Raw genomic sequence first — 57,671 nt, forward strand, 5'->3', positions numbered from 1 at the left:
CTTATTAAGGAGAAACGCTATATTGCTTAAAAAGGGTTTCTATAAGTGATAGAAACCCCTCTAGTTAAAGTTTCAATTTATTATTTCCTTGTATAATTCCGATTCTACACCTATTCTTACTTCCTTGACTAAAACTTCTTTCGCAAATAAAAGCTAAGTACCGAACCTTCTGAAAATCAGATTGAAGTTTTATAGCTTGCTCTTCAGCATAATCCTCAAAGGTAACGAAAGAGATTCTAACTATTTTAGATTTTGCATCAGTTGCATAAAATGGCCGGATATTACTGTCGATAATTTGTTTTATAACATTCGAAATTTCTTGACTAAAGCCAATTTACTTTCGTATTTCCTCGTTTATTAATTCATTTTTTAATGAACCCTAATATTTTTTAAAATTCATATAACAACCATCTATAAAATATTCTTACTTACAACGTAACATTCAGAGTGGAGAAATTTTCTTTTTTTGATTTTATCCCTCATTAACGGGCAGCCCGATTGGTGAGGGGGGATTAAAGTTTCACTTTATCTCATTTGTCCAATAAATGACAACTACTTATTCTATGGTCAGTATGTCACATCTAGAACGAATTGTAACAGTTTTTTTCAAGTTTCTAACTTCTCGCTAGGCTCAATTTCTTAATGTAACTTGTACTGATATCCTGTAGGGGCGCATATTCTTGTATTAATACTTCTATTATTAAAGGTAACATCCTTTGATCCATAATTGTCCTGACAAATATGATTTCATATAGCGACTGTTTTAATTAACATGATATGAACTCTTACAGAATATAGTTATGTTAGTGAAGTCGTTATAACACGATAGGCACTTGTGAAGAAATACATATATATGGGATGAGAGGGGGTCTTTCGAGATGAAGAAATTAGAACAAATGAAAAATTGGTTGACAAAACAAGTAGACCTACCAGTGGATGTATTAATGGATCTACCTCGGATTACTCTTGTTGGGCAAATACATATTTATATAGAAAATCATCGGGGGTTATTAGTGTTTTCAGATAAAGAAGTACGATTGCTTTTAAAACACGGTCAATTATTAATTAAAGGACAATCCTTTGTTATTAAAACGATTCTTCCAGAAGAGCTTTTGCTCGAAGGGATAATTGAGCAAGTAACATTTTTAGAAAATGAAAAAAAAGGTGATTGAAGTGAAACTTCCATTTGTGAAGTTTTTCTTCTTTATCCTGTAAAAGTTCCGTTGATAGAGACTGATTACAGTTTTACTCGGTTTCATTTTAGTACGAGCTATTTTAATGTTTCAAATAAAAAGTAGTATATCTACTTTTAGAAAGGTAGTGAAGGTGGTAAATGAAAAATAAATGGTTTATAAAGTGGCTTGGATATGTAAAAGTGCGAATTGAAGGTAGAGGAGCGGAACGGTTTGTTAATGAATGTGTACGGAGGAATTTATTAGTTTGGGATGTTAAAAAGATAGCTGATGAAACGTTAGTTTTTTGTATGTTGTTACGCGATGTGAAAAAAATAAAACCAATTTATAGAAAAAATGAATGTAAATTATATTTTATTGGACGTTATGGTTTTCCTTTTTGGAATAAGCGTTTAATTAAAAATAGTGGATTTTTAATTGGTTTTTTAATTTTCTTTTTTGGTGTGATTGCAATGTCAAATATGGTTTGGAAAATTGAAATTACAGGAGCAAAACCTGAAACGGAATATATATTGATGAAAGAATTGGATAAAATGGGTATTAAAAAAGGGAAACTACAATTTCAAATGCCGAATGTAGAAGATGTACAACGCCATTTGACAGATAATATTAATGCCATTACTTGGGCGGGACTAGAAGTAAGAGGAACGACGTATCATTTTAAAATTGTTGAAAAAAACGAACCGAAGAAAGAAAAGGAACAAAGGCCGCAAAATTTAGTAGCAAAAAAAGAAGCGATTATTACAAAGACGTTCGTAGAAGTTGGAAAGCCGGTTGTACTGAAAAATGATCATGTAGAAAAAGGGCAGATTCTCGTATCAGGAATATATGGTAATGAGGAAAGTCCGACGATTGTTTCAGCGAAAGGTATTGTGTATGGAGAAACGTGGTATACATCTAAGGTGGATGTCCCGTTAAAGACGCAATTCCAAGTGTATACTGGTAATGTATACAATGAACATTTTCTTAAATTTTGGGATACGAAAATAAAAATATGGGGATTTCAGCATGATAAGTATAAACGCTCTCGTACTGAAAGTGTAAAGCATGATGTGAAATTATTTGGTTTTACACTGCCGATTGCATATGAAAAAGATGTTGTGAGAGAAGAGGAAGAAGCGAATCGAGAATATACAGAAAAGCAAGCGCTGAAAGTAGCGAAAGAGATGGCCGAAAAAGAACTAAAGAAAAAATTGGATGAACATGCTATGATTGTAAGTGATAAGATTTTGAGTAAAGAGGTTGAGGCGGGTCAACTAAAGGTCACATTGCATTATACTGTGGTTGAAAATATTGCAGAGCCACAACCAATATCCGAATCCGATATTCAAGGAGACTGAGTAATGGCAGAACAATTAGTAGAAATGAACCAACAATTGGAAAATACTAACGAAGCAATCGCTCTTTTTGGAGTCAATGATGCACATTTAAAAGTAATTGAACGAGAACTGAATGTATCGATCGTAACTAGAGGAGAAACTGTTCATGTATCTGGGGCAGTTGAAACGGTGACACTCGTAGAAAAAATCTTACAGCAATTACTTGTTGTAATTCGTAAAAGTATATCAATTTCAGAGAGAGATGTTGCGTATGCAATTCAGCTTGCACAACAAGGGAAAATTGCTCAATTTGAAGAGTTATATGAAGAAGAAATTTTCAAGACTGCAAAAGGTAAATCCATTCGTGTAAAAACAATGGGGCAAAGACGATATATTCATGCGATGAAGAAGAATGATATTGTCTTTGGGATAGGGCCTGCAGGAACTGGAAAAACATACTTAGCTGTAGTAATGGCTGTGAGGGCTTTAAAACAAGGGTATGTAAAGAAAATTATTTTAACAAGACCTGCTGTAGAAGCTGGAGAAAATTTAGGTTTTTTACCAGGGGATTTGAAAGAGAAGGTAGATCCATACTTACGCCCATTATATGATGCCTTACATGATATTCTTGGACAAGAATATACGCAGCGTATGATGGAGCGAGGAGTAATTGAAATCGCGCCACTTGCTTATATGAGGGGGCGTACGCTTGATGATTCATTTGTTATTTTAGATGAGGCTCAAAATACAACGGGTGCTCAAATAAAAATGTTTTTAACAAGATTAGGTTTTAGTTCTAAAATGGTTATTACAGGGGACCCTTCACAAGTAGACTTGCCAAAAGGGGTAAAATCAGGGCTATCTATAGCTGCTAATATTTTATCTGGTGTATCAGGTCTGTCATTTATTACATTAGAACAAACGGACGTTGTGAGACATCCATTGGTGCAACTTATTATTGAGGCATATGATAAAATGGAATGATCCTATTTGTCAGGATCATTTCTTTTTGTATGATAAGGTTGGTGAACGTCATATTTTTTACTATCATGAAAGATAAGGAAAATAAACTATAGGTACTAGTGTATAAAATGTTGCCTCAAAGTATCGTTTGGTAGAAGAAATGAAAGCTATAAATAGTTTCACTTTATTTCTGGAGAGGAGAAGGTATTGAAATCATGTCAAGATCTCAAGAAATTTCTAAGTGGTTTCGTAATTTACAACATTCGAAAAAACTAAGTTGGATTTCTTACGTTGTATTAGGAGCAGTGCTGTTTTTTGCGCTTATGAATAATGTAAAACCAGAGCAATTAGATGTTAATATGTATTCTATTGCGAAAAAGACAATCCATTCTCCTATAAAAATTGAAGATAAAGTTACAACGGATAAAAAGAAAAAAGAAGCCGCTACAAAAGTTGAAGATCAATATACATATAAAAGTGAGTATAAACAAAACAAAGTTGATATTGTGAATGACGTCTTTGCTAAAGTGGATGAAGTGGTGCAAGAGATTAAAGCTGTTGGACCGGATGATCAAAAAAAGATGACTGATGCTGAGAAAGTGGAGAAGTTAAAAAAGAAACTACCCGCTGACTTAACGAAAGAATTATCTGATTCAAACTTACTAAGTTTGATTAATGCAGATTCGAGCCAATTAGTATTAGCGAAAGATGCTGCGGTCACAGCGATTAATAGTATCATGACTGAGCATATTAAAATGGACGAATTGAAAGATGCGAAAGAACGATATGTAAGTGAGATGAATAGTGTTAATGTTGATAATGGTTTAAAAGAGTCAATTAAGGCGCTAGGAAGATATGCAATTTCAGCAAACTATTTTTATGACCCGATCTTAACGAAAGAGAAGAGAAAAGCAGAGGAAGATTTAGTTCCACCTGTTTATATTCTTCAAGGACAAGTTCTTGTTAGAGAAGGTGAAACAATTTCAAGTGATGTGTATAATCAGTTGAAATTAGTTGGTTTGTTAGAAAAAGGGAACGGCTTTCAACCTTATGTTGGATTAGCGGTACTCATTGGTGTGTTACTATACTTTATGCATAAACAATTTGAATTATTTTTAAAGAGAAAAAGAGAAGATAGACCGTATGTTTTAGCGTATATTACAATTTTGTCTATCACAATCGTCTTAATGAAAATCATTAGTTTGTTTCAAAAACTTGAATACGCGGGGATTGCATATGTTGTCCCAGTTGCGATGGGAACAATACTTGTAAAACTAATGATTGGTGATCGATTTGTCTTTTTAACGAGTATGATTTTTTCTGTATGCGGAAGTATTATGTTTAATGAAGGAGTAACGAGTACATTAAATTATAGTGTAGGGATTTACGTATTGTTAAGTTCATTATCGGTTAGTATTTTCTTGCGAGAAAAAAATCGTCGTACAATGATTTTACAAGCTGGTATACTCGTTTCTGTATTAAATGTAGTCGTATTGGCGGCGCTCTTATTATTACGTAATGGGAATTTTTCGCCTCTTGAAATTGGTACGCAATTATTAATGGCTTCACTTTCAGGGATTATATCATCCGTTTTGGCTATGGGGATTTTACCATATTTAGAAAGTGGACTTGGAATCGTATCAAGCATGAAGCTTATGGAACTATCAAGTCCAAATCATCCGCTTTTACGCAGAATTTTGTTAGAAGCGCCAGGGACATATCATCATAGTGTAATGGTAGCGAATCTTTCTGAGGCTGCTTGTGAAGCAGTCGGGGCAAATGGTGTATTAGCGCGTGTAGGGGCATATTATCATGATGTAGGAAAAACAGTACAACCGCAATTTTTTATTGAAAACCAAATGGGAATTGAAAACCCGCATGATAAATTAGATCCTGTAACAAGTAAAGATATTATAATTGCTCACGTAACGGATGGAGTAAGAATGCTCGAAGAATATCATATTCCACAAGAAATTATTGATATCGCTGGGCAACATCACGGTACAACGTTACTGAAATATTTTTATTATAAAGCTATTAAAGAAGATAAAGAAAAATATACAGAAGAGATGTTCCGTTATCCAGGTTCAAAAGCAACTTCGAAAGAATCGGCAATTGTTGGTATTGCTGATAGTGTAGAAGCTGCGGTACGTTCTATGAATCACCCAACGCCAGAACAAATTAATAATTTGGTGCAAAGTATTATTAAAGATCGACTACAAGACGGTCAATTTAGTGAATGTGATTTGACGTTTAAGGAACTACAAATCGTTGGAAAAACGTTGTGTGAAACGTTAAATGGTATTTTCCATTCGCGTATTACATATCCGGAACTTCCGGAAGAAAAGGAGAAAGAATGAGTTTGTTAATTGATTTTATTGATGAAACAGAAGAAGTAAAAGAAGCGTATATGAGTTTAATTCGTGAAGTGTTAGAAAAAGCAGCTCAAATGGAAAATATCGAGGATGGTGCGGAGGTATCGGTGACATTTGTAGATAATGAGCGCATTAGAGAAATTAATCGTGATTACCGAGATAAAGATCAACCTACAGATGTAATATCCTTTGCGATGGAAGAAATGGGAGAAGGAGAAATGGAGATTGTTGGTGCAGAGATGCCGCGCATGTTAGGTGATCTTATTATCTCTATTCCAAGGGCGAAAGAGCAAGCTGAAGAGTACGGACATTCTTTTGATCGTGAACTTGGATTTTTGGCGTTACATGGCTTTTTACATTTACTTGGTTATGATCACATGACAGAAGAAGATGAAAAAGAAATGTTCGGAAGACAAAAAGAAATTTTAGAAGCTTTTGGATTAGGACGATGAAAAAAGGAAAACTTATAGATAGTTTTGGATATGCTATAGCTGGTATATTCTTTTGTTTTCGTCATGAACGAAATATGAAAATCCATTATTTAGCCGCAGTCATTGTTATATGCTGCGGCTTTTATTTCCATATTACGAGAACAGAGTGGATGATATTACTTATTGTAATAGGTAGTGTAATGAGTTTAGAAATGGTAAATACGGCTGTGGAAAAAACAGTAGATTTAGCGACTGCCGATATTCATCCATTTGCAAAAATTGCAAAGGATGTTGCGGCAGGAGCGGTTTTATTGTTTGCAATTATAGCTGTTATAATTGGTGCTATTATCTTTTTACCGTATATGGTATAGTTGCATTCCGAAGCTTTTATTAAGCTTTGGAAGTGCCGTAAGGGGCTTTAATGAGAGAATGTACCTCTTCATAGCTGTGAACAGGAAGGATGCGGGAATATGAATAGTAAACAATTAATTCTAGAAGCAATCGAAGCGCGTAAACAAGCGTACGTACCATATTCTAAATTTCAAGTAGGTGCAGCACTATTAACGCGCGATGGAAAAGTATATCGTGGATGTAATGTTGAGAATGCATCATATGGCTTATGTAATTGTGCTGAAAGAACAGCTTTATTTAAGGCGGTTTCTGAAGGAGATAAAGAATTTGTAGCCATTGCGGTTGTAGCAGATACAAAGCGCCCAGTACCTCCTTGTGGAGCATGTCGACAAGTTATGGTAGAATTATGTAAACAGGATACGAAAGTATACTTATCAAATTTACATGGTGACGTTCAGGAGACGACAGTCGGAGAATTGTTACCAGGAGCATTTTTAGCGGAGGATTTACATGAATAGAAAAGGTTATAAATCAGGTTTTGTCTCTATTATTGGCAGACCGAATGTTGGGAAATCTACATTTTTAAATCGTATTATCGGCCAGAAAATTGCTATTATGAGTGATAAGCCACAAACGACTCGTAATAAAATTCAAGGTGTATATACAGAAAATGATGCACAAGTTATTTTCATTGATACACCAGGAATACATAAACCTAAACATAAACTAGGCGACTTCATGGTGAAGATGGCGCAAACGACATTAAAAGAAGTTGATATCGTTCTGTTTATGGTTAATGCTGTCGAAGGCTTTGGTCGTGGTGAAGAATTCATCATCGAGAAGTTAAAAGAAACGAAACAACCAGTATTTTTAGTTATTAATAAAATTGACCAACTTCATCCAGAGCAATTACTAGAGTTAATTGATCAATATCGTAAACTACATGAGTTTGCAGAAATTGTACCAATTTCTGCGTTAGACGGTAATAATGTGGACGCTTTAATTGGAACAATTAAAAAGTATTTACCAGAAGGACCACAATACTATCCAGATAATCAAGTAACGGATCATCCGGAGAGATTTATTATTGCAGAGCTTATTCGTGAGAAAGTACTACATTTAACACGTGAAGAAGTGCCGCATTCTGTGGCTGTTGTTATCGATGCGATTCAAAAGCGTGAGGGCGGGGCAGTTTATATAAATGCAACGATTGTTGTTGAACGTGCATCACAAAAAGGAATCATCATCGGAAAACAAGGGAAAATGTTAAAAGAAGTTGGTAAGCGAGCTCGTTTTGATATTGAAGCGCTACTTGGTTCTAAAGTATTTTTAGAAGTATGGGTAAAAGTGCAAAAAGATTGGCGTAATAAAATGTCTCAGCTTCGTGACCTAGGTTTCCGCGAGGATGAGTACTAAAATAGAGTCAAGCTGTAATCAGTGGATGGTTGGTTCATCCACTGATTATTGGTTTTTATGAACTTTGATAAATTAGGAAAAATTTTTCTCACATGAAAATGGACAAAATGGGTCAATTTAATAACAACAAAGGAAATTGGTTTATAGGCTACGCTTATTGAGAAAGGTGGATTCTTATGCTAGATTTTACCTGGAAGTTTTTCTCCAAAACAGGAAGCATTGAAACGTACTTGCTTTTGAAAGAAATGGAAAAAGACGTAAACGATGAGATGGATCAACATGAAGAGGAGCTAGCGCATCTAGACTCTCCAATTTCTTGACCCGTTTTGTTCAAACCTTGGATGGTGACGAACATGTTTCAAAAAGTTGAGGGCATCGTTATCCGTACGACAGATTACGGAGAAACGAACAAGATTGTTACAATATTCTCAAGAGAACTTGGTAAGGTAAGTGCAATGGCAAGAGGGGCAAAAAAACCGAAAAGCCGATTAGCATCTGTGTCGCAATTAATGACACATGGCCAGTTTCTTATTCAAATGGGATCTGGGCTTGGAACATTGCAACAAGGCGAGATTATTTCAACTATGAAAGAAATTCGCGAGGATATATTTTTAACTGCTTATGCATCATTTATTGTTGAATTAACTGATAAAGCAACAGAAGATAAAAAACATAATCCGTATTTATTTGAAATGTTATATCAAACGTTGCATTATATGTGTGAGGGTGTTGATCCAGAAGTATTATCATTAATTTATCAAACGAAAATGCTTCCGGTATTAGGGATGCGCCCGTACTTTGATACATGTGCGATTTGTCATCAAGAAACAGACTTTGTCGCCTTCTCCGTTAGGGAAGGCGGTTTTCTGTGCTCACGTCATGCGGAGCAAGACCCGTATCGTATACCGGTAGGAGAAGCTGTTCATAAATTATTACGTCTTTTCTTCCATTTCGATTTACATAGGCTCGGAAATGTATCGGTAAAGGATAGCACAAAAAAACAAATGCGTTTAGTATTGAATACATATTATGATGAATATTGCGGAATTTATTTGAAATCAAGACGTTTTTTAGAACAACTTGATAAGTTTCAAATATAATTTTGGGCCGTATACGGTCCTTTTTACATACTTTCTTTTTCGAATAGCATATTTAGTATATAATATTTAAGAGATAGTATAACTTTTTTCGTTGTGCATTAAAGGTGGTGATTATCATAGAGCTGAATAAACGGCAAGAACATATAATTCAGATTGTAAAAGATCACGGTCCTATTACAGGGGAATCAATTGCAGCGCAATTGGGTCTAACACGTGCGACGCTAAGACCAGACTTAGCAATTTTAACGATGGCTGGTTATTTAGAAGCACGTCCACGCGTAGGTTATTTTTATACGGGTAAAACTGGGGGGCAGTTATTATCTGAAGCTGTTAAGAAAATTAAAGTACAAGATTATCAATCTAGACCGGTTGTAATTGATAAAAATGTTTCCGTATACGATGCAATTTGTACGATGTTTTTAGAGGACGTTGGTACATTGTTCGTTGTAGATCAGATGACTCTATTAGTTGGTGTTGTGTCTCGTAAAGATTTATTAAGAGCGAGCTTAGGAAAGCAGGATTTAACCTCTCTTCCGGTTAATATTATCATGACAAGGATGCCAAACATTGCGATGTGTCGTAGAGAGGATTCTTTATATGATATTGCGATGGAATTAATAGAAAGACAGATTGATGCAATGCCAGTTGTAAAAGATACGAAACAAGGTTTAGAAGTGATTGGGCGAATTACAAAAACAAATATTACACGTGCGTTTGTAAATTTAGTAAATAACGAATAAGTGTAATTTGTTTAAAGTGAGGTAATGTAATGGATAATAAAATCGTATATGTCGTATCTGACTCTGTAGGGGAAACGGCTGATTTGGTTGTTCGAGCAGCAATGGGGCAATTCCCGTTTGCTCCTGATATTAGACGTGTACCGTATGTAGAAGATACAGGGACATTAAAAGAAGTGATTTCGATTGCTAAGAGTAATCAAGCACTTATATGTTTTACGTTAGTTAAGCCTGATATGCGCAAATATTTAGTAACAGAGGCTGCAAAAGAAGGGGTAGAGGCATACGATATTATCGGCCCTCTTATTGATCAAATTGAAGAAATTACGGGGCAAGTGCCGAGATATGAGCCAGGCGTTGTCCGTAGGTTAGATGAAGAATACTTTAAAAAGATTGAAGCGATTGAGTTTGCTGTGAAGTATGATGACGGCAGAGATGCACGAGGTATTTTAAAAGCGGATATCGTGTTGATTGGTGTTTCGCGTACATCAAAAACACCACTTTCTCAATATTTAGCTCATAATAAACGCTTGAAAGTTGCGAATGTACCACTCGTGCCAGAAGTTGACCCACCTGAAGAACTATATCAAGTGGCAAAAGAAAAATGTTTCGGTTTGAAAATTACGCCAGATAAGTTAAATCATATTCGAAAAGAACGATTAAAATCACTTGGATTAAGTGATGGAGCAACATATGCAAATATTAATCGTATTCAAGAAGAAATTGATCACTTTGAGGAAGTAATTAGTAAAATAAATTGTCAAGTAATCGATGTATCGAATAAAGCAATTGAAGAAACAGCAAATATTATTGTGAATGCAGTGCAAAACCAAAAAATGTTTTAGCACATTTACCAAAGGTGAATGTGCTTTTTTCGCTCGTGTGAAATATGGTACCTATGGATTTTGTAATAGATTGTAGTGTAATGGTTATACTTATACTCCTTTGTCTTTTAGTATATTCAAGGTGTGAGTTTGTCATCCTGAAATGTAAGATGAAAAAATAAAGGGATATGTAGCGTAGTTGAAGAAAATATATTATAATAAAAAATTGTGATAAAAACCTATATTTTACGTTTAGACTTTAATTTTTCAGAATAAACTAGGGATAGGATTTACGAAAAAGACATGTAATTACGTTAAATCGACAAAATCTATACAAGAAAACGCACATTATGGAAGGATTCACAGAAGGGATGTAGAATACAGAAATATGCAAAGCATTGACAACATATTAGTTGGTGTGGATGTATATCCCGTGAAGGCTGAAATTGTGCAAGTTGGAGCGGAATTTCATGTCGGAATTTTGTTTGTCGCATCATATGCTCATCCTTTAAGGAAATAGCAAGGCCATTGGATCTTTGTAGATACTGAACAAAATGGAGTTGATCGTTATATGGATCAACATGAGAAAGTTACAAATCTCAAGATCAAACAGTATATGTGGCTTGCTACTCTTCTTATAAAAAGGTGTATATGTATTGTTTCTAAGAGATACATTTGTAACAGATGAGCAAATGTATACAATTTTATATAGCAAGTATGTATATGCGATTTATGCAGATAAAGGACCTATAGGAAAGGTTTAAAATCGTTTATACAATGTAATCGGCAACACTTTCTAACAAGTTTAGAAAAATATTGTCGAATTATAAAGGAATTTTTTAATTTATATCGAATACAAAATACGACACGGAGATGGAGTTATGGGGAACAGAATTCCCGAAGAAGTTGTTGAACAGATTCGGACATCATCCGATATTGTAGAAGTCATTGGTGAATACGTTCAACTTAGAAAACAGGGGCGTAACTATTTCGGCCTTTGTCCATTTCATGGTGAGAATTCTCCTTCATTCTCTGTTTCATCTGATAAGCAAATTTTTCATTGCTTCGGATGTGGAGAAGGTGGAAATGTATTTTCCTTTCTAATGAAAATGGAAGGACTGGCTTTTACCGAGGCTGTTCAAAAGCTAGGCGAAAGAAATGGAATTGCGGTTGCAGAGTATACATCAGGGCAAGGACAACAAGAAGACATATCTGATGACACTGTCATCATGCAACAAGCTCATGAATTATTGAAAAAGTATTATCATCATTTATTAGTAAATACGGAAGAGGGAAATGAAGCACTTTCATATTTATTAAACCGTGGTATTACGAAAGAGATGATTGAGAAGTTTGAAATTGGTTATGCATCACCTACTTGGGATGCAGCGACGAAAATTTTACAAAAAAGAGGTTTATCGCTGTCTAGTATGGAACAAGCTGGCCTTCTAATAAGAAGTGAGAAGGATGGTAGTCATTATGATCGCTTCCGTGGAAGAGTTATGTTCCCGATTTATACGTTACAAGGTAAGGTGATAGCGTTTAGTGGAAGGGCGTTAGGAGATGACACTCCGAAATATTTAAATAGCCCTGAAACACCGATTTTTCACAAAAGTAAATTGTTGTATAATTTCCACCAAGCAAGACCGTTTATTAGAAAACGTGGGCAAGTGGTTCTTTTTGAAGGATATGCCGATGTACTAGCTGCGGTAAAAAGTGGTGTGGAAGAAGCTGTTGCGACAATGGGAACAGCTTTAACTGAAGAACAAGCAAAACTTCTGCGACGTAACGTTGAAACTGTTGTTCTTTGCTATGATGGTGATAAAGCAGGGCGAGAAGCGACGATGAAAGCAGGGCAATTATTGCTAAAAGTTGGTTGCCAAGTGAAAGTCACATCCTTGCCAGATAAGCTTGATCCTGATGAATATGTGCAACAATATGGGACTACTGCTTTTGAAAATCTTGTGAAATCAAGTGTGAGTTTTGTTGGTTTTAAAATAAATTATTTGCGTTTAGGGAAAAATTTGCAAGATGAGTCTGGCAAAGAAGAATATGTGAAAAGTGTTTTAAAAGAGTTATCGTTGTTACAAGATGCGATGCAGGCAGAGTCATATTTGAAGTCATTATCGCAAGAATTTTCGTATTCAATGGAAACACTTTTGAATCAATTGCACCAATATCGCAAAGAACAAAAGGTACAGCAAAAACAAATAAAGCAGGTTGCTAAACCGTCTCAAGTCGTTCAAACAAAACCGAAGTTAACAGGTTTTGAAAGAGCGGAAAGAGAAATTATTTACCATATGTTGCAAAGTGCAGAAGTAGCTGTTCGTATGGAATCCCATATAGAAGATTTTCATACAGAAGAACATAAAGGGATTTTATATGAACTATACGCATATTATGAAAAGGGAAATGAACCTTCAGTCGGAACATTTTTAAGTTGGCTCTCTGATGAAAAGTTGAAAAATATTATCACTGATATTTCGACGGATGAATTTATTAATCCAGAATACACAGAAGAAGTGTTGCAAGGCCATTTGGAGACGCTTAGACGGCATCAGGAAAAACTTGAAAAGATGGAGATCATCTTTAAAGTGAAACAAATGGAAAAAACAGATCCTGTAGAGGCTGCTAAATATTATGTAGCATATTTACAAAATCAAAAAGCGAGAAAATAGCTTTTTTGATAAAGTTTTAGTATAATGAATGTTTGTATCTCGCGTAAGGAGGGGAACAGATGGCTGACAAACCAGCTCGTTCTAAACAAATTGAAACTGAAATGACCCTTGAGCAAGTGAAAGAACAACTCACTGAGCTCGGAAAAAAACGTGGCGTTCTTACATATGAAGAGATTGCAGAACGCATGAATGGATTTGAAATTGAATCCGATCAAATGGATGAATACTATGAATATTTAGGTGAACAAGGCATTGATTTAGTTGGTGATAATGACAACGAAGAAGGCCCTAATAATCGCCAAATTACAAAAACAGAAGAAGAGTTTGACCTCAATGATTTAAGTGTACCACCTGGGGTTAAAATCAACGATCCTGTTCGTATGTATTTAAAAGAAATTGGTCGTGTAGACTTACTATCTGCAGAAGAAGAAATTCGACTTGCAACGCGTATTGAAGAAGGCGATGAAGAAGCGAAACGTCGTCTTGCAGAAGCAAACTTACGTCTTGTAGTAAGTATTGCAAAGCGCTATGTAGGCCGTGGTATGCTTTTCTTAGACTTAATTCAAGAAGGTAATATGGGTCTAATTAAAGCTGTTGAAAAGTTCGATTATCGTAAAGGTTTCAAATTTAGTACGTATGCAACTTGGTGGATTCGCCAAGCTATTACACGTGCCATTGCAGACCAAGCACGAACAATTCGTATTCCAGTTCATATGGTTGAAACGATTAATAAGTTAATTCGTGTACAACGTCAATTATTACAAGATTTAGGTCGTGAACCGTCTCCTGAAGAGATTGGTGAAGAAATGGATCTTGCTCCAGAAAAAGTACGTGAAATCTTAAAAATTGCACAGGAGCCAGTTTCTCTTGAAACACCAATTGGTGAAGAAGATGACTCCCATTTAGGTGACTTTATTGAAGACCAAGAAGCAACATCGCCTGCGGACCATGCGGCCTATGAATTGCTAAAAGAACAATTAGAAGATGTGTTAGATACGCTAACAGATCGTGAAGAAAATGTTCTACGTCTTCGTTTCGGTTTAGATGATGGACGAACTCGTACGCTTGAAGAAGTTGGGAAAGTATTCGGCGTAACGAGAGAGCGTATTCGTCAAATTGAAGCAAAAGCACTTCGCAAATTAAGACATCCAAGCCGTAGTAAGCGTCTTAAGGATTTCTTAGAATAGGTTATTTTTTAAGTTTACTTCACCTTTGTGAAGTAAACTTTTTTATTTTGTTAATTTTTGTTAAAATTTAGCTATCGGCAACGATTACAATTTCTTGTAATTTATTTTACAGAATTGTCTTTTGATTTGCAAATGCTCATTTTTCGATTTTTCGATTAATTTTGTTTATTATATACAAAAATATATGTAGAAAAGCGAAAAATATGATGAGAAACGTTAATAATTATCGAAATAATAAGCGATATGACAATAAAAAACAATAAACTGAATTTATGGAATATTTTTAACAAGTGGTAGTTTACTCTTTTCTGATAGAGCGTTTTCAAGTACAATGGAAATGACTGAATCATCTAACTATTTAGGGGTATAGAGGGGGGAGAAGAGATATGAAACGTAATCCGCTGATTCCGTTCGCTCTTATTGCAGCATTGGGTATTATCGTTATGTTTGTATTTTCATTTCAGGGGCTAAATAAATCTAAAGAGTTAGCTGATGCAAAAAATGGCGGGAAGCCAGCACAAACAGCATCAAAGCCAGAGGATATTGTGAAGCAAAGCTGTACGAGCTGCCATGGTGATCAGTTACAAGGGGCAGTTGGACCTAACTTACAAAAAATTGGTGGGAAACTTTCAAAGGATGAAATTAAAGAAATTCTTTCGAAAGGAAAAGGCAATATGCCTGCCAATATAGTTCCAGCTGATCAAGCCGCTAAAGTAGCTGATTGGTTATCGAAGAAAAAATAAAGTTCCGTATGACAAGCCTTTTGCTTATGCAAAGGGCTTGTTTTTCTATATTTTCTAAAATACGATGAATGATAGAGCGGTGAATTGTTGTTATGGGCTTGCAACAACTACTATAAATTCATTATCATGGAGACAGACTGACAAGAGAAGGAGTAATGGAAATACATGAATGAAGTAAAGCTTTCAAAACGATTAGAAGAAGTTGTACGTGAAATACCAGTAGGATCTACAGTTGCTGATATTGGATCGGATCATGCGTATTTACCGTGTTATACAATTATAAATAATATTGCTACAAAAGCAGTTGCAGGAGAGGTTGTAGATGGACCATTTCGCTCTGCGCAAGCAACTGTAGCTGAAAGTGGTTTACAAGATAAAGTAGATGTGCGTAAAGGGAATGGGTTAGCTGTTATAGCGCCAGGAGAAGTAGATGTAATTACGGTTGCTGGAATGGGCGGAGCGTTAATTCGTGACATTTTAGAAAGTGGTAAAGAAAAATTAGAAGGTGTAACACGTTTAATTTTACAGCCGAATATTGCAGCGCATCATATTCGTGAATGGTTTATTGAGAATGGTTGGGAGCTTATCCATGAAAAAATCGTAAAAGAAGATGGGAAAATTTACGAAATTTTAGTAGGGGAGCGAGGAAATGTTGTAGCGCCTTACTCTGAAAATAAACAAGCTGAATTGTTTATGGGACCATTTTTAATAAAAGAAAAAAGTGAGGCTTTCGTTGAAAAATGGGAAGGAGAATTAAAAAACTTCCAAAATATTTTAAAACAGTTGGAACGTGCGGCTGATTCTGAAGAAACAAAAGCGAAGCGTGGGGAAGTAGAAGCGAAAATGAAAATGATAGGGGAGGTTTTATCATGAGTAAAATTCCAAACGGCCATGAAATTATTTCTTTATTTGAAAGTATGTATCCGAAGCATTTGGCGATGGAAGGAGATAAGATTGGCCTGCAGATTGGAGCGCTTAATAAACCCGTGCAGCACGTATTGATTGCGTTAGATGTAACGGAAGAAGTTGTGGATGAAGCAATTCAATTAGGGGCAAATGTCATTATTGCTCATCATCCTTTAATTTTTAACCCGTTAAAAGCAATTCATACAGATAAGGCGTATGGGAAAATTATTGAAAAGTGTATTAAAAATGATATTGCAATCTATGCAGCGCATACAAATGTGGATGTTGCTAAGGGCGGGGTAAATGATTTACTTGCTGAGGCGTTAGGATTGCAAAATACAGAAGTTCTAGCACCGACATATGCAGAAGAAATGAAAAAAGTTGTTGTGTTTGTGCCAGTCACTCATGCAGAAGAAGTAAGGAAAGCATTAGGAGACGCAGGTGCTGGTCATATCGGCAATTATAGCCACTGTACGTTTAGTAGCGAGGGTACAGGCACATTTGTACCTCAAGAGGGGACAAACCCTTATATTGGGGAAACTGGACAGTTAGAACGTGTAGAAGAAGTACGCATCGAAACGATTATTCCAGTTTCATTACAGCGGAAAGTGATTAAAGCAATGGTAACGGCACATCCATATGAAGAAGTAGCATACGATGTGTACCCGCTTGATAATAAAGGTGAAACGTTAGGCCTGGGGAAAATAGGATACTTACAAGAAGAAATGACGCTTGGTCAATTTGCAGAACATGTGAAACAATCATTAGACGTGAATGGGGCAAGAGTTGTCGGTAAGTTAGATGATAAAGTGCGTAAAGTAGCTGTACTTGGTGGAGATGGTAATAAATATATAAACCAAGCGAAATTTAAAGGAGCAGATGTATATGTAACTGGTGACATGTACTATCATGTTGCTCATGATGCGATGATGCTCGGTTTAAATATAGTTGACCCAGGACATAATGTTGAAAAAGTAATGAAACAAGGTGTACAAAAGCAACTGCAAGAAAAAGTGGATGCAAAGAAATTAAATGTTCAAATTCATGCTTCGCAGTTACATACAGATCCATTCACATTTGTATAAGAAAAATAAAAACCGTTGCTCCATTAGGGCAACGGTTTTTATTATTGTTCTTTCTTCACCTTTACGCGAGGTAATATCTTTTGAAGTGGTACTTTTCTAACTCTCTCCCACGTTGTTGGATTCATTGGGTCATATTGCTCTAAGAACGCGATAACTTCTTTTGTAATCGGCGTTGGAGTAGAAGCACCTGCTGTAACAGCTACGTTTTCTACACCTTGTAGCCACTCTAATTGAATTTCGCTTACATCAGCAACTCGATATGCTTTTGTACCCGCGATTTCTTGTGATACTTGTGCTAAGCGATTTGAATTGTTACTTTTCGGATCACCAACAACAATTGTTAAGTCTGCAACATCAGCTTGTTTAGCGACAGCTTCTTGGCGAACTTGAGTAGCTAAACAAATTTCTTTATGGAATTCTGCTGTTGGGAATTTTTTTTGAATGTCCTCCATTAAATGTTGAACATCCCATTGACTCATCGTTGTTTGATTCGTTACTAAAATTTTATCTGTTGGAATTTCTAATGTTTTTAAATCATCGGCTCTTTCGATAAGGTGAACGATGTCAGGTGCAATACCAACTGCGCCTTCTGGCTCTGGATGATTTTTTTTACCGATATAAATGACATGATACCCTTCCGCTTTCTTAGCTTCGATAAGGTCATGCGTCTTGGTAACATCTGGGCAAGTGGCATCGATTGTTGTTAAACCTTTTTCTTTTGCGCGTTGTTTAACTTCTGGAGAAACACCGTGTGCTGTGAAAATAACAGTACCAGAATCAATTTTATCTAAAATTTCTAAGCGACTTGGACCGTCTAATGTGATGATTCCATCTTCTTCAAAAGCGTCTGTAACATGTTTATTGTGAACAATCATACCTAAAATATAAATGGGTCTCGGCAATGATTTATCTAATGCAGCGTTACGTGCAATTACCATTGCATCGACAACACCGTAGCAATAACCACGAGGGGAAATTTTAACAATTTTCATATGAGTAATCCTCTCCTTCTAAACAAGGGATACTTTTGTGCATAGTCTTTTACATTATAAAGGAGGAGTGGATAGAAAACAAAGGATTGTTACACATATAGTTTTGGTTTTGTTGCTGTTTGTTGAACTGGTTCTTTCGGTAACTCTTTTTCTATTACAGGTTCAATCACTATTTTCTTTCGTTTTCGTTTCTTTTTTTGAGGTGCAGGAGGCGGACTTTCTACCTCAACTGGCTCTGTTACATTTTCCGTTTGATTTTCTTCCGTACTTTTTCCAGAGGTGAGGATTTTAACAATGCTTGGTAGACTACGCATAATAGGACCATACTGTTCGACGACAGGACCTACAGATTGAACGACTTGGGATACTTTTTCGATGTTGTTTATCATATTAGTAGGATTCGAAATTAAGTTCGAAAAGAAACTGCCGATGCCACTGCTTGCTGTTGCGGCAGCTGTAGTTGCGCCGCCGCGCGTTTCATTTGATTCATACATTTGAGGCGGTATCATTTGCTCAGGATGTTGCTGCATGTATGGTTGATATTGTGGATGTTGCTGCTGATATTGTTGCTGGTATTGCTGCTGATATTGCTGTTGATATTGTGGCGGCGGTGGTGGTTGCTGATGCATCATCAGTTGCCCTTCCATTTGTCGGTAAGGTGGAACCATTTGCATAAAAGGCTCGGTTGGATCGTGTTTTTTAAAAAGCTTAGCAAGAAAACCTTTCTTTTTTTGTGCCATTGGTGGTAGTTGTGGAATTGGATATGGTGTATAAGGTTGCTGCCCTGGATTCGGATACATTTGCCTTGTAGGGGATTTCGGAAACATGTGAGAAATCCTCCTTTCTTCAGTTAGGTATATACACATACAATATGCAATAAAAGGGAAGAAGGTTAGTTTTTGAAGTGAAAACCTAAACTAAAGATGGATTTTACTTGTAGATTTCGATATAATGTAGACTTGACTGATTTGTGCGCGCAGTAGAAATTTTAGAAAGAAGGTGTAACTTATGACACAACAAACTTTTACACAGTATGATTTTAAACCATTTTTAATAGATGCAGTTCGTGAACTACGCTTTACAGAGCCGACAGGAATTCAGCAGAAAATTTTCCCGGTCGTGAAAAAAGGTGTAAGTGTAATTGGACAATCCCAAACAGGTTCTGGGAAAACACATGCATACTTACTTCCTACATTAAACAGAATTAATGCAAGTCGTGAAGAAGTACAACTTGTTATTACAGCGCCTACTCGTGAGTTAGCACAACAAATTTACGAAGAAATCGTGAAGTTAACAAAGTTTTGTGCGGAAGACCAAATGATTACAGCACGTTGTTTAATTGGTGGAACTGATAAACAACGCTCAATTGAAAAGTTGAAAAAACAACCTCATATCGTAGTTGGAACACCAGGACGTATTAAAGATTTAGTAGAAGAGCAAGCATTATTTGTTCATAAAGCAAATACGATTATTGTCGATGAAGCAGACTTAATGCTTGATATGGGATTCATTCATGATGTAGATAAAATTGCAGCACGCATGCCTAAAAACTTGCAAATGTTAGTTTTCTCTGCAACAATTCCTCAAAAACTAAAACCGTTTCTGAAGAAGTATATGGAGAATCCAGAGCATATTCATATCAATCCAAAACAAGTTGCAGCTGGAAACATTGAACACTATTTAGTGCCTTCTAAACATCGTAATAAAATTGATTTAGTGCATAAAATGCTACTTCAATTTAAACCGTATTTAGCAGTTGTTTTCACGAATACGAAAAAGATGGCAGACCAAGTTGCTGATGGATTAATGGAACGTGGCTTAAAAGTTGGACGAATTCACGGGGATTTATCACCACGTGATCGTAAAAAAATGATGAAACAAATTCGTGACCTTGAATTCCAATATATTGTTGCGACTGATTTAGCAGCACGTGGTATTGATATTGAAGGGATTAGCCATGTTATTAACTATGAGCTACCATCAGATTTAGATTTCTTCGTTCACCGCGTTGGAAGAACAGCACGTGCGGGGCATTCTGGTATTGCAGTGACGATATATGATCCAGCAAACGAAGAAGCGTTAGATAGTTTAGAAAAACAACGTCATATTGAGTTCAAGCATGTAGATTTACGCGGAGATGAGTGGGCCGATTTAGGTGAGCGTCGTCGTCGTAAGAGCCGTAAAAAACCAAATGACGAACTTGATGTTATGGCAACGAAAGTTATTAAAAAACCGAAAAAAGTAAAACCAAACTATAAACGTAAACTTGCAACAGAACGTGACAAAGTGAAGAAAAAATATGGCAATAAAAAAAGATAAGGGGTTTCCCTTATCTTTTTTTTATCCCGCTATTTGTGGGAGGTGTAATCAATATGGATAGAAAAGTATTGATTAAAGTTTCACTTAATCCAGCTAATTTAAATGAAAAGTATAGTCTGTATAAATAGTCATATAAATTTGTGTAGTGCATCTTTTGTGAACAAACAATTCACTACATATTTCTACAAATTATGCTATCATTATATCTATTGTATATTGAAGAGGTGATTGTATGTTAAAGATTGGATCTCATGTTTCCATGAGTGGTAAGAAAATGTTATTAGCAGCAAGTGAAGAGGCTGTTTCATACGGTGCAACAACGTTTATGATTTATACAGGTGCACCGCAAAATACACGAAGAAAACCAATTGAAGAATTGAACATAGAAGCAGGAAGAAAACATATGGAGCTGAACGGAATTGAGGAAATTATCGTCCATGCGCCTTATATTATTAATGTTGGGAATACGACGAAGCCAGAAACATTCCAATTAGGAGTAGACTTTCTTCGCATGGAAATTGAAAGAACATCGGCATTAGGTGTAGCGAAACAAATTGTTCTTCACCCAGGAGCGCACGTTGGTGCTGGAGCAGATGCTGGTATTCAACAAATTATTAAAGGGCTTAATGAAGTATTAACGCCAGAACAGACGGTTAACATTGCGTTAGAGACGATGGCAGGAAAAGGAACAGAATGCGGTCGTAGCTTTGAAGAAATTGCAAAAATTATTGATGGTGTAAAATATAATGAAAAGCTATCTGTATGCTTTGATACATGTCATACGCATGATGCAGGATATGATATTGTAAATGACTTTGACGGCGTATTAAACGAATTTGATAAGATCGTTGGTATAGATCGTTTACAAGTACTTCATATTAATGATAGTAAAAATGTACGCGGAGCAGGAAAAGACCGTCATGAAAACATTGGATTTGGTCACATTGGGTATAAAGCATTGCATCACATTGTACATCATCCACAGTTAATGCATGTACCAAAAATTCTTGAAACACCGTATGTAGGGGAAGATAAAAAAGATAAGAAGCCACCATACAAATTGGAAATCGAAATGCTGAAAAACGGCACTTTTGATGAAGGGCTTCTTGAAAAAATTAAAGCGCAATAAGGAGGGGGAAATCCCCTCCTTATTTTAGTAGTTGCTGAAATAATGTATTTACTTGTTGGGCAGTGGCAGGGGAAGTTACTTTTGCGATTTGTTTTAAGAGCTCTAGTCGCTCGTTGTTATCGTAGATATTAATATTTTTACCCTTCATAAGTAAAACGATTTGATCAGCTTGTGCGGCTGTAATGGGAACTTCATATTCTTTGCTATATTTTAATAACTCTTTTGTAGAAATATGATTTAATTTTTTATTAACAATTTGTTTAATGAGGTTCATCTTATTATCCTCCTTCACGCGTTCTTCTATCGAAATATATGAGCATATAGCTTGTACATATTCGTATGGAGTTTCTTTTTTCATGAGGAAAAGAAGCGTATGTTATAATATAAGGACAAAACTACAGAAAAAGAGTAAAGGGAGGACTTATGGAGCAAAAGCAACATCGAAAAGAAAGTGTTATTCATCTCATTTATCGTTTAGTTATGATTATTTTTGGAGCAGCATGCGCGGCGGTAGCAATTGAACTATTTTTAATGCCAAATAAAATTATTGATGGTGGAATTATTGGTATTTCTCTTATATTAGATTATCTTACTCCTAACATTTGGTGGTTAAGTTTTTCTACTTTAGTCGTTGTTCTCAATATCCCATTTATGTATTCCGGTTATAAGCAAATTGGAAAAACATTTATGTTATCTTCGACATTTGGTATTGTAGCGTTAGCTTTCATTGAGTCAACGTTACATGCGGTACCACCATTTACAACAGAACCTATTTTAGCGACAGTGTTTGGTGGTCTTATTTTAGGTCTTGGTGTAGGACTTGTAATTCGTCATGGTGGATCGCTAGATGGAACTGAAATTATGGGAATTTTATTAACGAAGAAATTACCGTTCTCTGTTGGTGAATTCGTAATGTTTGTGAACTTATTTATTTTTGCATGGGCAGCATTTGTGTTTGGTGTGGAACAAGCGATGTATTCTGTTATGACGTACTATATCGCATTTAAAACGATCGATACAGTAATTCAAGGGCTAGATGAAACGAAGGCGGTTTTAATTGTATCTGATCAATACGAGGAAGTATCAAACGCGATTTTGCATCGTCTTGGCCGTGGAACTACAAAGCTTGTAGCGAAAGGTGGTTACACGGATAAAGAAAAAGAAGTTATTTATGCAGTTGTGACGCGTCTAGAAGTGACGAAGTTAAAATCAATTGTGCATGAAATTGATGAAAATGCGTTTGTTACGATTATGAGCACGCAAGAGACAAATGGTGGTAAGTTTAAATCGGCTATTCACTAAAAAGTTTATAGGAATATTTTTCGAAAGCAGAGAATTTTTCTCTGCTTTTTGTTATAATAGTAAGGTTTCTTGAAAAAATAGATATATTTTAGGCAGATTGGTTTACAACTATAATAAGCTGTACTATAATTCAAATAGATATAAATCGGAATCATTCTGAATTAAAATAGGTGAGATGCTATGAATAATATATTAGAAATTGAAGGTTTAACATTCCGATACGAAGATCGGAATGTGTTAGAAAATATTAATTTGCAAGTTCCGAAGGGAGCTTTTTTAGGTTTAGTGGGACCGAATGGTTCAGGTAAATCAACTCTACTTAAGTGTTTATTAGGTGTTTTAAAGCCAAAAGAAGGAAGCATTCGCGTGTTTGGCGTTGATAGTAAGAAGTTTAAGGAATGGAACAAAGTTGGTTATGTATCCCAAAAGGCAAATAGTTTCAATTCTGGTTTTCCAGCAACTGTTTCTGAAGTTGTGTCAATGGGACTTGTTTCGAAAAAAGGGCTTTTTCGCTTTTTCACAAAAGAGGATAAGAAAAAGGTAGAAAAAGCAATTGCTGATGTAGGGATGAGTGAGTTTCAAGGTCGTAACATTGGAGAGCTTTCTGGTGGACAGCAACAGCGTGTATTTATTGCTCGTGCGCTCGTTAGTGATCCTGAATTGCTTATTTTGGACGAGCCTACTGTTGGAATCGATGTAAAAAATGTGGAAAGTTTTTACGAAATATTAGAGGATTTAAACAAAAGGCTCGGGATCACATTAATTCTTGTTACTCATGATATGGGAGCTGTTACTGAAAAAGTAACACATGTTGCATGCCTAAACCAACATCTACATTTCCATGGAAATGTAGAGAAGTTCCGAGAGTTAGAAGATGCAGAAATGTCCGTCTTATATGGACATCATGTTCATCGTTTAGAACACGAACATGAGCATCACGGGAGGATATAATGATACAAGATTTTTTACAATATGACTTTTTACGTAATTCTTTATACGCAGGTATTTTAATTGGACTTGTTGCACCGCTAATTGGTGTGTTTGTTGTTATTCGTCGTTTATCTCTTATTGCGGATGCATTAAGTCACGTGACGTTATCGGGTATTGCAGCAAGTTTATTACTTGAAAAAACCATTTTTACAGGTGGGTTTTTAAACCCCTTATATATGGGGATGATTTTCTCGATTGGTGGAGCGCTACTAATCGAAAAGTTACGAACTGTATATAAGCACTATCAAGAATTAGCAATTCCAATTATCCTTTCGGCAGGGATGGGGGTTGGAGTTATTTTCATTTCACTTGCAAATGGATTTAACACAGACTTATTTAGTTATTTATTTGGTAGTGTCAGTGCTGTAACAAGTACAGATTTAATTATTATTGGTATTGTAGCAATTGTTGTTGTTGCGACAATTATTTTATTATATAAAGAGCTGTTTCTATTATCATTTGATGAGGAATACGCAGTATCAACTGGTTTAAGAGCGAAATGGATTCACTTTATTTTCATTATATTAGTTGCTCTTGTCATTGCAGTATCAATGCGTGTAGTGGGGGTTCTTCTTGTATCATCATTAATGACGTTACCAGTTGCAGCAAGTATTCGTATTGCTAAAGGATTTAAACAAACAATTTTCTTTTCCATTTTATTCGGTGAAATTGCAGTAATTGGTGGAATGTTTGCTTCGTATCAACTTGATCTAGCGCCAGGTGGTACAATTGTTATGATAGCAGTTCTTATTTTAATCGGTGCGATTTTATGGAAGAAGAAAAAAACTGCATAAAGTAGGGATAGGTATGAATCTAACAGAAGCTTTACGCCTAATGAAAGAAAAAGGATACAAACATACTGGAAAAAGAGAAGAGATGCTCAGATTATTTGCAGCACATAATCGTTATTTAACTGCGAAAGACGTTTTAGAGCATATGAAGGACGATTATCCAGGGCTTAGTTTTGATACGATTTATCGTAACTTAACAGTTTTTGCTGAGATTGGTGTTTTAGAACAAACGGAATTAAATGGTGAAAAACATTTTCGTTTTACTTGTTCTATTATGGAACATCATCATCATTTTATTTGTTTGGATTGTGGGGGAACGAAAGAGATTACTTCCTGCCCAATGGATTTTATGAATAAAGATTTTACCGGTTATGAAGTAACGGGTCATAAGTTTGAAATATATGGTCGTTGTCCAAAATGTGCAAAGTAAAAGCTCGTCGGTTAAACTGACGAGCTTTTTTACGTAGAAAAGAAGGTTGCTCACAAATATTGTGGCAACCTTCTTTTTATTGTTCTTGTGTCTCTTTTTCTTTTTCTCGCTCAGCAGCCATTTCAGCAGCAATTACGTCGATCTCTTTTTTCAGTTCTTCTACCATTGTTTCTTCTGGTACTTTACGAACGACTTGCCCTTTACGGAATAATAATCCCTCTCCACGTGCACCGGCAATACCGATATCAGCTTCACGAGCTTCACCAGGACCATTTACAGCGCAACCAAGTACTGCAACTTTAATTGGTACTTGAAGTGTAGAGATGTATTCTTCCACTTCGTTAGCGATGCTAATTAAATCAATTTCAATACGACCACAAGTTGGACAAGAGATAAGTGTTGCTGCGTTAGACGCAAGACCGAATGATTTTAATAGTTCACGAGCAACTTTTACTTCTTCAACTGGATCAGCACTTAATGAAATACGTAGTGTATTTCCGATGCCTTTATTTAAGATTGCTCCAAGACCAGCAGCACTTTTTACAGTTCCGGCAAACAATGTTCCAGACTCTGTAATACCTAAATGTAATGGATAATCAAAAGCACGAGCAGCTTTCTCGTATGCTTCAATTGCTAAGTTAACATCAGAGGCTTTCATAGATACGATAATATCGTGGAAATCTAAGTCCTCTAAAATTTTAATATGATGTAGCGCACTCTCAACCATACCATCTGCAGTTGGGTACCCGTACTTTTCTAAAATGTGACGCTCTAATGAACCAGCGTTTACACCAATACGGATTGGAATACCGCGCTCTTTTGCTGCATTTACAACAGCTTCTACTTTATGGCGACGACCAATGTTACCTGGATTGATACGTACTTTATCAATGCCACCTTCAATTGCTTTTAAAGCAAGGCGATAATCAAAATGAATATCAGCAACAAGTGGAATGTTGATTTGTTTTTTTATATCAGCAATAGCATCTGCTGCGCGTTCATCTGGAACGGCAACGCGGACGACTTGACAGCCGGCTTCTTCTAAACGCTTAATTTCAGCAACTGTTGCTTCAACATCATGTGTTTTTGTTGTTGTCATACTTTGTATAATTAATTCATTATTACCGCCGATTGTTAAATTACCGACTTTAACTGGACGTGTTTTTGTACGATGAGTCATTTCATTCACGAATAGATCGCTCTCCTTATAAAAGAAGTTTCTTATTTAGTCCCTCATATCAATGATAGTATACGTGATATAGGGCTATAGAAACCGAAGTACTCGGTTTCACTTTTACTATTGTATCAGCGCCTTTATGTAATTGACAAGGATTAAGTGATAGCTTATTGATATAAGGGGAATTTATAAGACTTTCCAATTTGTATTTTTGTAGCAGATGTACTTTTATTTAATTGTTTAAAGTCGTCAATGACTTTTTCTATGGAAGGAATTTTTTTCTTGTTAATTTGTTCTGTAATAGAAAGAACTGTCTCACCAGTTTTTACTTCAATTGTTTTATAAGATACATCTGTTTCTTTTTCTGTTTTGTTCTCTTTATTTTGTTGACTGTCTGTGTTTTCTTTTTTAATCGTTTGAGCAGCAGTTGTTTTTTTATATGAACTTAACATCGGTAAAGTACCGATTTTTATATCGTAATAAAATATATAACCGAGAACAAGCACGAATAGGAATATACCTAATCTTTTCATATTCTTCACTCCTTTGCTAGGAATATATGCTTGTCCAAAAAAAAAATGCCTATTTAGGCATTTTTTTCGTTCTTATTTTTCTTTCGGTTTTGGAACTTCTTTAATCGTTAAGTACAGAACAATTAAAACAACTGCGATATAGATGAATGTTGATCCAGGTACGACAATTTTACATGCGTCCATAATCATAAAGAAGATTGTTGGAATTGTGTAGCTGTATGCAGTTAGTGTCCAAACTTGTTTATAGGATAGTTTACGTTGACCGCTCATAGCAGAACCGATGAACGCAAGTAAAGTCACGCCTACAAAAGTAATGAATAATTGGAATAGGTACACTAAGAATCCAATAACAAATAATAAAATCGGATAAATATTATCGAATAAAGAAATAAATTCTTGTAGATCTTTTTTCTCAAGAGATGCACCTAACAAATCGTTATAAGAATACGTTTGTATTTGACCATTTCCCATAGAGACTACTTTATCTTTTAAAACAAATAAACCTGTTTTATTTTGATATTTTTCTAGGTCTGTTGAATTTGGATCAAATACGAAAAGTGCATTTCCTTCTTCTTTTTCAATAGGTTGATCAATATCGGCTTTTAGTTCGCCATTTTCAATTTTAAAATCAGGTAAATCTTTATCGATGACTTGATTTACCATGCTTACACCATCTTGGATAAAACTACCGTACAAAAAAGTTCTTGGAATAGTAGTAATTAAGCAAAGTAGCATAATATACAAAATGGTTTTACCGATTTTTTGAAAACGGAATAGCGCCATATCTTTAGGCGAGTATATGCTTTTTACGAATTGGGTAAATATGGACATAGATTCACTTCCTTTATGTATGTATAAAATCATTGTAACGTAGTAATCTAGAGAATCTCAAGATATATTATATTTACATATAGTGGAGATAACTAAATTTCTTTTATTAACTTTCTTCTTTTAAATAAGAAAAATACAATTGACACTTTTCTTTTCTATATGGTAAATTTATCTTACATTTCTTAAAGAGCATATCCGATAGGAATTCCTTTATTTGATATGTTGTTACATACATAATTGTGGACCCTTAGCTCAGCTGGTTAGAGCAGACGGCTCATAACCGTCCGGTCGTAGGTTCGAGTCCTACAGGGTCCATATCCATTTCACATGTTTATTATGTTAGCAGGAAGCTTCCTTGTAGAAGGAAGCTTTTTTTACGGAATATATGAGCATTTTAATTGAAAAGAAGTGGGAATTTTGCTACTTTAATGATAGCAAGACAATGTGATTTATTTGTTTGCACCCTATGGCAATTAGGGTAGAATGAAGTTGTATGTCACTTAAGTGGCAATACATAAACTGGGAGGAATATAACAATGGCAAAACACGAATTACCAAATTTACCTTATGCGTATGATGCTTTAGAGCCTCACTTTGACAAAGAAACAATGAACATCCATCATACAAAACATCACAACACGTACATTACAAACTTAAACGCTGCTTTAGAAGGTCATGCAGAATTAGCTGACAAAAGCGTAGAAGAATTAGTTGCAAACTTAAACGAAGTACCAGAAGCAATCCGTACAGCAGTACGTAACAATGGTGGCGGACATGCTAACCATACATTCTTCTGGACAATCCTATCTCCAAACGGCGGAGGACAACCTGTAGGTGAACTTGCAACTGCAATTGAAGCAAAATTCGGTAGCTTCGATGCATTCAAAGAAGAATTCGCAAAAGCTGGCGCAACTCGCTTCGGTTCTGGTTGGGCTTGGTTAGTAGTAAACAATGGTGAGTTAGAAGTAACAAGCACTCCAAACCAAGATTCTCCTTTAACTGAAGGTAAAACGCCAGTTATCGGTTTAGATGTTTGGGAGCATGCTTACTACTTAAACTACCAAAACCGTCGTCCAGACTACATCGGTGCATTCTGGAACGTTGTAGATTGGAACGCTGCTGAAAAACGTTACCAAGAAGCAAAATAATTGTAACAAATATAGAAAAAGCTAGGGGAGAGCCCCTAGCTTTTTTCTATGCTTTCCTTTTACATAATTGGGCTTGTCTTTGGAAGACTAGAACATGAAGTAAAGGAGAGTTGTGTATGAAATGGAAACATATAATTGGTGACGTTGAAGTGAATCGGGATTTAGTGTTATTGCTCCTTATAGGAGGTTTATACACGCTCGCAATTTCTTTATCGAATACGTTTGTAAATATTTATTTATGGAAACAAACACAAAATTATGTGAATCTTGGCTTGTATAATTTAGCCAGCGTGGTATTACAGCCTCTCACATTTCTTGTAGGGGGGAAATTAGCGAAACGTATCGATCGCTCGATTTTATTACGAATAGGGGTAGGAACGCTCGCAATTTTTTTTATCGTTGTCTTAGTAGCAGGGAAAAGTGCTTCTCAGTATATTCTATTAATGGGGGCTCTTTTAGGAGTAGGATACGGTTTTTACTGGTTGGCTTTTAACTTATTGACATTTGAAATTACAGAACCAGAAACAAGAGATTTCTTTAATGGGTTTCTTGGACTTCTTACATCCTTCTCTGGGATGATTGGACCAATAGCAGCAGGATACACAATTTCACGTATGGAGAAATGGAGTGGCTATACTGTTATATTCTTTCTTTCATTAGTTCTATTTGCAATTGCTGTCGTCTTAAGCTTCTTTTTATCTAAAAGAGAATGTGAAGGGCGTTATGAAATCGTGCAAGTATTGAAAGAACGACGGATTGATAAAAATTGGGGAAAGATTACACGAGCTCATTTTTTCCAAGGATTGAGAGAAGGGACGTTTATTTTTGTCATTTCAGTATATGTTTATTTAGCAACTAATAGTGAGTTCGCATTAGGGAAATACAGTTTAGTGAACTCTGCTGTATCCTTTGTATGTTATTACTTAGTTGCTCGTATGTTAAAGAAGGAGTGGCGAAAAAAAGCAATTTTACTTGGGGGCATTATTTTATATGCTGTCGTCTTTTTAGTTATTTTCAATGTTACATACACGAAATTACTTATTTATGCGGCATGTATTGCGATTGCATATCCTATTTTACTTGTTCCGTACGGATCAATGACATATGACGTAATTGGTAGAGCGAAAAATGCGAGAGAATGGCGTGTGGAATATGTCGTTGTTCGGGAGTTATGGTTAAACGCCGGAAGAATCTGTTCCATTTTAAGTTTTTTATGTGCTGTACTATTCTTTCCACCTGAAAAAAGTTTACCTTACTTATTATGTATTTTAGGTGCTGGACATTTTCTTATTTATTTTGCAGTTAAAAATGTCAAATATGATGAGGGAAATGCGAGTAAAACAAGTGTTGTAACGCAAGAGAACGCGCAAAACCAAACTGAACCAGAAGGTTAACTTCTCGTTTGTTTTATGCTAGAATAGAAAAAGATGTAAGACAGCAGTGAGGACACCTGTATGAGGGTGTCCCTTTCACATTACATAGCTGTTGGTAGAGGGGGTTTGTATGAGCAAGAAGCAGAAGCAAAATAAGAAAAAGACCCACGTTCCTTTTCGATTAAACGTGTTGTTTTTCTGCGTGTTTTTAATGTTCTCCGCGGTTATTGTAAGGCTCGGATATGTACAAATTGTTCGCGGTGAAGAATATAAGAATGAAGTGGAGAAGAAAGAAAACTCAACGATAAGTAATCCTGTACCGCGTGGGAAAATATTTGACCGTTATGGGCGACCTGTAGTAGATAATGCAGCCATTCGTACTATTACATTTACAAAAATGAAGGGATCAACTGCAGAGGATCGCTTAGAAACAGCGAAAAAGCTAGCAGATTTGATTGAAGTACCGACAGATAAATTAACAGATCGCGATAAAAAAGATTATTGGCTTGCTATGCATAAAGAGGAAGCTAAAGAAAAAATTACGAATAAAGATCGTCAAGAGTTTAAAGATAAAAAAATTGATGATAAAGAATTAGACGAGCGTCAGCGAAGTCGTGTAACAGAAGAAGAGATTAATCAATTATCCGCAAAAGATCTAGAAATACTAGCGATTAAGAGTAAGATGGACGGCGGATATGCAATGACACCTCAAGTTATTAAAAAGGATGCTACAGAAAAGGAATATTCGATTATTAGTGAAAACCTAGCAGCATTACCAGGTGTAGATACGAATGTTGATTGGGAGCGAAAATATACGTACGATGATTTATTCCGAAGTGTACTTGGTGGGGTGTCGACATCTGATGAAGGCTTACCGAGAGAAAGACTAGATTACTATCTTGTTCGTGATTACAATCGAAATGACCGAGTAGGAAAAAGTTATCTTGAACAACAGTATGAAGATAGTCTGCACGGTACGAAAGCAGAAGTTAGAAATGTTACAGATAAAAACGGTAATATTTTAGAAACGATTAATGTATCAAAAGGACAAAGTGGTAATGACCTGAACTTAACAATTGATATGGAATTACAAAAGCGCGTGGAAGATATTCTTGCGAAGAATTTAATGAGGTTTAAAGGAAGCGAACCTCTTTTAGATCGCGCATTTGTTGTAATGATGAACCCAAAAAATGGTGAAGTTTTATCTATGGCGGGGAAACAATTAGTTAACGAAGATGGCCAAACGAAAGTAAATGACTTTGCATTAGGTACCATGACAAGTTCTTATCCGATGGGATCAACTGTAAAAGGTGCAACAGTACTTACTGGATATCAAACTGGTGCGATTCAACCAGGGGCAGTACAATTGGATGAACCAATTAAATTAAAAGGTACACCTACGAAGTCGTCTTGGAAAACGATGGGATATATTAATGACCTTACAGCTTTAAAAATGTCTTCTAACGTTTATATGTTTAAAACAGCGATGAATATCGCCGGTGTTCAGTATGTGAGAGGTGGTACGTTAGATATACCTCAAAAAGCATTTGATACGATGCGTTATTATTTCGGACAGTTTGGACTTGGTGTAAAAACAGGAATTGATTTACCGAATGAATCTGCTGGTCAGATGGGTAAGAGTAGTCAACCAGGTTTCTTACTAGATTTATCAATTGGACAGTATGATACGTATACACCGCTTCAATTAGCGCAATATATTTCGACGATTGCCAATGGCGGATATCGTATGCAACCACAAGTTGTAAAAGAAATTCGTCAACCGGCAGTGAAACCAGATGAAGTTGGGAAAGTTGTTCAATCTATGGAACCGAAAGTATTAAATCGTATTGATATGCCGGAATCGCAAATTAAACGTGTTCAAGAAGGATTTAGACAAGTGTATAATGATTCAGGTGGTACAGCTACAAAGTACTTTACAGGTGCAAAATATAAAGCGGCAGGGAAGACGGGTACTGCGCAAACTGTGTATGGCGGAGATAAAGAGATTGGTAGAAAGGCAAACGGTGAACGTGTGGAAACATATAACTTAACATTAGTAGGTTATGCGCCACTTGAAGATCCAGAAGTAGCATTCTCTGTTGTCGTTCCATGGGTACATGATGATAAGACTGGTATTAATGGATATATTGGTCGTGAAATTATGGACGCTTACTTTGATTTGAAAAACAAAGAAGTAAATGGTGAAGCTCCAAAAGATGATAAAGACAATAAAAACAAAGATCAAGATGATGAATAAAAAAGTTGTAAAAAAGCACACTATATGAAAAGATAGTGTGTCTTTTTTTTATGGTTTATGCATATCGTGTAATAAATGTGGACAAGTATACAACATTGAAAAAACGCGGCCCTATAAATGATACTTGTATATGGTGGGATAGGGGATAAATATTTTATAGGGAAATCATCAGAGGAAATGAATAGCTACTACTGAATTAAAATTGTATCGTATGTTGATTTTTGTGGAACTTTACAAAACTTTTACAAACAATTAAAACCGAATTAATAGTTTAGCAGTATTCTTATATCTGTAATCCTGTTATTTCCGGTTACTTCTAGGAGGAAGAACACGTGAAATGGATGCGTACACCGATTAAGATTTTCGTATTATCAATATGGTTCCTCTGTTTTGAAATGTCTACTGCATTTGCTTTAAATGATACGGGAGAAGTGAGAGTTGATGGATCCTCAACGGTTTTTCCTATTATAGAAGCGGTAGCGGAGGAATATACAAAGGTGCATCCAGACGTGAAAATTTCCATCAGTATTTCTGGAACTGGGGGAGGATTTAATCGTTTCAGTAAAGGAGAAGTAGATATAAATAATGCTTCGAGAGTAATGAAACAAGTCGAGAAAAATGAAATGAAGAAAAACTCTATTCAGTTCACACCTTTTGAGGTTGCTAACGACGGTCTTACGATTGTTGTGAATCGCCATAATACATGGGTAGACGATATGTCAGTAGACGAGTTACGACTACTTTGGAGTGAAGATGGAAGAGAGAAGCGATGGTCACAAATTCATTCAACATGGCCACGTGAACAAGTGAAGTTTTATGCACCAGGCGTAGACTCTGGTACGTATGATTATTTTCAAAATGTCATCTTACAAAATCATCGCATTGTAAAAAAAGTCTCTTTGTCTGAAGATGATCAAGTTATTATGCAAGGGGTAATGAATGATAAACATGCCATTGCTTTTGTAGGATATGCTTATTATATGGCTAATCGAGATAAGGTGAAAGCAATAAAAGTAAATGGTGTATTTCCGACGAAAGAGACCATTCAATCAGGTAAGTATAAGCCGTTATCTAGGCCGCTACTTGCTTATGTGAATAATGCATCTATCCGAAATAAAATGAATGTAGCAAACTATGTTGAGTTTATGATTCAGCATGTCGGTAACCTCGCTGAAGAGGTCGGGTATGTAAAATTACGAAAAGAAAAATACAATGAACAGCTGCGTATGTTAACAGAAATAAAAAGGTAATGTCAGGGTGGAAAGGGGTTTTCATCTTTGGCTCATAATGACAAAAGTCAAATTACATTTTCTGTACAACATTTGATTGAAAGAAATACAAAACAAAGAAAAAAAACGCAGCGAATCAATCGAATAGTGCCTTTATTACTAAAAATAATTGCTAGCGTTTCTATTGTGACGACACTTGGAATTGTTTTTACGCTCTCTAATGAAACAATCATGTTTTTTCAAAAAATATCATTATACTCCTTTTTGACGGAGAAAGAATGGTTACCATTTTTTGAAGACCCTAAATTCGGTATATTACCACTCATATGTGGAACGTTCCTTATAACTGCAATTGCTATGTTTGTAGCAATTCCTATCGGTTTAGCGTGTGCCGTATTTTTAAGCGAATATGCTTCAAATAGTGCACGGAAAATATTAAAGCCGATGTTAGAGCTATTAGCAGGTATCCCGACAATTGTATATGGTTTTTTTGCATTAACAATTGTTACGCCGCTTTTACAAAGGCTTATACCAGATTTACAGTTTTTTAATGCGATTAGTCCAGGAATCGTTATCGGATTTATGATGATGCCTACCGTTGCATCTCTATCTGAAGACGCGATGAGAGCTGTGGCGAAAGGGACGAAAGAAGCTTCATTAGCACTCGGAGCGACGCGGTTTGAAATGGTAAAACAAGTGGTGTTTCCGTCCGCTTTTACAGGGATTATGGCAGCAATTATATTAGCGGCTTCTCGTGCAATTGGTGAAACGATGATTGTTGTAATTGCAGCAGGATCCACACCAAATGTATCGCTTGATCCGACACATTCAATTCAAACGTTAACAGCCTATATTGTGCAAGTAAGTTTAGGTGATGCTCCGCATGGAACGATTACGTATTACAGCATGTATGCTGTAGGTGCAACGTTATTTTTGTTTACCTTTATTATGAACATCATTTCGCAGTCTATTATGCGCCGTTTTAGGAGGATGACATAATATGCGAATGTTGAATCATAAAAAAATACAAAAAAACATGGCATCACGCTTTTTAAAAGATCGAATTTACAAATTGTTATTTTATATAGCAATTTTATTTTCAATCGTAATTTTGTTTTTGTTACTGTTTCAAATTGTTGAAAAAGGTATAAGTTATCTTTCAATAGATTTCTTTACAAATTTCGCTTCACGTAATCCGAAAGAAGCTGGTATTGCTGCAGCTTTGTCAGGGACAATATTATTTATGAGTATTGTTATACCTGTTTCTTTTATATTTGGAGTTGGAACAGCACTTTATTTAGAGCAATATGCGAAGGAATCTCTATTTAAAAAAATAATAGAGATTAATAATCAAACGTTAGCAGGAGTACCATCCGTTGTATTTGGATTGCTTGGTTTAACTATTTTTGTATATGCTCTTCATTTAGGAGAGAGTATAGTTGCAGCAGCGCTGACGATGAGTTTACTCGTTTTACCAACAGTTGTTGTGGCGAGTCAAGAAGCAATTCGATCAGTACCAAGTGTGTTATTAGAGGGTTCTTACGGATTAGGTGCTACGAAGTGGCAAACGATGTATCAAATTGTATTGCCATATGCTTTCCCAGGGATTATAACGGGCTGTACGTTAGCGATATCAAGAGCAATTGGAGAAGCTGCACCACTATTAGTTATTGGGGCACTTGCGTTTGCAAATTATGTTCCATTTAGTATGTTTGATAGATTTACAGTTCTACCAATTCAAATTTTTAATTGGATGAGTAGGCCACAAGAAGAATTTCAGTATGTAGCAGCAGCTGGGATGATTGTTTTGTTAGGTTTGTTGCTATTTATCAATATATTTGTTTTATGGTTACGAAATCGAAAATAAGTTGGAAATGGATGGAAGGAGAATTCAAATGGTAGCAACAGTAGTAAATGTACAGGTGAAAAATGAAGAGAAAATCGAGACTGCGCCAAAGAAGGTAGTATTTGATACGAAAAACTTAAATTTATGGTACGGGGAAGACCATGCTTTAAAAGATATTAATTTAAGTATTCATGAGAATGAAGTTACAGCCATTATCGGTCCAAGTGGCTGTGGTAAATCAACTTACTTAAAAACATTAAATCGCATGGTAGAATTAGTACCTATCGTTCGAACTACAGGTGTAATTGAGTATAGAGAACGCAATATATTTGATAAATCATATCCAGTTGAAGAATTAAGAACGCATGTAGGAATGGTGTTCCAAAAGCCAAATCCATTTCCAAAATCTATTTATGAGAATGTAGCATACGGTCCAAAAATCCATGGTATTCGTGACAAAAAGACATTAGATGAAATTGTTGAAAAAAGTTTACGTGGAGCAGCGATTTGGGATGAGTTAAAAGATCGTTTGCACGATAATGCATACGGTTTATCTGGTGGACAGCAACAGCGTCTATGCATCGCACGCTGCTTAGCTATTGAGCCAGACGTTATTTTAATGGATGAGCCAACATCGGCATTAGACCCAATTTCAACATTAAAAGTAGAAGAATTAATTCAAGAGCTAAAGAAAGATTTTAGTATTGTTATCGTAACGCATAATATGCAACAAGCAGCGCGTATTTCAGACAAAACAGCTTTCTTCTTAAGCGGGGAAGTTGTGGAGTATACAGATACAAACAAATTATTTACGACTCCTTCAGATAAGCGTACAGAAGATTATATTACAGGTCGCTTTGGTTGATATCGTTTCAAAGCTAAGAGCAAATGCCCTCTTAACAGAGGGCATTTCTTATTTTATCTTACTGTTAATAGAGAAGTAATACTTCTCCTTATCTTAAGGTTTATTACAAGCATAAAAGCCCGATTGATGAGGGGTGATTAAAGTTTCACTTTTATATAATGGCACATAATATTGAGGGGGAAGAAAAATGGTAAGAGAACAGTTTCAAGGTGATTTAAAAGCGTTACAGCAAAAGGTGATCGAGCTTGGAGAATTAGCAAATGCGGCTTTATTGATTGCTATGGAAGGTCTACATACAAGGGATGTAGAGAAAGCGTTAGAGGTCATTGATGGTGATTACCGCATGGATAATTTAGAAGAGGAAATAAACGATCTTGCGCTTATGCTCATTACGAAGCAGCAACCTGTAGCAAGTGACTTAAGAAGGATTTTTATTTCAATTAAAACAGCGACAGATTTAGAGCGTATTGCAGATCATGCTGTTAATATTGCAAAGGCTACAATTCGTCTTGGGGAAAAAGAAGTGGCTGTTAGTTTGCACAACCTGGATGAAATGTTTGCGGTTGCAAATGAGATGTTGCATTTAGCGTTAGAAGCATATGAACAAGAAAATTTAACTTTTGCGAAACAAATTGCTGAAATGGATGATTCCGTTGATGAAATATATGGAAAAGCAATTCGTGAGTTTATATCTTCGGTTCCGGAACAACCAGAAGCAATTACGCAAATTACACAATTATCATTTGTCGCGAGATATATTGAGCGTGTAGCAGATCATATTACAAATATTGCTGAAAATGTCTTTTATTTAGTAAAAGGAAAGCATTATTTATTGAATGAGTAGGAATTAAAGTAGGTGATGGGAAATCACCTGCTTTTTTTAGTCAAAACATGACAAAAAAAGCTCGTTGTTTCCTTTAGTTTATGATGATAAGATGTATCATAATGTAATGGGAAAATTAGTATATATGTTGGTCGTTAATAAGTATTATTTAACAATTAATAGTAAGCGCTTTCTTGTTGTTTGAAATGTACGTTTTTATAGGTGAGAAATTTAATTATATGGTCTTCTAAATGAGGATTTGTTTAACTAATCAAGTTTATGCTGCTAGTTCATGTGGGATAGGGAATATACATATGGTATATGAAGTTACTGAACATTATATAAGTGGAGGCTGAAGTATATGAAGGGGGTTATTTTAGCTGGAGGAAAAGGAAGACGCCTTAGACCATTAACATGTAATACTCCAAAGCCGATGTTACCATTATTAGAAAAACCAGTTTTAGAATATAATATTGAGTTATTACGCCAGCATGGTATTCGTGAAATTGCAATTACTGTTCAATATATGAGTACGACCATTAAGCAATATTTTGGTGACGGTAGTAAATGGGGAGTTAACTTGTATTATTTTGAAGACTCTCCTCCGCTTGGCACAGCAGGGAGTATTAAACAAGCAGAACAATTTTTAGATGAAACATTTGTTGTGATAAGCGGGGATGCATTAACTGACTTTCAATTATCAGAAGGAATTAGGTTTCATGAACAAAAGAAAAGAATGGTAACAATGTTTGTGAAAGAAGTAGAAAATCCACTCTCATTTGGATTGGTTGTAATAAATAAAGACCAGGAGGTTACACGATATATAGAAAAGCCGGGCTGGAATGAGGTAGTATCTAATGTTGTGAATACAGGCATATATATTATGGAGCCAGAAATCTTTTCTTACATACCGCCTAGACAATTTTGTGATTTCAGTCATGATGTGTTTCCGTTATTGGCAAACAAAAATGTATTATTCGCATATTTGTCAGAAGGTTATTGGTTAGATATCGGCACATTTAATCAATATCGACAAGCACATTTTGATTTGTTAACGAAAAAGTTACAAGTACCTATTCCTTATACGGAAGTATTACCGATGGTATGGATGGGAGAAGGGGTGACGATTGGTAAAGGGACGAAAATTCATGGCCCCTCTTTTATTGGAGAAGGAGTAAAGATTGGTACAGGAGCTGTAATTGAGCCATATTCTATTATTGGGAAAAATAGTATCGTTTCAAGTTATTCTCATCTTCAAAAAAGTATTGTTTTTGCGAATGCCCACATTGGGAAGTATTGTGAACTATTAGAAACGACAATAGGAGAGCGTACAATAGTTGAAGATGATGTTACACTGTTTCAAAAAAGCGTTGTAGCGGATCACTGTCATATCGGGAGAAGTACGGTAATTAAGCAAAAAGGAAAAGTATGGCCTTATAAGGCGATTGATAGTCATTCGATAGTAGGAGCGGCTGGTATTCAAGAGAGTGAAATGAGTGCAGGGTGGTTACAAAAAAGCCGCATTGTAGGAAGAGGGAATGTTGAAATTACTCCCCAGTTTATCGTGAAGATTGCGATGGCGTATGGTTCTCTTTTTAAAAAAGGAGAAAGTATATTAATTGGAAGTCAAGAAAATATAGAAACAACCTCTTATAAAAATTTATTTTTACATGCTATTCATGGTATAGGGATTCATACGATGGAATGTAAAGAAATGAACGAGTCACTTTTTCAATATAGTGTTCATCATTTGCAATGTGCAGGTGGTGTTTTCATTCAAGTAGAGAATGAGAATGAGATTGTTATAAAGTTATACGGTCAAGCTGGCATGCCGTTAACGTATAAGCAGCAAAAAGAGATAGAACAAGTATATATGTCCGAATTGTTTTATTACGTGATGGAGAAAGAAATGGGGCGTAATAAGCTGGTTCATGTTTCTATGAATGAGTATATAGAAGTTATATTGGAGCATATTGATATCGAGAAAATACAGATGCAGAAGTTTCATCTTCTTATTAATAAGAGAAATGATACGTTGCAACATTTACTTATGCTCTTTCTGCAAAGACTTGGTTGTACAGTTACATGGATTTATGCAAGCGAACAAAAAGATCATGTGAAAGCTTTGATGAAATCAAGTAAAGCGAATATGGCTCTTATATTTTCTGAGCAAGGAAATCATTTCGAGTTATACGATAAACATAGTAATATTTACCAAGGTACAGATTTGGAAGAGGTAGATATTCCAGATTTCTTACTCGAATCGACAGGAAATATTTACCCAATGTCTTTGAAGTTAGGGGAATGTTATCTTCTATTTTATACGCAGGATGAAAGAAAGGCGTTTCAAGTAAGGTGGAAGCGAGATATTTTATATCGGATTGGAAAATTATTTGAGCTAATAGCATTGCAAGGAAAAACGTTTCTCAGCATAGTGGAGCAATCACCTCCGCTCTATTTACTTTATGATGAAGTGGTATGTTCATGGAATGAAAAAGGGGAAATTATGAGGAAATTATTGGATGATATAGAAAGGAAGGGAGAAGGTATATTTGAAGGAGTACAGTTCAAATATACTGAAAAAGAGTGGTCTTATATCGTTTCTGACACAAAACAACCAAAATTTTTGGTGTATTCACATGCTAGAAACCCAGTAATAGCAAGGGAAAACATGAAAAATCTTATAGAAAAAATTAGACAATATCAAAAGGTGTAGAATTTTTATTTTAAAAGTGGTATTATAGTATAGTCTGATTTAAGTTATTAGTACTGGAGGGAAATAAGAATGCGTGTGAATATTACTCTAGCATGTACAGAATGCGGAGATCGTAACTATATCTCAAAGAAAAATAAACGTAACAACGCTGAGCGTATCGAGCTTAAAAAGTATTGCAAGCGTGACAAGAAGTCTACGTTACACCGTGAAACAAAGTAAGCAGTAGGAATATTTTCCTACTGTTTCTTTTTTTTATTCGATTCCTATGTTAAAAGTGATACACTATCAGCATAGAGTAAAGTGTCACTGTAAGGGGGAGAGTGTGTGAAAGCAGAGAAAGTACGTTTGCGTAAACAAATAATAGAACACATGAATTCTTTATCAGAAGAACAGTATACAACTTTATCAGAACAGATTGCATTTTCGTTGTATGCGCAAAAAGAGTGGGTTGAAGCTAAAACAATTGGAATTACTCTTTCAATGGAAAATGAAGTGAATACATATCCAATTATCGAAAAAGCTTGGGAAGAAGGAAAGAAAGTTGTAGTTCCTAAGTGTAATAAAGGAACAAGAACGATGTCTTTCCGGCAAATTAATAATTTTGATCAATTAGAAACGGTGTATATGAATTTACGTGAACCGATTCCCGGGCTTACGGAAGAAGTGAATATGGATGAAATTGATCTTCAAATTGTCCCAGGCGTAGCTTATACAGAACGAGGAGAGCGAATTGGGTACGGCGGTGGCTATTATGATCGTTATCTCGTGCATTATAAAGGGAAAACGCTATCATTAGCGTATGATTTTCAAATGGTAAAACACATTCCGGTAGAGCCATTTGATAAAAACATAGAAAAAATTATTACAGAAAAAGGAACAATGCTTACAAATAAGCTTGTATAGACAAATAAAAATTGACGAGACTTTTTCTTCTTGATTATAATAAAATATGTGAACGTTTTCTTATTATAATTTTTTATAGTAAGTGAGCATAGAGGGTGATGAAATGGTATCTATTTATGATATTCAGCAATTGCTAAAGAAATTTGGTACGATTATTTATACGGGAGATCGAATTGCTGATTTACAATTAATGCAAGATGAATTGCGTGAATTAAATCAATCACAGCTAATCGATCCACAAGACTATCAAACAGCTTTATTTTTATTGAAGCAAGAAATTCAAAAAGAGCTAAATAAGAATTAGATAAAGGTAGGTAAGCAACATGGAAGAGAAATGGTTAGTTGGTGTTGACCTTGGTGGTACAACGATTAAATTAGCATTTATTAATGTATACGGTGAAATTTTACATAAGTGGGAAATCCCTACGAATACAGGTGAGCAAGGAAAACATATTACACTTGATGTTGCGAAAGCAATTGATAAAAAGCTAGAAGAATTAGGCGAATTGAAGAGCAAGTTAATTGGTATTGGTATGGGAGCTCCTGGTCCTGTACATGTGGCGTCTGGAATGATTTATGAAGCGGTTAATTTAGGATGGAAAAACTATCCGCTAAAAGATTTATTAGAAGTAGAAACAGGATTACCTGTTGTTATTGATAATGATGCAAACTTAGCAGCGCTTGGTGAAATGTGGAAAGGTGCTGGTGAAGGTGCAAAAGATTTAATCTGTATGACACTTGGTACGGGCGTTGGTGGTGGTGTAATCGCCAATGGTGAGATTGTACACGGCGTGAGTGGTGCTGCTGGTGAGATTGGACATATTACAGTCGTTACAGAAAATGCTTTCCCATGTAATTGCGGAAAGTCTGGTTGCTTAGAAACAGTAGCATCTGCGACAGGTATTGTACGTGTTGCTATGCAAAAAATACAAGAGACTAATAAAGAGAGCATGTTGCGTTCTATGTTAGCTGAAGAAGGACGTATTACATCAAAAGATGTCTTTGAAGCACTTGGACAAGGTGATGAATTAGCAGGTGAAGTAGTAGAAAAAGTAGCCTCTTATTTAGGATTAGCTGTAGCGAACCTTTCTAGTACATTGAACCCAGAGAAAATTGTTATTGGTGGAGGCGTGTCTAAAGCTGGAGATGCGCTATTAGAACCAATTCAACGCTATTTCGAGCAATACGCTTTCTCACGTGCTGTAAAGAGCACGAAGTTAGCTATTGCAACACTTGGTAATGATGCAGGCGTTATCGGAGGAGCTTGGCTTGTAAAAAAGCACAAATACGAAGCGAAGATGATATAAGTTGTGAAATATGAAAAGAGGAAGGGGGAACCCTTCCTCTTTTTGTGTGAAATCTCGATGAAGAATAAAGTGTAAACGAATTAAGCTGCTGGTGGATACCCGTTATATAGAACAGTCATGATCGTAAACCATCCGAAAACGAGTACAGTTGCAATTGCAAAGCCGCTCGCGAAAAAGTTTTTTTCACGAAGTGTTCTAAGCGTAGCAAATACAGCTAACAGAGTGACAAGTGTAAAAATAATAACAAGGCCCATACAATATCCTCCTCTGTCTACCCATTTCTTATTATGAGTTTTTGGAATATTTACTCTTTTATATTGTACATGTTTTAAAAATGATTGTCGAGATAGCATCCTTTCTTTTCCTCAGAGAAAGAAATGTTGTATCATTAAAAGTAAGTTTAATAACTGGAGGAGATTTTCATATGAAATGGATACAAATGCCGTTAGGCCCATTACAAACAAATGCTTATATTTTAATGAACGATCAAAAAGAGTGCATTATCTTTGACCCTGGTCATGAAGGTGAAAAGCTCGTTACATATTTACAAGAAGAACAATTAAAACCATTAGCTGTTTTATTAACACATGCTCACTTTGATCATATCGGTGCTGTTGATGCGGTAAGAGACACTTTTCATATTCCTGTGTACGTACATAAAGAAGAAGCAGATTGGTTAGGAGATGCAACTGTAAACGGCTCTCAAATTTTTATGATGAACCGCAGTATTACAGCAAAACCAGCGGATCATATTATTGATGCAGAAGGTACATTAACAATTGGATCATTTAATTTTGAAATTTTTGAGACACCAGGACATTCTCCAGGAAGTATTTCTTATTATAGTAAAGAGGCGAATGCTGTATTCTCAGGAGATGTATTGTTCCAAATGAGCATTGGAAGAACAGATTTACCTGGTGGAAGTTTCGCTGAATTAATTGGAAGTATTGAAGAGAGATTATTTGTATTACCAGATGAAACAGCGGTTTTATGTGGACATGGTCCAGAAACAAGCATTGGCTTTGAAAAAGAAAATAATCCGTTTTTACAATAAGGAGTCATTATGGGAATGGAGCTCATTTTAAGAGAATGGATGGGGAAAGAAAAGGATTATTCAATTTCATATAGTACGTATATGAACCTTGTATTGTATACAGAAGGTCATGGATATTATATGAAAGAACGTGAAAAGATTGGAAGACAAGGAGATTTTTTTACAAGTAGCAACGTATCCTCTGTGTTTGCAAAAACTTTTGCTAAACTTTTTATTCGTCTTGTTGAAAATGGTGAAGTTGCTCCGAATATTTGTGAAATTGGCGGAGGAACAGGGAAGTTTGCCTATGATGTTTTACAAGAATGGAAGCAAGTATCTCCAAAAACCTTTATTGATTTAAACTATTCAATGATTGAAGTGAGCCCTTTTCATAGAAAATTACAGCAGGAGCACCTTGGCTCATTTTCTAATGTATCGTACTATACCTCCTATAGTGAAATGGGAGATTCTTTCGAGGGAATTCTTTTTTCGAATGAGTTGTTTGATGCATTTCCTGTTGAAATAATTGAGAAAAGAAATGGTATGTTGTATGAAGTACGTATTACATATACAGAGGAAGGAAACCTTTCAGAAGTATGTAGGCCGTTAGATAAAAGAATTGGTCGCTATTTATTGAAATATAATATTCATATTGCTGAAGGGCAACGTTTTGAAGTACCAATTGTGATGGAGGAGTATATAAAAGAAATTGCGAAATGGTTTCAAAAAGGTATATGTATTACAGTTGATTACGGATACACAAAAGAAGAGTGGATGCATCCAGCACACCGTGAAGGAAGTTTGCGAGGGTATTATCAGCATAAGCTAATACGTAACCCACTAGCGCATCCAGGTGAAATGGATCTTACTACTCATATTCATTGGGACGAGCTAAAGGAGATGTTTAGTATGCAAGGAATGAGTGCAGTATGGCATAAGAAACAATCTGAGTTCTTGTTAGCTGCAGGGATATTAGAACAGCTTACGAGCCATCAAGATATGAATCCTTTTTCTGAAACGCAAAAACAAAATCGAGCCGTTCGTTCTATGATTTTGAATGGAGGAGTAGGGAGTGCATTTGATGTTGTTATACATACAAAAGATATGCAACATTTACATTTGGATCGATATGTAACAATATAAAAAACAAGACACAGTATATACTGTGTCTTGTTTTTTAATACGACTTATGTAGTATTATATATTTCCTCTCATGATATATATTTATATTAAAGATATGAGATGAAAAATATAGAATACGTTCTTTTTCTTCGATTATTAGTCCCTAACCTAATAATACGCGAACGAGTTGAATGATTGTTTCATTCTCTACTTTGTAATAAATTTCCAATCCTTTTCTTTCACTAGAAACGATTTTAGCGCTTTTTAATTTTGCTAAATGCTGTGAAATTGTAGATTGTGGCATGTTTAAGCCAGTATACATTGTAGAAACGTTGCTTGGACCGCGCTCGATTAATCCTTTTACGATACATAAACGAACAGGATGAGCTAGCACTTTTAATAATTCTGCATTACTTTCATATAGTTCTAATTCTTTTTGAAAGGTTTCTAACATGTTCTTTTCCACCTCCGTGTGAGCTATTATACCATACTATACATACCAAAAATTTAAAGAAAAGAAAATAGTTGTTGCAGAAAAAAAGTCCTAAAGTAAAGAAATTGTAAGAAAAGAGACCCTGATGTAAATAAAATAGGTAAATTAGCATGTTTTTGTAAAATGACATTTTTGGGTGAAAATTTCGATGCGTTTTAAAAATTGAAAGATATAGATATATTTGTAACACAATTTTATCATGATTTTCTTATTCTTTCAAATGAATATACGAAATTTTTAAAATAATATGACAAAGGAATTATAATGATATATATAGAATATAAAACAGGTTAAAAGAAAAGAAGCTGAATGTAATTCGCTTCTTTATGGTGATAATGAAATATTTGCTTACGGCTGATAAATCTTAGGATGATCAAGTCATTAGTCATTTATTCTAAAATTCATCTTTTAGCAACGTTAAAAATCTGTGATTCCATATGTTCTCATAAAAATCAATTGTCTCTTTTGCGGACATAAAAGGATTATTCAACGTAGAGGTTGTTTTCTGTACCATAAAGTTTTCGTATCCTAGTCCGTGGGCAAACTTAATCGTAGCATCCATACAGTACTCTGTTTGGGCGCCACAAAATTCAATGCAATTTACAGATAATTGATCTAAAATTTCTTTTAAGTTTGTTTTATAAAATGAATTTGCATGTGTTTTTCTTACAAAAAAATCTTGTTCTTGAACATCTAGATCGGTATGAATAGCCCAAAGTTCTTTCTCGGGTACTAAATCATCATCACAATGTTGAACAAAAAGGATTGGTTTATTTAATTTTCTGTATGAATAAATTCTTTTATTTACTTTTGTTAGTAAGTTCTGTAAATCAAATAAATGCTCCTCGCTATAACATACGCCATTTTGTAAATCGATAACGATTAAAATATCTGAACAAATATCCATTATTTTCACCCCTTTTTATTTCTTAATATATCAATTAATCCATTATTTGGAAATAGATGATATACTTTTATTTTTTTATGGACTATAAGAAAAGAAGAAATTCAAATGAATATAATTAAAACGCAGAAAAAGAAGATATGAAAACCTAATCTCATATCTTCTTTTTCTCTATGCATTTACAGGTTCTTCTACATAAGAAAGGGCATTTTCAAAATCGGATATTAAATCGTTAACATTTTCAAGACCGACTGATAACCGAAGTAATGAATTAGAGATTCCTCTTTCATCACGAGCTTCTTGCGACAGTGCTGCATGTGACATTTTTGCTGGATAAGAAAGAATTGACTCTACAGCTCCTAAACTAACTGCAAAAACAGGTAATTTTACTTTTGATAAAAATTGGCGGAGTGCATTTTCTGACTGCAAAGTAAACGATAAGACCGCTCCAGCTGATGTTGCTTGAGATTGTTGAATATCAAATCCGAGATGTGTTTGTAATCCCGGATAATAGACATTTTGTACTTTAGCGTGCTCTTGTAAATAATGTGCGATTTTATTGGCATTTTTAGCTGAATGCTCGAGGCGTACGTGCAATGTTTTTAGACCGCGAAGTACGAGAGAACAATCTTGAGGTCCTAAAATAGCACCGAATGCATTTTGTAAAAATCCAAGCTTTTGAGCGAGTTCGGCATCTTTTACTACTGCTAATCCGGCAGTAACATCACTATGACCAGCAATAAATTTTGTAGCACTATGAAGAACGACATCAGCTCCAAGTTCAAGTGGTTTTTGGAATAGTGGTGTCAAAAATGTATTATCAACAAAAGTAAGAGCGCCAATAGATTTTGCGAGTTTAGAAACCTCGCGAATATCTGTCACTTTTAAAAGTGGGTTAGAAGGTGTTTCTACATAAAAGAGCTTTGTATTTGGTTTCATGTTTTGTTTTATTTCTTCTAAATTGGTCATATCAACAAATGTATGTGAAACACCGTAACGGGAGAGTACCTCAGTTATCACTCGGTAAGTGCCTCCGTACACATCTTCTGAAATGAGTACGTGATCACCTTGTGAAAGAAGGAGGAATGCAGTGGAAATCGCTGCAATGCCTGATGCAAAGGCGAATCCTTTTGTTCCGCCTTCTAATAAAGCAATGATATCTTCAAGAGCTTCACGAGTTGGATTTCCTGACCTGCTATAGTCATATTTTCCGAACGTATCTACATCAAACTGGTGAAAAGTTGATGTGTTATAAATAGGAACGTTCACAGCGCCTGTTTGCGAGTCATGTTTATATTGGTTGTGTAGTAAGAGTGTATCTATAGAATAGCTCATATTCTTACACCTTCTTTTACGAGTTTAATGGCTTGCTTTAAGTCTTGAATTAAATCGTTACTATTTTCAATGCCAACTGAGAATCGAAGAAGACGATTGCATACGCCGTTTGCTGTTCTAATTTCTTCAGGAATATCAGCATGTGTTTGCGTTGCTGGATAAGTCATTAAACTTTCTACACCACCAAGACTTTCGGCAAATGTAATTAAGGATAAAGATTGTAAGAATGGATTAATCCAAGCTTCATCTTTAAGGCGGAATGAAATCATGCCGCCTCTTCCTGGATAAAATACATCTGTCACCCCGTCTTCATCATTTAAATACGCAACAACTGCTTTCGCATTTTCTTCATGTTGTCTCATGCGAAGCGCTAACGTTTTCATACCGCGAATTAATAACCATGAGTCAAATGGGCTTAAAACTGCACCTGATGCATTATGATAATGAGCGATTTCCTCGCAAAGTTCCTTTCCTTTTGCAACGACAAGCCCGCTTAGTACATCGTTATGTCCCCCTAAATATTTCGTTGCGCTATGAAGTACAATGTCAGCACCTTCTGTTAATGGTTGCTGTATATAAGGTGTGTAGAATGTGTTGTCTACAATAAGAAGTAGTCCGTGCCTTTTCGCTACAGTTGCGACAGCAGCAATATCGGTAACTTGCATTAATGGATTAGTTGGAGTTTCTATGAAAATAGCCTTCGTTTCAGTTGTGATAGCTTGCTCAATTTGTTTAATAGACTGTGTATTTACGTATCTACATCGAACATTCCACTTTTTTTCATGCTCAGAAAATAATCGATACGTTCCCCCGTATAAATCTTCAGATACAATAAGTTCGTCTCCAGAGCGGAATAGAGAAAGGACGAGGAGAACAGCCGCCATCCCTGAACTACAGGCATAACCTTGTTCGCCATATTCTAAGTCTGCGATCGCCTGTTCTAAAAGACCGCGAGTTGGATTGCCAGTTCGTGAATAGTCAAAGCCAGTAGATTTACCAATTCCTTCGTGGCGATAAGCAGTTGAGAAATAAACTGGTGGATTAACCGTTCCAGTTGTAGTTTCACTACGATTTCCGATTTGTGCTAGTTTTGTTTCGATTGTTGACATGTGAAAATTCCTCCTTTTTAAATTGAAACATTAAGTGAATATAAAATAAAAAAAGCCTTCTAAGAAGAAGGCTTTCGGTTTGAATAGAGTCTTCTTCTCATCTGTCAAATCTTTCACAATTTGCTGGAATTAGCACCTTATTAACAAAATGTTAATGGTTGCTGAGGCGTCACAGGGCCAGTCCCTCTACCTCTCTAGATAAGAATGTTCGTATGAAATTTTTATTATGTTTTTAACTTTACAATAAAAGATAATTGAATTGCAACTTTATTTTAAATAATTTTTATTTTTCCGCAAGTGTCATTGACTTTTACTTTTGTGCATGCTAAATTTATTAAAAAATTAACAAACATTGTTAAAAGGGGAACGCATTTCCTTTTAGCTACATAAATAAAATAATAAAGACAACTCTTATTGAGAGCGGTGGAGGGAAAGGCCCTGTGAAACCCGGCAACCTTCAAACGAAATGTTTGAAACGGTGCTAATACCTGCAAAACGAATGTTTTGCATAATAAGAGGAGGAACAATTATGTCCCCCTCTTCAAAGTGAAGAGGGGGTTTTTATATTGATAGAAATGAGGGAGATTCGTGAAATTACTAGATTTATTATCAAAAGGAATTGTAATAGGTGATGGTGCGGTTGGAACGTTATTGCATTCACATGGTTTGCAAAGTAGCTTTGAAGAATTGAACGTATCTGATCCAGATCTAATTATATCCATTCATAAACAATATGTAGCTGCTGGAGCAGATGTAATTCAAACGAATACGTATGGAGCAAATGAGGCGAAATTACGTATGTATGGTTTAGAAAATCAAGTTACAAAAATTAATAGAGCGGCAGTGAAATTGGCGAAAGCATCTGTGACAGATAAAAATGCAATTTTAGGAACAATTGGTGGTATGAAACATATCGGAGCTGTTACAACGACTGATATGGAAAGGGAGTTTATATTACTTGAACAGGCGGGGGCTTTACTAGAAGAACAGGTTGATGGATTACTATTAGAAACTTTTTATGATGAATTTGAATTACTTCATGCTGTTCAGGTGTTACGAAAGCAAACGAACATTCCAATTGTAGCTCAATTAGCGTTACATGAGGCAGGTACGACTCAAAATGGAAATGATGTAAATGAAATATTAAAACAGCTTTTAGATTACGGTGCAAATGTTGTTGGATTGAACTGCCAACTAGGACCACTTCATATGACGGAAGCTTTCAAAATGATATCGATTCCGCAAAATGGCTATTTATCAGCATACCCAAATGCAGGTCTCCCGAATTATGTAGAGGGACGTTACGTATATGAGGGAAGTCCAGCTTATTTCGAAGCGATGACACCGAAATTTATTGAGCAAGGTATTCGGTTATTGGGTGGCTGTTGTGGTACGACTCCAGAACATATTCAAAGTATGAAGCGCGCTGTTGCGAATATTACCCCTGTAATAGAAAAAGAAACGATTCAAAGGCCAAAAGTCGTTCATACGCATGAGAAACGTTCGAAGGCTCACGTCACTCTAGCAGAGAAAGCAAAAAAACAAACGACAGTTGTAGTGGAATTAGATCCACCGAAAACGTTAGATACACAGCGTTTTTTTGAAGGAGCAAGAGCGTTAAAAAGAGCGGGAGCAGATGCTATTACTCTAGCAGATAATTCATTAGCATCGCCTCGTGTCTCTAATATGGCGATGGGTGCGTTATTAACGAAGCATGATATCCCAGTATTGACGCATTTAACGTGTAGAGATCATAACGTCATTGGACTACAATCTCATTTGTTAGGTTTATCGGCGTTAGGGATGGAAGAAGTGTTAGCTTTAACTGGTGATCCAGCGCGCGTTGGTGATTTTCCCGGTGCCACTTCTGTATATGATTTATCCTCTATTGAGCTTATTAAAATGATTAAAGAAATGAACGATGGACGTTCAATTTTAGGGAAATCAATTGGACCGGCGACAAGGTTTTCTGTAGGCGGCGCATTTAATCCTCACGTGAGGCACTTAAAAGCGGCGGTTAAGCGAATGGAACGAAAAATAGATGCTGGAGCGGAGTATTTTTTAACTCAGCCAATTTACGATATCAAGTTAATTGAAGAAGTGTATGAAGCGACAAAGCATTTGGAACAACCTATTTTTATTGGAATTATGCCGTTAGTAAGTAAGCGGAATGCAGATTTTCTTCATTTTGAGGTGCCGGGTATTACTCTTCCTGAAGAAATAAGAGAGAGAATGGATGGACATGAAACGAAAGAGGCAGCAATTGAGGAAGGGATTCGCATTTCACAAGAATTGGTCGACGCAGCGATGAAATATTTTAATGGTATTTATCTTATTACACCATTTTTAAAGTATGAAATTACAGAACATCTTGTTAAATATGTAAGAGAAAAGCAAGAAGTGAAAGAAGGTATTAATTGATGAAGTGTATAGAAGAAAAATTAAAAAATAGCATTTTAATATTAGATGGTGCAATGGGGACAATGATTCAGCAAGAGGATTTAACTGCTGAAGATTTCGGAGGAGAAGAGTACGAGGGCTGTAATGAATATTTAGTGGAAACAAGACCAGACGTTATTTTAAAGATTCATAAAGCTTATATTGAAGCTGGAGCGGATATTATTGAAACAAATACATTTGGGGCAACGAATATTGTACTAAGTGATTATGAGCTGTCTCATTTAGATGAAGAACTAAATGAAAAGGCAGCACTTTTGGCGAAGCAAGCTGTTAAAGAAAGCGGGAATGAAGTATATGTTGCGGGAGCGATGGGACCAACAACGAAAGCAATTAGTGTTACTGGTGGTGTGACTTTTGAAGAATTGATTGAAGCTTATACAAGGCAGGCACGAGGATTATTAAAAGGAGAAGTTGATGTATTACTCGTTGAGACGAGTCAAGATATGCGTAACGTGAAAGCAGCTTATATTGGAATTCAAGCTGCTTTTGAAGAACTGAAAAAAACGGTTCCTATTATGATTTCAGGTACGATTGAGCCAATGGGAACGACTCTGGCTGGGCAAACAATTGAAGCTTTTTATTTATCAGTAGAACATATGAAACCATTATCTGTTGGGTTAAACTGTGCGACTGGTCCGGAGTTTATGAGGGACCATATTCGTTCACTATCTGATTTATCGGAGTGTTACATTTCTTGTTATCCAAATGCAGGTCTTCCTGATGAAGATGGACATTACCATGAATCTCCATCTTCTCTTGCTGAAAAGGTGAAGCGATTTGCTGAAGAAGGATGGGTTAATATTATTGGTGGTTGTTGTGGCACGACACCAGAACATATAAAAGAAATGAAATCCGCGCTAGCATCTCTTAAGCCTCGTGACCATCATGAGAGAGAAGGACATGGAATTAGTGGATTAGAAGCACTGCAATATGATGAGTCTATGAGACCGTTATTTGTAGGTGAAAGAACGAATGTTATTGGGTCACGTAAATTTAAACGATTAGTAGCAGAAGGGAAATTTGAAGAGGCTGCTGAAGTGGCAAGAGCGCAAGTGAAGAAAAATGCTCATATTATTGATATTTGTATGGCAGATCCTGATCGCGATGAAATAGAAGATATGGAAAACTTCTTAGCAGAAGTTACGAAAGTTTTAAAAGTACCGATTATGATTGATTCAACAGATGAAAATGTGATGGAGCAAGCTCTTACTTATATTCAAGGAAAAGCTGTTATTAATTCAATTAATTTAGAAGATGGAGAAGAACGATTTAAAAAAGTGACACCGCTTCTTCAGAAGTATGGTGCTGCTATAGTTGTAGGAACAATTGATGAAGACGGTATGGCGGTTAGTGCGGAGCGAAAGATAGAAATTGCGAAAAGAAGCTATGAATTACTTACAAAGAAGTATGGGATACGCCCGTCAGATATTATTTTTGATGCACTTGTGTTTCCGGTAGGGACAGGTGATGAAGAATATATTGGTTCAGCAGCAGCGACTATAGAAGGAATTCACCTTATTAAAGAAGCGTTACCAGAGTGTTTAACGATTTTAGGGGTAAGTAACATATCATTTGGTTTACCACCGGCTGGACGTGAAGTATTAAATTCAGTCTTTTTATATCATGCTACGAAAGCAGGGTTAGATTACGCGATTGTGAATACGGAAAAATTAGAACGCTATGCGTCGATTCCAGAGGAAGAAAAACGCCTTGCAGATGCACTACTGTTTGAAACGACGAAAGAGACGTTAGAAGAATTTACAAACTTTTACCGAGTTGCTAAAAAGAAAGATATCGTTGTGCAAGAAACGTTAACGCTTGATGAAAGACTAGCAAATTATATTGTAGAAGGTACGAAACAAGGATTACACGAGGATTTAAGTCTTGCGCTTGAAGAAGGAAGAAAACCTCTTGATATTATTAACGGTCCGCTTATGACAGGGATGGATGAGGTAGGACGACTATTTAATAATAATGAACTTATTGTTGCTGAAGTATTGCAAAGTGCTGAAAGTATGAAAGCTGCTGTAAGCTATTTAGAGCCACATATGGAATCTAGTGATAGTGCGAAAAAAGGGAAAGTATTATTAGCAACTGTAAAAGGTGACGTGCATGATATTGGGAAAAATCTCGTTGAAATTATTTTAGCAAATAACGGATATGAGATTATTAATTTAGGAATTAATGTACGTTCGGATCGAATTGTTCAAGAAGTACAAGAAAAGAAACCGGATATTATAGGCCTTTCCGGTTTATTAGTAAAATCAGCGCAACAAATGGTAACGACTGCTGAAGATTTAAAAGCAGCAAATATTGATGTTCCCATTGTTGTAGGTGGTGCAGCGTTAACGAGAAAGTTTACAGATAATCGGATTTCACCATCATATAAAGGGCTCGTTTGTTATGCGAGTGATGCGATGACGGGGCTCGATATTATTAATAAGCTTCAAAAAGAAGAAGAGCGTGAGAAGATGAAACAGGATAAAAAAGAACGTCATCTTCATATCGTAAAAAAAGAGGAGAAGAAAGTAGAAATTCCAGCAGTAATTGAGCCATTACCGAAGGCTGAAGTTATCGTGCCTGATTCAACAAAACGAATTGTATTACGCGATATTCCGGCCTTTCATCTCGCTCCATTTTTAAATAGACAAATGCTACTTGGGCATCACCTTGGATTAAAAGGAAATGTGAAGAAGCTTTTGAAAGAGGGAAATAAGAGAGCACATGAATTAAATGATTTAATAGATGAATTATTGCAGGAAGGACAATCTTGGTTAAAGCCGAAAGCAGTGTATCAATTTTTCCCAGCGCAAAGCGACGGACAAAACATTGTAATATATGATCCAAAAGATCATACGCGTGTTATAGAGCGTTTCACATTCCCTAGACAAGGAAAGGCTCCCTATCGTACTTTAGGTGATTATTTGCGCCCAATAGGAGATGAGATGGACTATGTTGCTTTCTTATCTGTTACGGTTGGGGAAGGAATTCGGGACATTGCTGAAGAGTGGAAGGCGAAAGGTGATTACTTACGTAGTCATGCCATTCAATCGTTAGCGCTTGAATTAGCGGAAGGACTTGCTGAAAAAACACATATGCTCATTCGTGACCGCTGGGGCATTCCGGACTCACCTGAACTGACGATGGAAGAACGTTTCCGTACGAAATATAGAGGAATACGAGTGTCATTTGGTTATCCGGCGTGTCCAGAACTTGCAGATCAAGAAAAGCTATTTCGCTTAATTCATCCAGAGGAAATAGGTATTTCATTAACAGAAGGATTCATGATGGAGCCAGAAGCGTCCGTAACGGCTATGGTATTTTCTCACCCTGAGGCAAGATATTTTAGTGTATTATAGTCTAGAAGGGGGAGACGTATGAAGAAAATAGTCTTTACAGGTGGCGGTTCGGCAGGACATGTAACACCTAATTTAGCCATTATCCCATATTTACAGGAAGACAACTGGGATATCTCTTATATTGGTTCTCATCAAGGTATTGAGAAAACGATTATAGAAAAGGAAGGCATTCCCTACTATAGTATTTCGAGTGGAAAGCTACGTCGTTATTTTGATTTGAAAAATATAAAAGATCCTTTTCTTGTAATGAAGGGTGTTATGGATGCGTATGTAAGGATTCGAAAACTAAAACCAGATGTAATTTTTTCAAAAGGCGGTTTCGTATCTGTACCAGTCGTAATTGGAGGATGGCTAAATAGAGTACCAGTTTTATTACATGAATCTGATATGACACCAGGACTAGCAAATAAAATTGCGCTTCGTTTTGCTTCGAAAATATTTGTTACATTTGAAGAAGCAGCGAAACATTTACCGAAAGAAAAAGTAATATATACGGGATCTCCTGTACGTGAAGAAGTGCTGAAGGGAAATCGTGAAAAAGGTTTAGCGTTTTTAGGTTTTTCACGTAAAAAGCCAGTTATTACGATTATGGGAGGCAGCTTGGGCGCGAAAAAAATTAATGATACGGCTCGAGAAGCATTACCAGAACTTCTTAAAAAATATCAAATTGTTCACCTTTGCGGAAAAGGTAACCTTGATGAAAGTTTACAAAATAAAGAAGGATATAGACAATTTGAATATGTACATGGAGAACTGCCAGATATATTAGCGGTAACAGATTTTGTTATTTCACGCGCGGGCTCCAACGCAATTTTTGAATTTTTAACATTACAAAAGCCGATGGTTTTAATTCCATTATCGAAATTTGCAAGCCGTGGAGATCAAATATTAAATGCAGAGTCCTTTGAAAGGCAAGGGTATGCCTCCGTATTATATGAAGAAGATGTAACTGTAAAATCTCTTATAAAGTATGTCGAAGAATTGAATCAAAATAATGAGAAGTATAAAACAGCACTAAAAAAATATAATGGAAAAGAAGCAATTAAAACAATCATTCAAAATATTTCAGAGGCATGATGAAACAATCATGCCTCTTTTAGTAGGGTGAAAGATTCCAAGAATTGATATTTTTATGTTACAATAAAGTGAAACTTTAATCAGTTGGGTTCATCCCACATCTAACTTCTTTACTGTTACTAAATTTTGAGGAGGTAGTCTTACTGCCCTCAAATAGCGGGATAACAAATGGGTTAATAGGGAAATTCCAATTAATGAGGCGTGAAAATACGAATGGATTAGGAGTGACTGTGTTGGAGCTAAGTCTCTATGAAAATACTGCACTTATTATATGCTTTGTGTTGTACGTTGGTAGTGTTATTGTTTATATTTCAAGGAAATTTTCGCAAGAAAGAGAGCTTGAAAAGTCAGAGATAACAGCTGAACTAGAAATGTTAGCTGATGAAAGTTATAAAAAACAAAAAATAAAAGAAGACCATGAAGCATCCCATCATTTAAACGCAAATAAGTTTTAAAGATGGGGATTTTTTTTGAAGTTGTTCTTTATTATAGCTATAACAAATAACGCTAAAAAGGAGTTTCCCCATACATAATGAAGGAGTGTATATAAATGAATTTTTATATCGCCTCAGGTTTCCAAAATAAACATCTTGTACATTCCGTAGCAAATGAACTGAAACATGCAGGATGGCACCATACATATGATTGGACCAAAAACGAAAGAGCAGCGAATGAAGAACAATTAAGAGAAATTGGTCAGGCAGAACGAAATGCTGTAAAAGAAGCGGATGTATTTTTACTTATATTAGATGGTGGAAACGGGAGCCATACAGAGTTTGGAATGGCGATTGCACTAGAGAAAACGATATATGTATATCATGCAGGAAACCCGCTCCAAACAACGTTCTATCACTTGCCAGAAATAAATATTTTTGAAGGAGATGTAGCTGAGTTTGCATCTTTTGTTATGAATCATGTGAAATAATAGTAACTACCTAAAAGGTTATAAAAGTGATCTTTTGGGTACAGTGATGATAAGAAACGTATATAAAGGAGTACATAATATGAAATTAGAAAATGGATGGGAAACGAGCTTTTTAGAAGTCGTACAAAATAGTGAATTTAAGAAAGAGGCACTTCTTAGTCAATTGCTTTGTCAGGATAGTGAAGAAGTAGAAGAGCTTGTGGATGATTACGGCTACGAAGAACTTGTTGAACGTGAACATGATGATGAGTTAGCTGAAATCTTAGGAGAAGAACTTTTTAGTGAGATGGAACGCCAAGTATTCTTATCTTCAAATCCAGAAGAAAAACTTATTTCATTCGTCAATGGATTAGGTTTTCATGTGCTAGATTGGATCGTTCTTCTTGAAACAGAATTTGGCATTGATAGTGCAAACTTTACATCAGATGCTGTGAAGTTGTTAGAAAAGCGTTTCAGACAGTTTCCATACATAGAGGACAAGACAATTTTTGATATGACATTTGGAGAATCGATGGATGTATTAGAATCTGTTACAGGATTACAACTAAAGGAAAAGATGAACGTATAATGAAAAAAGAACGTGATTGGATCACGTTCTTTTTTTACATAATAATAATTTTATCATCTAGTTTTGTCTGCCCGGTAAGAAGTGCGTTTAAATATTCCACTTTTCTTATACAAGCTTGTATATGTCTTTCAATCTCTTGTAACTCTGCTTGGTGATGCGTTTCAATTGGATGAATTTGTACGTTGAATTTTTCAAATTGACTACTATATGTTATTTCTGCATAGCCGCTCATAATATCGGTTTCGTTATGAAATAAAAATTGCTTCGTTTTGTCACAGAATGATACATCCTGAAAGCCATATACTTTTAATGCTTCAATTACTTTTTTAATCATTTTTGTATTCATTTTTTAACCCTCTTTACGAAGTTCTACTTATATATTATAACATAAAAAATTACATAGAAAGCGCTTCCAAGTGTATTTTATTATAAACTTTACGTTTCAATCACAAAAATGAAACAAAGAAAAAATAATTGTAAAGAAGGAAGGACTCTTTTATTGTTTCGTCATATATATAGAGAAATAGTGCAATGAAAGGAAATTTTCCGAGGTGGAGATCGTATTTCCAATTTGAGCGCAGTAAAAGAGGTGAGAATTTTGAACTTTGATATTGTAGGACAAAAAGCATATATAAAAGATGGACCGCATCGGAACCGAATTGGAATTGTAAAGAAAAACGAGACAAAATTAGCATCGCAGTTTGCTATTGTAATTGGAGAACAAATCATTGATGTAGAGCTAAAGGATATCGTGTTAGTTGGAGTAGACGTAGGACAATTTCATAAATGGTGCGAACAAAATGGTTATTTGTGAAAAGGACGGGCTGTGAGATAATGAAATATATTTGAGGAAAGAGGATATGTTATCATATTCTCTTTTTCTATGTTTCAGGAGGCGAAAATGAAATATAAAGAACAGGAGTTTACGTTGGAGTTAAAAGAGAACATTCAATGTATGGAGAAGGAAATAGAGCGAATATCACTTAAACTGCATAAAGAGTATGCGATTTATACATA

58 protein-coding genes, 1 tRNA gene, 1 pseudogene and 2 riboswitches (1 of these 62 cut by a window edge) are annotated in these 57,671 nt (G+C 35.7%); of the genes and pseudogenes, 48 read left to right on the forward strand and 12 right to left on the reverse strand.

All coding sequences use genetic code 11. The features are described 5' to 3' along the window. Window positions 1–878: 878 nt before the first annotated feature. The 18 genes from yqfC (at window position 879) to HMPREF1014_RS02960 (ending at window position 17,308) form a co-directional block, all read left to right on the forward strand. Window positions 879–1,172, forward strand: coding sequence for a sporulation protein YqfC (yqfC, locus tag HMPREF1014_RS02870; protein WP_000732269.1), 294 nt, complete (start codon window positions 879–881; stop codon window positions 1,170–1,172). A 161-nt stretch (window positions 1,173–1,333) separates the two neighbouring features. Continuing rightward, complete coding sequence (gene yqfD / locus HMPREF1014_RS02880; protein WP_000792500.1) at window positions 1,334–2,533, forward strand: sporulation protein YqfD; 1,200 nt, start codon at window positions 1,334–1,336, stop codon at window positions 2,531–2,533. Window positions 2,534–2,536: 3 nt separating this feature from the next. After that, a complete protein-coding gene (locus HMPREF1014_RS02885) occupies window positions 2,537–3,496 on the forward strand; it encodes a PhoH family protein (RefSeq protein ID WP_000840519.1) in 960 nt (319 codons plus the stop codon). Window positions 3,497–3,690: 194 nt separating this feature from the next. Further along, window positions 3,691–5,835 (forward strand): HD family phosphohydrolase, encoded by a 2,145-nt coding sequence (locus tag HMPREF1014_RS02890; RefSeq protein WP_000091514.1) that lies wholly within the window; start codon window positions 3,691–3,693, stop codon window positions 5,833–5,835. Further along, the gene (ybeY, locus tag HMPREF1014_RS02895) at window positions 5,832–6,302 is read left to right on the forward strand and encodes an rRNA maturation RNase YbeY (protein WP_000054679.1); all 471 of its coding nucleotides are present in this window, start codon (window positions 5,832–5,834) and stop codon (window positions 6,300–6,302) included. The genes HMPREF1014_RS02890 and ybeY overlap by 4 nt, the downstream gene beginning before the upstream one ends. Next, window positions 6,299–6,652 carry a diacylglycerol kinase family protein gene (locus tag HMPREF1014_RS02900; protein WP_000715469.1) on the forward strand — a complete coding sequence of 118 codons (354 nt, stop codon included), beginning with the start codon at window positions 6,299–6,301 and terminating at the stop codon, window positions 6,650–6,652. Before ybeY ends, HMPREF1014_RS02900 begins: the two co-directional genes overlap by 4 nt. A gap of 99 nt (window positions 6,653–6,751) precedes the next feature. Continuing rightward, window positions 6,752–7,150 (forward strand): cytidine deaminase, encoded by a 399-nt coding sequence (locus HMPREF1014_RS02905; protein ID WP_001086281.1) that lies wholly within the window; start codon window positions 6,752–6,754, stop codon window positions 7,148–7,150. Further along, window positions 7,143–8,048 carry a GTPase Era gene (era, locus tag HMPREF1014_RS02910; protein ID WP_001080229.1) on the forward strand — a complete coding sequence of 302 codons (906 nt, stop codon included), beginning with the start codon at window positions 7,143–7,145 and terminating at the stop codon, window positions 8,046–8,048. The genes HMPREF1014_RS02905 and era overlap by 8 nt, the downstream gene beginning before the upstream one ends. Before the next feature lie 176 nt (window positions 8,049–8,224). Further along, the gene (locus tag HMPREF1014_RS02915) at window positions 8,225–8,368 is read left to right on the forward strand and encodes a YqzL family protein (RefSeq protein ID WP_000883924.1); all 144 of its coding nucleotides are present in this window, start codon (window positions 8,225–8,227) and stop codon (window positions 8,366–8,368) included. Window positions 8,369–8,401: 33 nt separating this feature from the next. After that, window positions 8,402–9,148 carry a DNA repair protein RecO gene (gene recO / locus HMPREF1014_RS02920; RefSeq protein ID WP_000487013.1) on the forward strand — a complete coding sequence of 249 codons (747 nt, stop codon included), beginning with the start codon at window positions 8,402–8,404 and terminating at the stop codon, window positions 9,146–9,148. A gap of 107 nt (window positions 9,149–9,255) precedes the next feature. Continuing rightward, window positions 9,256–9,888 carry a transcriptional regulator CcpN gene (gene ccpN / locus HMPREF1014_RS02925; protein WP_000583756.1) on the forward strand — a complete coding sequence of 211 codons (633 nt, stop codon included), beginning with the start codon at window positions 9,256–9,258 and terminating at the stop codon, window positions 9,886–9,888. 29 nt (window positions 9,889–9,917) lie between these two features. Further along, the gene (locus HMPREF1014_RS02930) at window positions 9,918–10,730 is read left to right on the forward strand and encodes a pyruvate, water dikinase regulatory protein (protein WP_000368936.1); all 813 of its coding nucleotides are present in this window, start codon (window positions 9,918–9,920) and stop codon (window positions 10,728–10,730) included. Between the two features lie 367 nt (window positions 10,731–11,097). Next, window positions 11,098–11,229, forward strand: a complete 132-nt coding sequence (locus HMPREF1014_RS31970; RefSeq protein WP_002000855.1) for a hypothetical protein — start codon at window positions 11,098–11,100, stop codon at window positions 11,227–11,229. Window positions 11,230–11,590: 361 nt separating this feature from the next. Next, window positions 11,591–13,387, forward strand: a complete 1,797-nt coding sequence (dnaG, locus tag HMPREF1014_RS02940) for a DNA primase (protein WP_000528224.1) — start codon at window positions 11,591–11,593, stop codon at window positions 13,385–13,387. Window positions 13,388–13,446: 59 nt separating this feature from the next. Further along, a complete protein-coding gene (gene rpoD / locus HMPREF1014_RS02945) occupies window positions 13,447–14,574 on the forward strand; it encodes an RNA polymerase sigma factor RpoD (RefSeq protein WP_000764066.1) in 1,128 nt (375 codons plus the stop codon). 386 nt (window positions 14,575–14,960) lie between these two features. After that, window positions 14,961–15,317 carry a cytochrome c550 gene (cccA, locus tag HMPREF1014_RS02950; protein ID WP_000828141.1) on the forward strand — a complete coding sequence of 119 codons (357 nt, stop codon included), beginning with the start codon at window positions 14,961–14,963 and terminating at the stop codon, window positions 15,315–15,317. 165 nt (window positions 15,318–15,482) lie between these two features. Beyond that, window positions 15,483–16,190 (forward strand): tRNA (adenine(22)-N(1))-methyltransferase, encoded by a 708-nt coding sequence (locus tag HMPREF1014_RS02955; RefSeq protein WP_001006544.1) that lies wholly within the window; start codon window positions 15,483–15,485, stop codon window positions 16,188–16,190. Further along, on the forward strand, window positions 16,187–17,308 hold the full coding sequence (locus HMPREF1014_RS02960; RefSeq protein WP_000036221.1) for a Nif3-like dinuclear metal center hexameric protein: 1,122 nt from the start codon (window positions 16,187–16,189) through the stop codon (window positions 17,306–17,308). Before HMPREF1014_RS02955 ends, HMPREF1014_RS02960 begins: the two co-directional genes overlap by 4 nt. Before the next feature lie 41 nt (window positions 17,309–17,349). On the opposite strand, the gene HMPREF1014_RS02965 is transcribed toward HMPREF1014_RS02960, so the two are convergent. Both HMPREF1014_RS02965 and HMPREF1014_RS02970 read right to left on the reverse strand, forming a co-directional pair. Then, window positions 17,350–18,300 carry a 4-hydroxy-3-methylbut-2-enyl diphosphate reductase gene (locus tag HMPREF1014_RS02965; RefSeq protein ID WP_000706660.1) on the reverse strand — a complete coding sequence of 317 codons (951 nt, stop codon included), beginning with the start codon at window positions 18,298–18,300 and terminating at the stop codon, window positions 17,350–17,352. A gap of 89 nt (window positions 18,301–18,389) precedes the next feature. Further along, window positions 18,390–19,127, reverse strand: coding sequence for a YqfQ family protein (locus HMPREF1014_RS02970; RefSeq protein ID WP_000484162.1), 738 nt, complete (start codon window positions 19,125–19,127; stop codon window positions 18,390–18,392). A gap of 181 nt (window positions 19,128–19,308) precedes the next feature. Between HMPREF1014_RS02970 and HMPREF1014_RS02975 the strand changes: the two genes are divergently transcribed. After that, window positions 19,309–20,619: a DEAD/DEAH box helicase gene (locus tag HMPREF1014_RS02975; protein WP_000194015.1), complete on the forward strand. Its 1,311-nt coding sequence runs from the start codon at window positions 19,309–19,311 to the stop codon at window positions 20,617–20,619. A 232-nt stretch (window positions 20,620–20,851) separates the two neighbouring features. Beyond that, complete coding sequence (locus HMPREF1014_RS02980; protein ID WP_000912460.1) at window positions 20,852–21,748, forward strand: deoxyribonuclease IV; 897 nt, start codon at window positions 20,852–20,854, stop codon at window positions 21,746–21,748. Between the two features lie 19 nt (window positions 21,749–21,767). On the opposite strand, the gene HMPREF1014_RS02985 is transcribed toward HMPREF1014_RS02980, so the two are convergent. Next, a complete protein-coding gene (locus HMPREF1014_RS02985; protein ID WP_001048954.1) occupies window positions 21,768–22,022 on the reverse strand; it encodes a DUF2624 domain-containing protein in 255 nt (84 codons plus the stop codon). A gap of 149 nt (window positions 22,023–22,171) precedes the next feature. Between HMPREF1014_RS02985 and HMPREF1014_RS02990 the strand changes: the two genes are divergently transcribed. From HMPREF1014_RS02990 to HMPREF1014_RS03005, 4 genes are all read left to right on the forward strand, one after another. After that, window positions 22,172–23,050: a YitT family protein gene (locus tag HMPREF1014_RS02990; protein WP_000435963.1), complete on the forward strand. Its 879-nt coding sequence runs from the start codon at window positions 22,172–22,174 to the stop codon at window positions 23,048–23,050. 180 nt (window positions 23,051–23,230) lie between these two features. Continuing rightward, window positions 23,231–24,001, forward strand: a complete 771-nt coding sequence (locus HMPREF1014_RS02995; RefSeq protein ID WP_001059662.1) for a metal ABC transporter ATP-binding protein — start codon at window positions 23,231–23,233, stop codon at window positions 23,999–24,001. Further along, on the forward strand, window positions 24,001–24,834 hold the full coding sequence (locus HMPREF1014_RS03000; RefSeq protein ID WP_000613815.1) for a metal ABC transporter permease: 834 nt from the start codon (window positions 24,001–24,003) through the stop codon (window positions 24,832–24,834). The genes HMPREF1014_RS02995 and HMPREF1014_RS03000 overlap by 1 nt, the downstream gene beginning before the upstream one ends. Before the next feature lie 13 nt (window positions 24,835–24,847). Then, window positions 24,848–25,261, forward strand: a complete 414-nt coding sequence (locus HMPREF1014_RS03005) for a Fur family transcriptional regulator (RefSeq protein WP_001054516.1) — start codon at window positions 24,848–24,850, stop codon at window positions 25,259–25,261. 76 nt (window positions 25,262–25,337) lie between these two features. Here HMPREF1014_RS03005 and ispG read toward each other — a convergent pair whose 3' ends face one another. The 3 genes from ispG to yqgB form a co-directional block, all read right to left on the reverse strand. After that, window positions 25,338–26,441 (reverse strand): flavodoxin-dependent (E)-4-hydroxy-3-methylbut-2-enyl-diphosphate synthase, encoded by a 1,104-nt coding sequence (gene ispG, locus HMPREF1014_RS03010; RefSeq protein ID WP_153577907.1) that lies wholly within the window; start codon window positions 26,439–26,441, stop codon window positions 25,338–25,340. 164 nt (window positions 26,442–26,605) lie between these two features. Then, a complete protein-coding gene (gene yqfZ, locus HMPREF1014_RS03015) occupies window positions 26,606–26,971 on the reverse strand; it encodes a protein YqfZ (RefSeq protein ID WP_000825416.1) in 366 nt (121 codons plus the stop codon). A gap of 72 nt (window positions 26,972–27,043) precedes the next feature. Beyond that, on the reverse strand, window positions 27,044–27,802 hold the full coding sequence (gene yqgB, locus HMPREF1014_RS03020; protein WP_000021899.1) for a protein YqgB: 759 nt from the start codon (window positions 27,800–27,802) through the stop codon (window positions 27,044–27,046). 241 nt (window positions 27,803–28,043) lie between these two features. Here yqgB and HMPREF1014_RS03025 point away from each other — a divergent pair. From HMPREF1014_RS03025 to glcK, 14 genes are all read left to right on the forward strand, one after another. Continuing rightward, a tRNA-Ile gene (locus HMPREF1014_RS03025) sits at window positions 28,044–28,117 on the forward strand. Window positions 28,118–28,338: 221 nt separating this feature from the next. Next, complete coding sequence (gene sodA, locus HMPREF1014_RS03030) at window positions 28,339–28,950, forward strand: superoxide dismutase [Mn] (protein ID WP_001052031.1); 612 nt, start codon at window positions 28,339–28,341, stop codon at window positions 28,948–28,950. A gap of 116 nt (window positions 28,951–29,066) precedes the next feature. After that, window positions 29,067–30,344 carry an MFS transporter gene (locus tag HMPREF1014_RS03035; RefSeq protein WP_000871385.1) on the forward strand — a complete coding sequence of 426 codons (1,278 nt, stop codon included), beginning with the start codon at window positions 29,067–29,069 and terminating at the stop codon, window positions 30,342–30,344. A gap of 109 nt (window positions 30,345–30,453) precedes the next feature. Continuing rightward, window positions 30,454–32,580, forward strand: coding sequence for a peptidoglycan D,D-transpeptidase FtsI family protein (locus tag HMPREF1014_RS03040; RefSeq protein ID WP_000038984.1), 2,127 nt, complete (start codon window positions 30,454–30,456; stop codon window positions 32,578–32,580). A 332-nt stretch (window positions 32,581–32,912) separates the two neighbouring features. Beyond that, entirely contained in the window at window positions 32,913–33,830 is a 918-nt protein-coding gene (locus tag HMPREF1014_RS03045; protein WP_000871823.1) for a PstS family phosphate ABC transporter substrate-binding protein, read from the forward strand. A 27-nt stretch (window positions 33,831–33,857) separates the two neighbouring features. Beyond that, window positions 33,858–34,808: a phosphate ABC transporter permease subunit PstC gene (pstC, locus tag HMPREF1014_RS03050; RefSeq protein WP_000940912.1), complete on the forward strand. Its 951-nt coding sequence runs from the start codon at window positions 33,858–33,860 to the stop codon at window positions 34,806–34,808. 1 nt (window position 34,809) lies between these two features. After that, window positions 34,810–35,676, forward strand: coding sequence for a phosphate ABC transporter permease PstA (gene pstA, locus HMPREF1014_RS03055; protein ID WP_001242557.1), 867 nt, complete (start codon window positions 34,810–34,812; stop codon window positions 35,674–35,676). 28 nt (window positions 35,677–35,704) lie between these two features. Then, complete coding sequence (gene pstB / locus HMPREF1014_RS03060) at window positions 35,705–36,520, forward strand: phosphate ABC transporter ATP-binding protein (RefSeq protein ID WP_000226681.1); 816 nt, start codon at window positions 35,705–35,707, stop codon at window positions 36,518–36,520. A 187-nt stretch (window positions 36,521–36,707) separates the two neighbouring features. After that, complete coding sequence (phoU, locus tag HMPREF1014_RS03065) at window positions 36,708–37,364, forward strand: phosphate signaling complex protein PhoU (protein ID WP_000251240.1); 657 nt, start codon at window positions 36,708–36,710, stop codon at window positions 37,362–37,364. A gap of 340 nt (window positions 37,365–37,704) precedes the next feature. Beyond that, entirely contained in the window at window positions 37,705–40,059 is a 2,355-nt protein-coding gene (locus tag HMPREF1014_RS03070; RefSeq protein ID WP_000679331.1) for a sugar phosphate nucleotidyltransferase, read from the forward strand. A 69-nt stretch (window positions 40,060–40,128) separates the two neighbouring features. Beyond that, complete coding sequence (gene rpmG, locus HMPREF1014_RS03075) at window positions 40,129–40,278, forward strand: 50S ribosomal protein L33 (protein ID WP_001265616.1); 150 nt, start codon at window positions 40,129–40,131, stop codon at window positions 40,276–40,278. A gap of 105 nt (window positions 40,279–40,383) precedes the next feature. Then, window positions 40,384–40,962, forward strand: coding sequence for a 5-formyltetrahydrofolate cyclo-ligase (locus HMPREF1014_RS03080; RefSeq protein WP_000642752.1), 579 nt, complete (start codon window positions 40,384–40,386; stop codon window positions 40,960–40,962). 103 nt (window positions 40,963–41,065) lie between these two features. Further along, entirely contained in the window at window positions 41,066–41,266 is a 201-nt protein-coding gene (locus HMPREF1014_RS03085; protein ID WP_000253699.1) for a YqgQ family protein, read from the forward strand. Window positions 41,267–41,285: 19 nt separating this feature from the next. Further along, on the forward strand, window positions 41,286–42,269 hold the full coding sequence (gene glcK / locus HMPREF1014_RS03090) for a glucokinase (RefSeq protein WP_000391701.1): 984 nt from the start codon (window positions 41,286–41,288) through the stop codon (window positions 42,267–42,269). A gap of 80 nt (window positions 42,270–42,349) precedes the next feature. On the opposite strand, the gene HMPREF1014_RS03095 is transcribed toward glcK, so the two are convergent. Next, window positions 42,350–42,523: a DUF2759 domain-containing protein gene (locus HMPREF1014_RS03095; RefSeq protein WP_000524852.1), complete on the reverse strand. Its 174-nt coding sequence runs from the start codon at window positions 42,521–42,523 to the stop codon at window positions 42,350–42,352. 170 nt (window positions 42,524–42,693) lie between these two features. Here HMPREF1014_RS03095 and HMPREF1014_RS03100 point away from each other — a divergent pair, with 170 nt between their 5' ends. Then, window positions 42,694–43,323 carry an MBL fold metallo-hydrolase gene (locus HMPREF1014_RS03100; protein ID WP_000871234.1) on the forward strand — a complete coding sequence of 210 codons (630 nt, stop codon included), beginning with the start codon at window positions 42,694–42,696 and terminating at the stop codon, window positions 43,321–43,323. A gap of 9 nt (window positions 43,324–43,332) precedes the next feature. Next, window positions 43,333–44,445, forward strand: coding sequence for a class I SAM-dependent methyltransferase (locus HMPREF1014_RS03105; protein WP_000525144.1), 1,113 nt, complete (start codon window positions 43,333–43,335; stop codon window positions 44,443–44,445). Between the two features lie 142 nt (window positions 44,446–44,587). Here the strand turns inward: HMPREF1014_RS03105 and HMPREF1014_RS03110 are convergent, their stop codons facing one another. The 4 genes from HMPREF1014_RS03110 to metI form a co-directional block, all read right to left on the reverse strand. After that, window positions 44,588–44,878: an ArsR/SmtB family transcription factor gene (locus HMPREF1014_RS03110; RefSeq protein ID WP_000894377.1), complete on the reverse strand. Its 291-nt coding sequence runs from the start codon at window positions 44,876–44,878 to the stop codon at window positions 44,588–44,590. Window positions 44,879–45,311: 433 nt separating this feature from the next. After that, a complete protein-coding gene (locus HMPREF1014_RS03115) occupies window positions 45,312–45,824 on the reverse strand; it encodes a cysteine hydrolase family protein (RefSeq protein WP_000350341.1) in 513 nt (170 codons plus the stop codon). Between the two features lie 168 nt (window positions 45,825–45,992). Next, window positions 45,993–47,156: a cystathionine beta-lyase gene (gene metC, locus HMPREF1014_RS03120; RefSeq protein ID WP_000122303.1), complete on the reverse strand. Its 1,164-nt coding sequence runs from the start codon at window positions 47,154–47,156 to the stop codon at window positions 45,993–45,995. After that, window positions 47,153–48,265 (reverse strand): cystathionine gamma-synthase/O-acetylhomoserine thiolyase, encoded by a 1,113-nt coding sequence (gene metI / locus HMPREF1014_RS03125; protein WP_000103889.1) that lies wholly within the window; start codon window positions 48,263–48,265, stop codon window positions 47,153–47,155. The genes metC and metI overlap by 4 nt, the downstream gene beginning before the upstream one ends. A gap of 94 nt (window positions 48,266–48,359) precedes the next feature. After that, a riboswitch (SAM riboswitch) is annotated at window positions 48,360–48,470 on the reverse strand. A 203-nt stretch (window positions 48,471–48,673) separates the two neighbouring features. Further along, window positions 48,674–48,783: riboswitch (SAM riboswitch) on the forward strand. Between the two features lie 70 nt (window positions 48,784–48,853). On the opposite strand from metI, the gene HMPREF1014_RS03135 reads away from it, so the two are divergent. The 6 genes from HMPREF1014_RS03135 to HMPREF1014_RS03160 all read left to right on the forward strand — a co-directional run bounded on the left by HMPREF1014_RS03135 (window position 48,854) and on the right by HMPREF1014_RS03160 (window position 56,654). Continuing rightward, window positions 48,854–50,686: a bifunctional homocysteine S-methyltransferase/methylenetetrahydrofolate reductase gene (locus tag HMPREF1014_RS03135; protein ID WP_000770358.1), complete on the forward strand. Its 1,833-nt coding sequence runs from the start codon at window positions 48,854–48,856 to the stop codon at window positions 50,684–50,686. After that, a complete protein-coding gene (gene metH, locus HMPREF1014_RS03140) occupies window positions 50,686–54,084 on the forward strand; it encodes a methionine synthase (RefSeq protein ID WP_000649687.1) in 3,399 nt (1,132 codons plus the stop codon). Before HMPREF1014_RS03135 ends, metH begins: the two co-directional genes overlap by 1 nt. Before the next feature lie 18 nt (window positions 54,085–54,102). After that, a complete protein-coding gene (gene murG, locus HMPREF1014_RS03145; RefSeq protein WP_000724777.1) occupies window positions 54,103–55,161 on the forward strand; it encodes an undecaprenyldiphospho-muramoylpentapeptide beta-N-acetylglucosaminyltransferase in 1,059 nt (352 codons plus the stop codon). 194 nt (window positions 55,162–55,355) lie between these two features. After that, the gene (locus tag HMPREF1014_RS03150) at window positions 55,356–55,616 is read left to right on the forward strand and encodes a DUF3966 domain-containing protein (RefSeq protein ID WP_001250699.1); all 261 of its coding nucleotides are present in this window, start codon (window positions 55,356–55,358) and stop codon (window positions 55,614–55,616) included. A gap of 95 nt (window positions 55,617–55,711) precedes the next feature. Continuing rightward, window positions 55,712–56,086, forward strand: a complete 375-nt coding sequence (locus HMPREF1014_RS03155) for a nucleoside 2-deoxyribosyltransferase (RefSeq protein WP_001012333.1) — start codon at window positions 55,712–55,714, stop codon at window positions 56,084–56,086. A 79-nt stretch (window positions 56,087–56,165) separates the two neighbouring features. Then, window positions 56,166–56,654: a hypothetical protein gene (locus HMPREF1014_RS03160; RefSeq protein ID WP_000764266.1), complete on the forward strand. Its 489-nt coding sequence runs from the start codon at window positions 56,166–56,168 to the stop codon at window positions 56,652–56,654. Between the two features lie 34 nt (window positions 56,655–56,688). Here HMPREF1014_RS03160 and HMPREF1014_RS03165 read toward each other — a convergent pair whose 3' ends face one another. Beyond that, window positions 56,689–57,000, reverse strand: coding sequence for a hypothetical protein (locus HMPREF1014_RS03165; RefSeq protein WP_001093237.1), 312 nt, complete (start codon window positions 56,998–57,000; stop codon window positions 56,689–56,691). A gap of 252 nt (window positions 57,001–57,252) precedes the next feature. On the opposite strand from HMPREF1014_RS03165, the gene HMPREF1014_RS03170 reads away from it, so the two are divergent. Together HMPREF1014_RS03170 and HMPREF1014_RS29455 are read left to right on the forward strand one after the other, a co-directional pair. Beyond that, window positions 57,253–57,468 carry a DUF3912 family protein gene (locus HMPREF1014_RS03170; protein WP_001008326.1) on the forward strand — a complete coding sequence of 72 codons (216 nt, stop codon included), beginning with the start codon at window positions 57,253–57,255 and terminating at the stop codon, window positions 57,466–57,468. 87 nt (window positions 57,469–57,555) lie between these two features. Beyond that, window positions 57,556–57,671, forward strand: a pseudogene (locus HMPREF1014_RS29455) (hypothetical protein) (it continues 255 nt past the right edge of the window).

It is taken from the genome of Bacillus sp. 7_6_55CFAA_CT2, assembly GCF_000238655.1.
Lineage (GTDB): Bacteria > Bacillota > Bacilli > Bacillales > Bacillaceae_G > Bacillus_A > Bacillus_A cereus.

Excerpts from the sequence above, each read along its gene's own strand:
- yqfC (WP_000732269.1), top strand. The coding sequence starts at position 879 with ATGAAGAAATTAGAACAAATGAAAAATTGGTTGACAAAACAAGTAGAC.
- yqfD (WP_000792500.1), top strand. The coding sequence starts at position 1,334 with ATGAAAAATAAATGGTTTATAAAGTGGCTTGGATATGTAAAAGTGCGA.
- HMPREF1014_RS02885 (WP_000840519.1), top strand. The coding sequence starts at position 2,537 with ATGGCAGAACAATTAGTAGAAATGAACCAACAATTGGAAAATACTAAC.
- HMPREF1014_RS02890 (WP_000091514.1), top strand. The coding sequence starts at position 3,691 with ATGTCAAGATCTCAAGAAATTTCTAAGTGGTTTCGTAATTTACAACAT.
- ybeY (WP_000054679.1), top strand. The coding sequence starts at position 5,832 with ATGAGTTTGTTAATTGATTTTATTGATGAAACAGAAGAAGTAAAAGAA.
- HMPREF1014_RS02900 (WP_000715469.1), top strand. The coding sequence starts at position 6,299 with ATGAAAAAAGGAAAACTTATAGATAGTTTTGGATATGCTATAGCTGGT.
- HMPREF1014_RS02905 (WP_001086281.1), top strand. The coding sequence starts at position 6,752 with ATGAATAGTAAACAATTAATTCTAGAAGCAATCGAAGCGCGTAAACAA.
- era (WP_001080229.1), top strand. The coding sequence starts at position 7,143 with ATGAATAGAAAAGGTTATAAATCAGGTTTTGTCTCTATTATTGGCAGA.
- HMPREF1014_RS02915 (WP_000883924.1), top strand. The coding sequence starts at position 8,225 with ATGCTAGATTTTACCTGGAAGTTTTTCTCCAAAACAGGAAGCATTGAA.
- recO (WP_000487013.1), top strand. The coding sequence starts at position 8,402 with ATGTTTCAAAAAGTTGAGGGCATCGTTATCCGTACGACAGATTACGGA.
- HMPREF1014_RS02930 (WP_000368936.1), top strand. The coding sequence starts at position 9,918 with ATGGATAATAAAATCGTATATGTCGTATCTGACTCTGTAGGGGAAACG.
- HMPREF1014_RS31970 (WP_002000855.1), top strand. The coding sequence starts at position 11,098 with ATGCAAAGCATTGACAACATATTAGTTGGTGTGGATGTATATCCCGTG.
- dnaG (WP_000528224.1), top strand. The coding sequence starts at position 11,591 with ATGGGGAACAGAATTCCCGAAGAAGTTGTTGAACAGATTCGGACATCA.
- rpoD (WP_000764066.1), top strand. The coding sequence starts at position 13,447 with ATGGCTGACAAACCAGCTCGTTCTAAACAAATTGAAACTGAAATGACC.
- cccA (WP_000828141.1), top strand. The coding sequence starts at position 14,961 with ATGAAACGTAATCCGCTGATTCCGTTCGCTCTTATTGCAGCATTGGGT.
- HMPREF1014_RS02955 (WP_001006544.1), top strand. The coding sequence starts at position 15,483 with ATGAATGAAGTAAAGCTTTCAAAACGATTAGAAGAAGTTGTACGTGAA.
- HMPREF1014_RS02960 (WP_000036221.1), top strand. The coding sequence starts at position 16,187 with ATGAGTAAAATTCCAAACGGCCATGAAATTATTTCTTTATTTGAAAGT.
- HMPREF1014_RS02965 (WP_000706660.1), bottom strand. The coding sequence starts at position 18,300 with ATGAAAATTGTTAAAATTTCCCCTCGTGGTTATTGCTACGGTGTTGTC.
- HMPREF1014_RS02970 (WP_000484162.1), bottom strand. The coding sequence starts at position 19,127 with ATGTTTCCGAAATCCCCTACAAGGCAAATGTATCCGAATCCAGGGCAG.
- HMPREF1014_RS02975 (WP_000194015.1), top strand. The coding sequence starts at position 19,309 with ATGACACAACAAACTTTTACACAGTATGATTTTAAACCATTTTTAATA.
- HMPREF1014_RS02980 (WP_000912460.1), top strand. The coding sequence starts at position 20,852 with ATGTTAAAGATTGGATCTCATGTTTCCATGAGTGGTAAGAAAATGTTA.
- HMPREF1014_RS02985 (WP_001048954.1), bottom strand. The coding sequence starts at position 22,022 with ATGAACCTCATTAAACAAATTGTTAATAAAAAATTAAATCATATTTCT.
- HMPREF1014_RS02990 (WP_000435963.1), top strand. The coding sequence starts at position 22,172 with ATGGAGCAAAAGCAACATCGAAAAGAAAGTGTTATTCATCTCATTTAT.
- HMPREF1014_RS02995 (WP_001059662.1), top strand. The coding sequence starts at position 23,231 with ATGAATAATATATTAGAAATTGAAGGTTTAACATTCCGATACGAAGAT.
- HMPREF1014_RS03000 (WP_000613815.1), top strand. The coding sequence starts at position 24,001 with ATGATACAAGATTTTTTACAATATGACTTTTTACGTAATTCTTTATAC.
- HMPREF1014_RS03005 (WP_001054516.1), top strand. The coding sequence starts at position 24,848 with ATGAATCTAACAGAAGCTTTACGCCTAATGAAAGAAAAAGGATACAAA.
- ispG (WP_153577907.1), bottom strand. The coding sequence starts at position 26,441 with ATGACTCATCGTACAAAAACACGTCCAGTTAAAGTCGGTAATTTAACA.
- yqfZ (WP_000825416.1), bottom strand. The coding sequence starts at position 26,971 with ATGAAAAGATTAGGTATATTCCTATTCGTGCTTGTTCTCGGTTATATA.
- yqgB (WP_000021899.1), bottom strand. The coding sequence starts at position 27,802 with ATGTCCATATTTACCCAATTCGTAAAAAGCATATACTCGCCTAAAGAT.
- sodA (WP_001052031.1), top strand. The coding sequence starts at position 28,339 with ATGGCAAAACACGAATTACCAAATTTACCTTATGCGTATGATGCTTTA.
- HMPREF1014_RS03035 (WP_000871385.1), top strand. The coding sequence starts at position 29,067 with ATGAAATGGAAACATATAATTGGTGACGTTGAAGTGAATCGGGATTTA.
- HMPREF1014_RS03040 (WP_000038984.1), top strand. The coding sequence starts at position 30,454 with ATGAGCAAGAAGCAGAAGCAAAATAAGAAAAAGACCCACGTTCCTTTT.
- pstA (WP_001242557.1), top strand. The coding sequence starts at position 34,810 with ATGCGAATGTTGAATCATAAAAAAATACAAAAAAACATGGCATCACGC.
- pstB (WP_000226681.1), top strand. The coding sequence starts at position 35,705 with ATGGTAGCAACAGTAGTAAATGTACAGGTGAAAAATGAAGAGAAAATC.
- phoU (WP_000251240.1), top strand. The coding sequence starts at position 36,708 with ATGGTAAGAGAACAGTTTCAAGGTGATTTAAAAGCGTTACAGCAAAAG.
- HMPREF1014_RS03070 (WP_000679331.1), top strand. The coding sequence starts at position 37,705 with ATGAAGGGGGTTATTTTAGCTGGAGGAAAAGGAAGACGCCTTAGACCA.
- rpmG (WP_001265616.1), top strand. The coding sequence starts at position 40,129 with ATGCGTGTGAATATTACTCTAGCATGTACAGAATGCGGAGATCGTAAC.
- HMPREF1014_RS03085 (WP_000253699.1), top strand. The coding sequence starts at position 41,066 with ATGGTATCTATTTATGATATTCAGCAATTGCTAAAGAAATTTGGTACG.
- glcK (WP_000391701.1), top strand. The coding sequence starts at position 41,286 with ATGGAAGAGAAATGGTTAGTTGGTGTTGACCTTGGTGGTACAACGATT.
- HMPREF1014_RS03095 (WP_000524852.1), bottom strand. The coding sequence starts at position 42,523 with ATGGGCCTTGTTATTATTTTTACACTTGTCACTCTGTTAGCTGTATTT.
- HMPREF1014_RS03100 (WP_000871234.1), top strand. The coding sequence starts at position 42,694 with ATGAAATGGATACAAATGCCGTTAGGCCCATTACAAACAAATGCTTAT.
- HMPREF1014_RS03105 (WP_000525144.1), top strand. The coding sequence starts at position 43,333 with ATGGGAATGGAGCTCATTTTAAGAGAATGGATGGGGAAAGAAAAGGAT.
- HMPREF1014_RS03110 (WP_000894377.1), bottom strand. The coding sequence starts at position 44,878 with ATGTTAGAAACCTTTCAAAAAGAATTAGAACTATATGAAAGTAATGCA.
- HMPREF1014_RS03115 (WP_000350341.1), bottom strand. The coding sequence starts at position 45,824 with ATGGATATTTGTTCAGATATTTTAATCGTTATCGATTTACAAAATGGC.
- metC (WP_000122303.1), bottom strand. The coding sequence starts at position 47,156 with ATGAGCTATTCTATAGATACACTCTTACTACACAACCAATATAAACAT.
- metI (WP_000103889.1), bottom strand. The coding sequence starts at position 48,265 with ATGTCAACAATCGAAACAAAACTAGCACAAATCGGAAATCGTAGTGAA.
- metH (WP_000649687.1), top strand. The coding sequence starts at position 50,686 with ATGAAGTGTATAGAAGAAAAATTAAAAAATAGCATTTTAATATTAGAT.
- murG (WP_000724777.1), top strand. The coding sequence starts at position 54,103 with ATGAAGAAAATAGTCTTTACAGGTGGCGGTTCGGCAGGACATGTAACA.
- HMPREF1014_RS03150 (WP_001250699.1), top strand. The coding sequence starts at position 55,356 with ATGAGGCGTGAAAATACGAATGGATTAGGAGTGACTGTGTTGGAGCTA.
- HMPREF1014_RS03155 (WP_001012333.1), top strand. The coding sequence starts at position 55,712 with ATGAATTTTTATATCGCCTCAGGTTTCCAAAATAAACATCTTGTACAT.
- HMPREF1014_RS03160 (WP_000764266.1), top strand. The coding sequence starts at position 56,166 with ATGAAATTAGAAAATGGATGGGAAACGAGCTTTTTAGAAGTCGTACAA.
- HMPREF1014_RS03165 (WP_001093237.1), bottom strand. The coding sequence starts at position 57,000 with ATGAATACAAAAATGATTAAAAAAGTAATTGAAGCATTAAAAGTATAT.